Source organism: Kitasatospora sp. NPDC018058 (genome assembly GCF_044327205.1).
Taxonomy (GTDB): Bacteria; Actinomycetota; Actinomycetes; order Streptomycetales; family Streptomycetaceae; genus Kitasatospora.
In genome coordinates, this window is record NZ_JBIRFA010000017.1 from 110,257 (window position 1) to 167,041 (window position 56,785).

The following is a 56,785-nucleotide window of genomic DNA, read 5'->3' on the forward strand; positions in this document are numbered from 1 at the left end:
GGCGGAGCTCAGCGTCCGCCAGGCCATCACCCGGCCCCGCCCGCGATCGGTGATCTCGGTGTCGACGGAGAGCTCGGCGTCGCCGACCCGCACCCCGAGGTGCGCGAGGTTGCGGCCGTGCGGGTGGGCGCTGCGGACGCCGTCGACGAACTGCGGGTACTCGTGCACCCGGTGCAACTGCTCCCAGGCAACGAGGACGGGGGCGGCGATGTCGATCTGTTCCTCAAGCGTGCTCATGCGCCCTCCTCGCTGCGCTCGGTAGGCGCTTCGCGCAACGCGCGCCCTCGATGACTCGCTCGCTGCGCTCGCTCATTGCGGCGCCTCCTCGCGTCCCAGCCTGCTCTTCGGGGGAGGGGGAGGCAAAGGGGGAACCGGGTGGGGGACGCGGCGTCGGGGAGGGACGGCCGACGGAGGGAGGAGGCGGTGGCGCGAGGAGGGGAGGTCAAGGGGCCGGGGGGGTGCGTGGGGCGGGCGGGTCCTGAGGGGAGGACCGGTTGCGGGTGCCGGTCGGCGAGAGCGCGCGGGTGGGGCGGGGGTGCGGGAGACTGGGCGCATGCCGGAGCTGCCCGAGGTGGAGGCGTTGAGCGCCTTCCTGTCCGAGCGGCTGACCGGGCGGGTGATCGCCCGGGTGCAGCCGGTGGCGATCAGCGCGCTGAAGACGTACGACCCGCCGGTGACGGCGCTGGAGGGGCGGACGGTCGGGCCGGTGAAGCGGCGCGGGAAGTTCCTGGACATCGAGGCCGACGGGCTGCACCTGGTGGTCCACCTCGCCCGGGCCGGCTGGCTGCGCTGGAAGGACGGCCTGCCCGCCGAGCCGCCGCGGCCGAGCCCGAAGAACCCGCTGGCGCTGCGGCTGCGGCTGGAGGGTGAGGCCGGGGACGGCTTCGACCTGACCGAGGCGGGGACGAAGAAGGGGCTCGCGGTCTATGTGGTGAAGGATCCGGCCGAGGTGCCGGGCGTCGCCAGGCTGGGCCCGGACCCGTTGGACCCGGGCTTCACGCTCGACGACTTCGCGGCACTGATGCGGGGCGACCGGCGCCGGCTCAAGGGCGTGCTGCGGGACCAGAGCGTGCTGGCGGGTGTGGGCAACGCCTACTCGGACGAGGTGCTGCACGCGGCCCGGATGTCGCCGTACAAGCCGGCCGCCGGCCTGACCGAGGAGGAGACGGCGCGGCTGTACGAGGCGCTCGGCAGCACGCTGCGCGACGCGGTGGAGCGCTCGCACGGGCTGGCGGCGGGGGAGCTGAAGGCGGAGAAGAAGCTCGGGCTGCGGGTGCACGGCCGGACCGGCCGGCCCTGCCCGGTCTGCGGGGACACCGTGCGCGAGGTGTCCTTCGCGGACTCCTCGCTGCAGTACTGCCCGACCTGCCAGACCGGGGGCAAGCCGCTGGCGGACCGGCGGCTGTCGCGGTTGCTGAAGTGACCCCCGGGCGGGACGGTCCGTGGGGCCGCCCCGCCCGGGCGTGCTCAGCGCTTGACGGCGACGCCGCCCCAGTAGTACGCCGCCTTCGGGTCCGCCGGCGGCTCGCCGTCCGGGCGCCAGCCCAGGACCGGGGCGACGCCCGGCTCGACCAGCTCCCAGCCGTCGAAGAAGCGGAGCACGTCGTCGTAGCCGCGCGGCACCAGGGTCATCCCGCCGGCCCGGGCGGCCTCGGCGACCTTGCCGACCGCCTCCGGGTCGAAGTCCGGGGTGGGGGTGGTGAGGGCGATGCAGCTGCCGACGGGCAGGGCGTCGCGCAGCGCGGCGACGCGGCCCCACGGGTCGTCCTCGTCGGCGATCAGCATCAGTACGGCGATCATCAGCAGGCCGACCGGCTGGGTGAGGTCCAGGGTGGAGGTGAGCGCCGGGTGGGCGAACAGCTCCTCGGGCTTGCGCAGGTCGGCATGGATGTAGGTGGTGCGGCTGGCCGGGCTGGAGACCATCAGGGCGCGGGCGTGGGCGAGCACGATCGGGTCGTTGTCGACGTAGACCACCCGGGTGCCGGGGCTGACGGCCTCGGCGATCTCGTGGGTGTTCGGCGAGGTGGGGATGCCGGTGCCGAGGTCGAGGAACTGGCGGATGCCGTGCTCCCGGGCCAGGTAGCGGACGGCTCGGCCCTGGAAGGCGCGGTTGGCCTTGGCCATCTCCTTGACGCTCGGCACGGCCTCCTCGATGGCCTGCCCCATGGCGCGGTCCGGCGGGAAGTTGGTCTTGCCGCCCAGCCAGTAGTCGTAGACGCGCGCCGAGTGCGGGGTGGTGGTGTCGACGCCGAAACGTTCCCACTGGCTCAGCTCGGTGGGGTCCTCGTCCTGCGGGCCCTGCTGGGGGAAGTCCTGACTTGACGTCATGGCCACGTCCTCTGATGGCGGATCATCACACTGGGGAAGGCTCAGCGTAGCGGCCCTGACGGGAGGCCGGGCGTTCGGTCGGGCGTTCGGTCGGGGAGGAATCGGGGAAGCGCGGGGCGCGGGGGTGTGTGACGGGCCGCCCTTGGGCCGTCGGAGTGGTGATCGGGGCCGTCGGAGTTGAGCCCGGAGAGTGGCGGTGGCTCGCGGGGCAAGCATCCAGAATGTTGTCTGATCGTCAGATTAATGCTCCGATTTCGCCCCGGATCACTTCGCGCAGGTTGCTGCTGGTCGCCGCCGGGATGTCCCTGCTGGGCGCGGCCGCCGGCTGCGAGAGCCCCTGGAGCGACGGGGACGCCGCCTCGCCCTCGGTCGTGCCCTCACCGGCGCCGCCCTCCGGCTCCGCCCGTACTTTCGCCTCCTCGTCCGGCTCTTCGTCCGCCGAGGCGGACGACGAGCCCGTGCGCCGGGTGCTCACGGACGAGGAGAACAAACCGGTGTATGAGTTGGACGCGGGGCGGCGGGTGGTGGCGCTCACCATCGACGACGGCCCGGACCCCCGCTACACGCCGGCCGTGCTGGCGCTGCTGGAGCGGTACGGGATCCGGGCGACCTTCTTCCTGATCGGCGAGAACGTCGTCGAGCACGCGGCCCTGGTGCGGGAGATCGCCGACCGCGGCCACCACATCGGCAACCACACCTGGACCCATCCGGACCTGCGGCACATGACCGAGGTCGCGGTCCGGGACGAACTGGAGCGCACCTCCGACCTGCTGCAGCGGACCGCCGGTCGGCAGCCCACCTGGTTCCGCGCGCCGGGCGGGGACTGGTCGCCGGTGTCGCTCAAGGTGACCGCCGACCTCGGGATGCGGAACATGGCCTGGTCGGTGGACCCGCGGGACTGGGCCCGGCCGGGCACCTCGGCGATCACCGACCGGATCCTCAAGGACGTCCGGCCCGGGGCGATCGTGCTCAACCACGACGGCGGCGGGGACCGCTCGCAGACGGTGGCGGCGATGAAGGTGTATCTCCCGGTGCTGATCGACTCGGGGTACCTCTTCACGGCGCCGCCGAACTGACGTAGGAATCCGGGGTGTCGAGCGCCTGATACCGGCAGGCATTGGCGAGTGGTGCGGGTAGCGGCTTTGTCGCCTAAACCACTCGAAAGGGTGGATTGGGAGAACCGTTTCTGCGAATTTTGGGCCTCTAGGGTGATCTCGCACCAATTCCTCGGGTACCGCGCGTACCACCTGAAAGGCCCTCAGCCATGCGTCTCCGCAATGCCGCGCTCGCCGTCGCCAGTGCCGTCGCCCTCGTCCTCGCCGTTCCGATGTCCGCCAACGCCGCCACCGGTGACTTCCTCTACAAGGTCGGCCCGGTCCCGGGCGTTCCGGCCGGGATCGCCGACCCGGAGAGCGGCAAGTGCATCAACCTTCCGTTCACCACCGAGCGGGACCCGGGCTTCGCTCCGGAGAACTTCACCAACTCCACGGCGACGGTGTTCCTCGGCTTCGACTGCTCGGGTGACGTCTTCTACGTGATGAACCCCGGCAAGAGGCTCGGCGACCGACTGAAGCTGCGCTCCGTGGTCTTCTCCTGACCCTCGGACCCTTCTCCGACCCGGTCGCCCCCTTTCCCGACCCGGGCCGGCGGCGTGCGGGGCAGTTCGGCGACGGCCTGGAATCGTCGAGCTGCCCGCCCGGACGGCACGCGCGTAGCGTGACAGAGAGGGGGACGCCGTCCCGGCCGCGGAGGAGGAGCGATGTCCGTACCGGAACTGGATGTGGGGAAACAGGAGGACTTCGCCGGACGCGTGGCGGAAGTTCTGAACGACGCCTGCCTGGGACTCCTGACCAGCATCGGGCACCAGACCGGGCTCTTCGACGTGATGGCCGGGCTCGCGCCGTCGACCAGTGAGGAGATCGCCCGCGCCGCCGGGTTGAACGAGCGCTACGTGCGCGAGTGGCTGGGTGGCATGGTGGTCGCCGGGTTCGTCGAGTACGACCCGGGGCAGCGCGCCTACTCGCTGCCGCCCGAGCACGCGGCGTCACTGACCAGAGCGGCCGGCCCGGAGAACATGGCGGGCATGATGCCGTTCCTCGCGATGATGGGGGAGGTCGAGCAGGAGCTGCTCGGCCACTTCCGCACCGGCGGCGGAATGCCGTACTCGGCGTACCCGCGCTTCCAGCGGCTGCTGGCCGAGGAGACCGCCCAGGTGTACGACCAGGCGCTGGTGGACGCGATCGTGCCGCTCGCGCCCGGGCTGACCGAGCGGCTGCGGGCCGGGATCGACGCGCTGGACGTCGGCACCGGGCAGGGGCACGCCGTCACCGTGCTCGCCGAGGCCTTCCCCGAGAGCCGGTTCACCGGCATCGACATCTCCGCCGAAGGCGTCGACGCCGCCCGCGAATCGGCGGCCGGACTCGGCCTCCACAACGCCTGGTTCGAAGTCGCCGACTCCGCCGAGCTGACCGGCCGGTACGACCTGGTCACCGCCTTCGACGTGATCCACGACCTGGCCCGGCCGACCCGCACGCTGGCCGCGATCGCGGGCGCGCTGCGGCCCGACGGCGTCTTCCTGATGGGCGACATCGCCGCCAGCAGCAAGCTGGAGGAGAACATCGACCACCCGCTGGCGCCCGCGCTGTACACCTTCTCGACCTTCTACTGCATGCCGGTCTCGCTCGGCGAGGGCGGCGAGGGGCTCGGGACGGTCTGGGGCGAGCAGACGGCCCGGCGGATGCTGGCGGAGGCCGGGTTCCGGTCGGTGGACGTGAAGCGTGTCGAGAACGACGTGCTGAACCTGTACTACGTGGCGCGGCCGGACGGTGCGGCGGGCGGCTGAGTGGACCGTCCCGGTCCGGGTTGGGCCGGGTGCCGGGGTGGCCGGTGGCCGGGGTCGGGCCGGGTGCCGGGGTGGCCGCGGTCGGGCGGTCGGCGTAGCTTCGAACTGTCCGGCCCGGTCGCCGGCGCCTCGCCGTGCCCAGTGCGGCCCGTCGGAGCCCGTGGTCGGGCGCCGCAGCCTGGGCAGAGCGAAGGAGGGCCTGGGATGACCGGCAACGGCTACGCACACCCCGAGGCGCTGGTCCGCACCGAGTGGCTGGCCCACCACCTGGACGACGGGACGATCCGGGTCGTCGAGGTGGACGAGGACACCAACGCCTACGACCGGGACCACATCCCCGGCGCGGTCGGCTGGAACTGGACCACCGACCTGCACAGCCAGGTCGGCCGGGACTACGTCGACCGCGAGGGCGTCCAGCACCTGCTGCGGGCGGCCGGGGTGGAGGACGACACCACCGTGGTGCTGTACGGCGGCAACAACAACTGGTTCGCCGCGTACGCCTACTGGCTGCTGCGACTGCGCGGCTTCGGGCCGGTGCGGCTGCTGGACGGCGGGCGCAAGAAGTGGGAGCTGGAGGGGCGGGAGCTCACCCGGGAAGTGATGGACTACCAGCACACCGGCTACCGGCTGACCGGGCCGGAGCGGCCCGAGCTGCGGGCGCTGCGGGACGAGGTGCTGGCCAAGGCCGAGGTGTTCGCCAAGCCGGGTGCGGATTCGGTGCTGGTGGACGTCCGCTCCCCGGCGGAGTTCCGGGGTGAGCTGATCGCGCCGCCGCACCTGCCGCAGGAACAGGCCCAGGTGCCCGGGCACATCCCGGGGGCGGTGAACGTGCCCTGGTCGCAGGCGGCCAACGACGACGGGTCGTTCCGGTCGGCGGAGGAGCTGCGGGCGCTGTACGCGGGCAAGGGCGTGGAGGCGGAGCGCGAGGTGATCGCCTACTGCCGGATCGGCGAGCGGTCGGCGCACACCTGGTTCGCGCTCACCGAGCTGCTGGGGTACCCGCACGTGAAGAACTACGACGGCTCGTGGACGGAGTACGGCTCGCTGGTCCGGGCGCCGGTGGCGCTGGGGGCGTAGCACGCCGCCGTTCGGGTGGGGCGGCGCGTGGGGCGGTCTGCGGGGCGGCCGTGGGGCGTGAGTGAGGGGTGGGGCGTGTGGCGGTGCTGAGGCGTGTGGTGGTGCTGAGGCGTCGTCATTTCGGCGTGTTTCTTTTCATGAACATCTCACAATCGGGGAGTGGGCCGCGGTCCACCGGGACAAGGATCGATCAACCCATCGTTCCGGTGATCCTGGAGGACCACGTTGCGCAAGAGGCTGATCGTCTCCGCCGCCAGTGCCCTGAGCCTGTTCCTGGCCGTCCCCGCCTCGGCTGCCGACTTCCAACCCGGCGCGGCCGGGGTCGGCGACTCCTACTACCCGACCTACGGCAACGGCGGATACCGCGTCTCGCACTACGACATCCGCCTGAAATACCAGCCCGCCACCGACGAACTGGAGGGCACCACCACCATCCTCGCCACGGCGACCCAGGACCTGTCCCGGTTCAACCTCGACTTCGCGCTGAACGTCTCGGAGGTCCGGGTCAACGGGCGGCCCGCGACCTTCGCCACCAGCGGCGAGCAGGAACTGGAGATCACCCCGGCCCGGCCGCTGGCCAAGGGCAGCCAGGCCACCGTGGTGGTGCGCTACAAGGGCGTGCCGTCCACCGTGAAGAAGTACGGCTTCACCGCCTGGCTGCGCACGCCGGACGGCGCGGTGGCGGCGGGCGAGCCCGAGTCGGCCTGGTGGTGGTTCCCGAGCAACGACCACCCGAGCGACAAGGCCACCTTCGACGTCTCGGTGCAGGTGCCGGACGGCAACCAGGTGATCAGCAACGGCATCCTGACCGGCGCCACCTCGCAGGCCGGCTGGACCCGCTACAGCTGGCGGGAGAACAAGCCCCAGGCGACGTATCTGGCCACGCTCGCGGTCGGCAAGTTCGACATCAGCACGGACACCACGCCGAGCGGGCTGCCGGTCTACAACGCGTACAGCAAGGACCTCGGCGACAACGCGGACGCGGCCCGGGCCAGCGTCGAGCGCACCGGTGAGCTGGTGGACTGGCTGAGCGGAATCTTCGGCGACTACCCGTTCAGCTCGGTCGGCGGCTACGTCCCCAACGTCCCGACCGGCTTCGCCCTGGAGACCCAGACCCGGGTCTTCTACAGCCCCCGGCAGTTCGCCAAGGGCGCCAACACCTCGGTGGTCGTCCACGAGCTGGCCCACCAGTGGTACGGCGACAGCGTTTCGCTCTCCCGCTGGAGCGACATCTGGCTGAACGAGGGCTTCGCCCGGTACGCGCAGTTCCTCTGGTCCGAGCACGAGAACGAGGGCACCGCGCAGGAGCTGGCCGACTACGTCTACGCCTCGCACCCGGCCGGCGACGCGTTCTGGACCGTCAAGCCGGGCGACCCGGGCCCGGACAACCAGTTCGCCGGCGCCGTGTACGACCGGGGCGCGGTGGCCATCCAGGCGCTGCGCAACGCCGTCGGGGACGAGAAGTTCTTCCAGATCCTCAAGGGCTGGCCCACCGAGCGCCGCTACGGCAACGCGACCATCCCGGAGTTCCAGGCGTACGCGGAGAAGGTCTCCGGGCAGAAGCTCGGCGACCTCTTCAACACCTGGCTGTTCACCGCCGCCAAGCCGGCCGTCGGGCCGGTGCCGGCGGGCACCGCGGCCGCCGCTTCGCTGGCGCCGGGGGCGGACCGGGGTGACGGCCGGCTGCCGGTGGAGCCGAAGTCCTGGAAGAAGATCCAGGACAGCAACTCGCTGCACGACGCCGAGCACTGACGCAGCGCAGGCGCTCAGCAGCCCGGTGAACCGACGGGCAGGGCCCGGCCGCTCATGGACGTGGGCGGCCGGGCTGCGCCGGTGCGGGGCCGTCGGCCGCCAGCAGTTCGGTGAGGCGGCGGACGGCGAAGGGTATGAGGTCGCGGACCGGGATCAGTCGGCAGGGCGCGTTGCCGACCAGCACCTCGCGGATGCCGGCCCGCTCCTCGAACTCCCGCCCCACGACCGGGAAGTGGGTGTCGTTGTCGTTGCCCACATCGGGTGTCTCGATCCAGACCCGCTCGCCCTGGATCGCCATCGGGAAGCGGCGCAGCTTGAGCCGGCGGTTGGGGGCGAAGGTCTCGGCGTAGTGCAGGAAGGTGTTGCGGTTGTGCCCGACGCCGATCAGCAGCACGTACCCGCCGAGGTCGTGCAGGGCGCCGAAGGGCGACTCCCGGCCGATGGCGAAGCCGAGCGAGCGGCGGGCGGTGACCTCCCGGGCGTGGGCGCCGACGGCGGCGACCGAGGCCTGCGGGTGGGTGCTGCGGAGGCTCTCCGGCAGGGCGCGCAGCGCCTCGGCTATCGCGCCCATCCGGGACGGCAGCTCGGAGTGGAACAGCGGGACGGCGGCCCGGAGTTCGGCGACCTCGGCGGTGGGCAGGCCGGCGTGGTCCGGCGCCGGGTCGCAGACCGTGCCGGTGGTGAAGGCGGGCACCGCGACGGTGCCGCCCGGCCCGACCGCCTCGCGCAGGCTGGCCACCACGGCCTCCGCGCCGCCCTCGACCCGGCCGAGGCTGGAGAGCGAGGAGTGCACGATCATCGACATGCCCGCGCGGACGCCGACCCGACGCCAGCCGTCCACGAGGTCGGCGGTGGTGAGCGGGCTGGTGCCCGTGGTGGTCATGGTCCCCCCTGGTGACGGTGGTACTGGTGGTTCTGGTGTTGCCGATAGCGCGGTCGGAGCCGATCCGATCGTTCGGGGCCGACCATAGCGGGTGGCACTGACAATCGGTCCGCCCGCAGGGAGTCGGGGACGGGGGGAGGGGTGGCGTGGCCGTCGCGCCTCGGTCGGAAACGCGGGTTCCCTATGTCTCTCGACATGAAGTATCTTGATGTCGAGATTAGTGGTGATCGCAAGACGGGGGATCTGTCCATGCGGAGGAACGGACTGTTGGCACAGCTGCGGCGGCCACCGGGCGGGCGGGACGCGCGGATCATGCTGCTGGCCCAGGGTGTGGACCGGGCCGGGACCGGCGTGTGGGCGGCGGCCTCGGTGCTGTACTTCACCTACGTGTGCGGGATGGACGCCGGACGGCTCGGCCTGCTGCTCGGGGTGGGCGCGGCGGCCGGTATCGCCGGGTCGCCGCTGGCCGGGCGGGCGGCCGAGCGGCTGCCGGTACGCGGGCTGCTGATCGGATGCCACCTGCTGCGGCTGGGGACGATGGGCCTGCTGCTGCTGGTCGACCACTTCGCCGCGCTGCTGGTGGTCGTCGCCCTGACCTGCCTGGCCGAACGGGGCGCCAAGACGCTGGAGATGCTCTTCGCCACCCGGGTGGCCGGCGGGCGGCGCAGCACGTACCAGGCGCTGTTCCGCAGCGTGGCCAACGGCGGGTACGCGGTGGGCGCGGGCATCGCGGCGATCGGCCTGGCGGTGGGGAGCACGACCGCCTACCGCGCGCTGATCGTGGCCAACGCGCTCTCGTACGTCCTGGCCGCGGCGATGATCTGGCGCACCGAGGAGCCGGACGGTCGCGGGCTGGTGGCGGCAGCCGGTGGGTCGGCGAGTGGCGAGTCGGCGGCTGTCGGGTCGGCGGCCGGTGAACCGTCGGCCGCGCCGAGCCCCTGGCGCGACCGCGGCTACCTGCTGTTCGTCCTGCTCGACCTGCCGATGTGTCTGGACGACTCGATCCTCAACGTCGGCCTGCCGCTGTGGCTCATCCACCACACCGACGCGCCGAGCGCCGTCGTCCCGGTCTTCCTGATCCTCAACACCGTGCTCGTGGTGCTGCTGCAGCTGCGGGTCTCCGCCTGGGCCGAGCGCCCGCGCGGGGCGCCCACGGCGGTGGGGTGGTACGGGGTGATGATGCTCGCCACCTGCTTGCTGATCGCGCTCTCGACCGGCGGTGGGCCGTGGACCGCGTCGATCGCCCTGCTGGCCGCCGCGGCGCTGGTCACCCTGGCGGAACTGATGCGCTCGGTCAGCTCCTGGGAGCTGGCGGTCAGCCTGGCGCCGCCGCGCGCCCGGGCCTCCTACCTCGGGGTGGCGGGGATGTCCCAGTCGGTGCAGAAGTCGGTGGGCCCGATGCTGCTGACCGGTGCGGTGATGGTGGCCGGCCCGGTCGGCTGGCTGGTCCTCGGGGCCGCGTCGACCGGCCTCAGCGCCGTCCAGCGCCGGGCGAGCCTGCGACGGCTGGCGACGGTGGCGATGCCGGAGCGGGTCGCTGTGGGCGTCGGATGACTCACACGTGACGCGCGACGTTTGTCGCGCAGGTCGGCGCCCGCCTCGGCCGGCTCCTGCCGGACTGGTCCGCCGAGTACCGGCGGCGGTTCCAGCCGCGCCGGCTCTCCGTCGCGGCCCAGGCAGGGCAGCAGGCGAACATTGTCCAGGCGGCCGTGGAACTCGTCGCGCCGTCCGCCGGGTGACCGCAGCGTCCGCCTCCTCCTCGGGAGGGAGGCGGAGCCCCCCCCCGGGGCGGGATCCGCGCAGGTCGGAGCCCCGGTTGACTGGAGGTCAACGACGACCGGGGAGGACGACCCATGCTGCGCAGGCGACTCGGACGGCTGCTCGCCACGACGGCGACGGTGGTGATGCTGGCCGGAACGGCCGCTGTGCCCGCGGAGGCGACGGAGACCGGACCGGCCGACATCCGGGCGGCCATCGAGGCGGTGCCGGGCCTGCGGATCGTGGAGGAGGAACCGGCCGCGCCCGGGTTCCGCTTCTTCGTCCTGACGCTGCACCAGCCCGCCGACCACCGCCACCCCGAGCGGGGCGGCTTCGAGCAGCGGCTCACCCTCCTGCACCGCGGCGCTGACCGCCCGACCGTGCTGTACACCAGCGGCTACGCCCTCTCCACCGGCCAGTACCGCTCGGAGCCCGCCGAACTGCTCGACGGCAACCAGGTGAGCACCGAGCAGCGGTTCTTCGGTACCTCCCGGCCCGAGCCCGCCGACTGGAACGACCTCGACATCTGGCAGGCCGCCGCCGACCACCACCACGTGATCCAGGCCCTGCGCGGGGTCTACCGGGCGTCGTGGATCTCCACCGGTGGCAGCAAGGGCGGCATGACCACCGTCTACCACCGCCGGTTCTACCCGCAGGACGTGGCCGGCTCGGTCGCCTACTCGGCGCCGAACAACGTCGACGACCGCGACGACTCCGCCTACCTCGACTTCCTGCACACGGTGGGCACCCCCGAGTGCCGAGGCGCCCTGCAGGCCGCGCAGCGGGCCCTGCTGGAGCGCCGAACCGCCCTGGTCGCCCGGTACCAGGCGTGGGCCGACGCCAGGGGCGACGGCTTCCGGCTGGTCGGCAGCGCCGACAAGGCGTTCGAGATCGCGGTACTGCGCGCGCCGTTCATGTTCTGGCAGGGCCGCGGCCTGTCGGCGTGCCCGGCGGTGCCCGCGCCGGACGCCTCCGACGACGCCCTGTACGGCTGGCTCTCCGAGGTCGCCCAACTTCCGGTCTACGCCGACGCGGTGGCGAACCAGTTCGTCCCGTACTTCTACCAACTGGGCACCCAACTGGGCTACTTCCCGGTCGAGACGACCCGCCTGGCCGACCTGCTCCGCTACCCCGGCGCCACCGAACCGCGCACCTTCGTCCCGCGCGACGTACCGCTGCGGTACCAGCCGCAGGCGATGCGCGACGTGGACCGCTGGGTGCGCACCCGTGGCGAGCACCTGATGTTCGTCAACGGTGCCGCCGACCCCTCGGTCGCCGAGCCGTTCCGGCTGGGCCACGGTTCGCAGGACTCGTACCTGTTCCAGGTGCCGGGCGGGACGCACTCGGTGCGGATCGCCCGGCTGCCGGCCGCAGACGCGGAGGCGGCCGCCGCCACGCTGCGCCGCTGGGCCGGCATGTAGCGGGTAGCGGGGGAGGCCCGGGCCGGCGGCGTGGTCGGCGATGGTCGGTGGCCCGGTGGGTTCGACGCCCGACCGGGGAACCAGGAGGCCCGGGCCCTTCGTGCGGGGTCGGACGGTACCGGCGAGGCGCGGGTGCGAGTCAGCCGCGGTCGGCGGTGATGAGGTGGTAGTCGAGGAGGCCGTCGCGCCAGGCGGTCAGGAAGTGGCGGGTCCAGTGGGCGGGCGGGACGGTGTCGGCGAGGTAGCGGTCGAGGCCCGGCCAGACGTCCGGGCCGATGGACTCGGTGGTGACGGTGGTGAAGCCGGCCCCGGTGAGGTCGGTGGTGAAGTCGTCCAGGGGGTGGGCGACGTCCAGGCCGTCGGCGAAGCTGGCGAGCAGGATCTTGAGACGCTCGGCGATCTCGGCGCCGGGGGCGGTGAAGAAGGTGGTGACCACCAGGCGGCCGCCGGGGCGCAGGACGCGGGCGGCCTCGGCGGCGAAGCTCGTGAGTTCGCGGAAGTGCTGGGCGGCCTCGACGGAGTACAGACCGTCCAAGGAGTTGTCGGGGAAGGGGAGTTCGCCGGCCGAGCCCAGGGTGTAGGCGAGCCGGTCCGGATAGCTGGCCAGAGCTTTGGCGTTGACGGCCCGGGCGCGCTCGATCTGGTCCGGGTGGATGTCGACGGCGGTGACGGAGGCGAAGCGGAACTCCCGTAGTGCCAGGGCCGCGCCCAACCCGCGCCCGCAGCCGACCTCCGCCAGCCGCAGCTGCTCCCGCGGTTCGGGGAACGCCCGCAACACCCGCCGGTACAACTGCTCCTGGCTGCGCACGCGGTCCTCGGGGGTCGGGGAGGTCAAGTCAATGCCCTGCCAGTAACCGAAATTGATGAATCCGCCTGCGAAGCTGGCAGCCTTGGCCAGATCGTCGGTGCCGTACGTCCGGCGTACGGTCGGGGGGATGTGATTGTGGTCCATGGGCCGCTGGGTCTCCTGCTCGATGGGCGCCCGTCCGTCGGACGCGCCGAGGTACGTACCCAAACCGGTTGCGCTCCGAACACGTTACGTGACGGGCGGAGTCCGGCGGGACGGGGCGTCAGCCGATCGAGTCGCGGCCGCCGGGGGTGGGCGGGCCCAGGCGGGTGGGGCGGTGGCGCCCTCGGGGTCGGGCTCGCGCAGCAGGACCTTCCAGCCGTCGGCGACCGCAAGGCCGTCGAGGCGGATGCGGAGCTGCTTCATCTGGCCGGTGTCGTGGAAGTAGAGCACCACGCTCTGGCGGACCGAGCCCTCGTCGTAGAAGTCGGCGGTCACCGCCCCCTGGGCGCCCTCGCCGAAGGCCGTGACCCAGTTGGCCGCCGTGCTCCGGGCCTCGGCGGACGACCCGTCCGAGGTGGCGAGCCCGGCCAGGCCGTCGGCCGACCCCTCGGCGAGGCGCCAGACCACACGTGGGGTGATCGCCAGGCTGCCGGTGGACGGGTAGCCGACCACGTGCAGTGGCGGGTGGTCGGCGTAGTCGGTGGCGTAGTCGAGCCCGTCGTCGCCGGCGCCGAGCCGGTACCCGCCGGCGGCGGAGACGGCTGCGAGGGCGGTGGCGGCGGCCGCGACGGCGAGGAGGCGGGTACGCGGTTGCCGGGCAGGGGCGGAATCGGGCATGGACGGCCAGGTGGGGGTGAAGGGGCGGCGGATTCGGTCAAGTAATGATCAAGGATAGGCAAGGCATTGATCAAGAGGTTCGCGGGGGCCTGCCGGGAGCGGGAAACGCGGTGTCGGACCGGACGGTCGGTTCGCTACAGTCCGCCGGGATGACCAGGTGATCACCGACGAACAGGAGCGGAGCCAGATGAGAACCGACACCCGACCCGTACCGGCGCTGACCGGGGGCGAGCGCGAGATGCTGCGCGGCTTCCTGGACTTCCACCGGGCGACCCTCGCGATGAAGTGCGAGGGCCTCACCGACGAACAGCTGCGGCAGCAGTCCAGCCCGCCGTCCACGCTGAGCCTGCTCGGGCTGGTCCGCCACATGGCGGAGGTCGAGCGGACCTGGTTCCGCAAGGTGATCAACGGCGAGGACATCCCACTGGTCTGGTCCGAGGACGGCGACTACCAGGCGGCGTACGACGCCGCCGACGCCACCCGCGCCGAGGCCTTCGCCGCCTGGCAGGCCGAGGTCGAGCACTCCCGCCGCATCGAACTCGCCGCACCCTCCCTCGAGGTCACCGGCTACCAGCCCCGCTGGGAGGCCGAGGTCTCGCTGCGCCTGGTGATCCTGCACCTCATCCACGAGTACGCCCGGCACAACGGGCACGCCGACTTCCTGCGCGAGGCCATCGACGGCACCGTCGGGGCGTAGCCGCCGACCCGCGCCCTACCAGCCGAGGAGGTGGGTGCGGGTGGTGAGGGCGGTGAGGATGGATTTGGTGGTGGTTTCGGGGGTGAGGGCGGAGGTGTCGAGGGTGTGGGGGTCGGTGGGGGAGGACGGGTCGGACGTGAGGACGACGTAGTGGAGGGCGGCGCCGGTGGTGCGGCTCTCGCGGCGGAAGGTGGCCAGGGTCGGCGGGGTGGCCGGGCACTCGACGATGACCTGGTAGCCGCCGGTGGCGTAGGCGAAGGCGGCCTGGGCGGCGGCCGCGAAGGCCGTGGTGTTCTGGCGCCCGGCCTCCGGAAGGTGCGGCGGGAGCTGGCCGTTGCGGATGACCCGCAGGAAGTCGTCCGTCCGCAGGTGGACGCTCGGGTGCAGCTCCTGGGCGAGCAGGCCCGCGACCAGGCCGTTCCCGGCCCCGATCGGGTCGACGAGGACCAGGACTCCCCCGGCGCCCCGGCCGCCCCCGAGCTCCGGCCCACCTACGGTCGTACGGTTCACAGCTGCTGATCCCTTCGCGGGCCGGGGACGGACGGGTAGCCGGGGCGAGACGGTCGGAGTGCGAAGAAGCCGGTCGGCCGGGATGCGGACAACCGACCGCCTCGTCCCTACGACTGATGCGTTTCGGGGATCAACCTAGTCCAAACGGGTGCCCCGAGTCGTCCCCCCTCCCGGCCTGCGGGTGCTCGTACCGGGCCGTCAGCGCTCCTCGACGCGCAGCACGATCGGGTTGGTGAGCGCCGCCATCGGTCCCCAGGGCAGGTCCTCGCCCATCGAGTTGCCCCTGCCCGGGGTGCCGTCCGCCTTCGGGTGGCGCACCTCGGCCCGGACGTAGGCGGCGAGCGAGGCGGTGGTGCGCCAGAGCACCGCGCCGGAGCCGTCGGCGGGCAGCGACTCCTGGTGCATCTGCCCCTCGTCGGTGAGGAAGCGGACCGTACCGCCGGGCACCCCGGAGACGGTGAGCCGGACGTCCAGCGGGGCGTCGGCCGGGACGGTCAGCTCCTCGCCGATGCCGGCCCGGCGGCCGTTCCCGGTGACGGTGAACTCCAGCCGCACGGCGGCGGACTCGGCGAGCCAGCTGCGCCGGGAGCGAAGCCCGTCGAGGACCGCGTCCCGGGTGAGGTCCTCGGCGAGGACGACGTTGTGCGGGGAGCCGATCACCTGGGGGGCGCTGTGGGCGTCGCTGTCGCCCATGGCGGGCAGCCAGGAGCGGCCGCCGCGCAGGGCCACCGCGAGCGCGGGCCGAGGGCGACGTGCCAGGTGCCCGGGTTGATCGGGCCGGGGAGGTAGCCGGGGGTGGCGGTGTCGCGGGCGATCGCGAACTCGGTGCGGAAGCCGCCGGACCAGCCGCGGAAGCCGTCACCGCCGAGATCGGTGCCGCGCTCGTCGAAGATGCCGATGTCGCAGGAGTTTCCGGGGGTGCCGGCCGGGACCTGCGGCTTGTCGTAGCCGTAGGAGACGGCGATCTCACGGACGCCGTCGGGGACTTCGACCGGGAGGTAGACGAAGTCGGGGGCGCCGGTGGGGAGGTGGCCGGTGAGGGTGAGGGTCCGGTCGGCCTGCCCCGGGGCGGCGGCCGCCGTGCCGGTGGTGGCGGCGAGACCGAGGGCGGTGGCGGCGCCGGTGGCGAGGCCGGTGCGGAGCAGGTCGCGGCGGGCGGGGTGGGGCGGTTGTCCGGACTGCTTCGGCTGGGTCGGGTCGGTCGGCTGGATCGGGTCGGTCGGTTCGGCGGGCATCGGGGCCTCCGGGCTGGGGTGGGCGGATCCGCTGGCTCGCCTACCCCGGGTGGTGAACCCGGGGTGAGGCGGGGCCCACCGGGGTGGGGCGGGTCGGTGAAAGGGGCCGGGCCCCGGGCGGAGGCGGGGGCGAGTTGCGGGGGAGTGACGCTTGGTCGGTTCATACTCTGTGGCACGTGATGACGGGTCGGGAGGCTGGTGTGGCACTGGGGCGGCGGGCGCTGTTGGCGGCGGCGGTCGGTGGCGCGCTGGCGGGGTGCCGGACCAAGCGGGTCGCCGAGGAGGGCGGATCGGCCCCGCCGACAGTCTCCGCTGCGGCCTCGCCCCCCGCCACGCCGCCGGTCACGCCCCCCGCCACGCCGTCTGCCGGGCCGTCCGCGACCGTCTCCGCCGCGCCCGCCGCTCCTGCGGCGGCCCGGGAGCCGACCCGGGCCGAGGTGGTTCAGCGCTACGGCGGCACGGCCCCGAGCGACTGGGGCCTGGAGGTCGCCGGGGTGACGACCTCACCGCCCGAGGGTGAGGCGGCCATGGCGCTGACCTTCGACGCCTGCGGCGGCCCCGGCGGGAACGGCTACGACGCCGAGCTGATCGACTTCCTGCGCGGTCGCGGCGTCCCGGCCACGCTCTTCCTGAACGCCCGCTGGATCGACGCCAACCCGGACGTGTTCGAGCAGCTCGCCGCCGATCCACTGTTCGAGATCGGCAACCACGGCACCGCGCACCGCCCGCTCTCGGTCACCGGCCGGTCCGCCTACGGGATCGCCGGCACGGGCGACGTCGGCGAGGTGTACGACGAGGTCGTGGGAAACGCCCACAAGCTGGCCGGGCTGCTCGGGCACCCGCCCCGGTTCTTCCGCTCCGGCACCGCGCACTACGACGACGTCGCCACCCGGGTGGTCGCCGACCTGGGCGAACGCGTCGCGGGCTTCACCGTGAACGGGGACGGCGGAGCCACGCTCAGCGCCGCCGAGGTGCGGCGGGAGGTGGCGTCGGCCCCGCCCGGGGCGATCGTCATCGGCCACATGAACCGCCCGGGCGGCGGCACCGCCGCCGGGGTGGCGGCGGCGGTGCCGGGGCTGCTCGGGTCCGGGCGGCGGTTCGTCCGGCTGTCCGATGTGATGTGAGGCTGTCGGCTGTGCGGTGAGCCGGACTCGGTGCGAGCCCGGCGGGGTGTGCGGGCCCGGGGTTTACGCCAGGCGGAGGCCGTCCGGGTGCTCCTCCTCGATGATCCGCACCAGCCAGTCGAAGACCGTCGGCCCCTTGCCCTCCCGGGCGGCGGCGAGCTCGGCGCCGACGTGCTCGCGGTTGGCGGGGTGACAGCGGGTGAGCCGCAGCTCCAGCCGGCGGATCGTCTCCGGGTAGCCGAGGTTGTGGCGGGAGACCTCGTGGTCGCGCCACTCGATGACGTAGTCGCCGTCCTCGGGCGTGCCGTAGCCGCCGCGCAGGCAGTCGGCGAAGGCGTCGAGGTTGCGGCCGAAGTAGCCGTCCACGCCCATCTCCCGGCCGACCACGTCCCAGAAGTCGTCCAGGTTGCCGATCCTGCTGCCGTCGATCACATAAGTCACCGTCACGGGGTCGAGGATATGCCCGGAAGGCGAACGGACCGGCGCTGCGCGGACCGGCGACGCACGGTTACGGTTCGACGGCGATCGCGGTGGCGAGCAGCCCGTCGCGGACCGCCCAGCGGCCGTCGAAGCCCTCGATCCGGCGGCCGCCGACCGTCGGGCCGGGGACCAGCAGCCGGGCGGAGAAGGTGCCGTCGGGGGAGAGGTCGAGCTCGGCCTCGTGGAAGTCCAGCCACAGCTCGGTCAGCGGGAACCAGGCCTTGTAGACCGACTCCTTGGCGCTGAACAGGATCCGGTCCCACGGGGTGCCCGGGTGCTCGGCGGCGAGCTTCGCCAGCCGCTGCCGCTCGACCGGCAGGGTGACGACGTCGAGCACGCCCTCCGGGAGCGGCAGCGCGGGCTCGGCGTCGATGCCGACGGAGGCGAGGGCGCCGGCCCGGGCGACGGCGGCGGCGCGGAAGCCGTCGCAGTGGGTGAGGCTGCCGGTCACGCCGTCCGGCCAGCTCGGGGCGCCGCGCAGGCCCGGGACGAGTGGGCGGTACGGGACGCCGAGGCGGGCCAGGGCGGCCCGGGCGCAGTGGCGCACGGTGGTGAACTCGCGGCGGCGCTTGTCGACGGCGTTGGCGACGACCGCCTCCTCGGCCGGCTCAAGCCGGGCCTCCGGCGGGTCGTCGTAGGCCACCTCGGTCACCACGACGTCCGGCAGCAGGTCCCCGATCACGCGTTCCCCCCTCGGTCGGCCGCGCGGGCGGGCGCCGCGCGGGACGAGCGTAACCCGGGCGGACGGCCCTGGTCCGTGATCTTGGCGAACCGGGGCCGCCCGGCATCGGTGACGTGAGGCCGGGGCTGCCGGGCGAGCAGCTGGGCGAAGTTCGACCCGGGGCTGCCGGGCACGGGCAGTGCGCCGAGGTCGGTCATGCCGCCGACCGGGATGCGGTATCGGGTGACGCCCTGTCAACACCGCGCGTGGTGAGGCGGTCACGTATCTTCGCTCCTTCGATCGCATTGGTAAAGCTTCTTGCCTTGTGTTCATGACAACATCGAGGAGGTCTGGACCATTCCGAGGTGAAGCGCATACGTTCCCTTCACTCGGGTGGCCGCTGGGGCGGGCGGGTCGTCGAACTCCATGGCGGAACAGGCGACTTGTGATTGTCATGCCCATGGCTATCCAAGCACTCATCGAGCCGGAGGGAACGAACCATGCGCGCCATCGGCACGAACCTCAGGATCCTCGCGGGCGCCCCGCTCGCCGCCGCAGCTCTCATCGCCCTCACGGCCGGCTCCGCCAGCGCCGCGATACCGCTCAACAAGCCCATGACTGGCAAGGCCACCTACTACACCGACGCCGGCTACGGCGCCTGCGGCACCCAGATCAACGCGTCCACGCAGATGCTGGTCGCCGTCCCGCACACCTGGTGGACCTCCGCCAACCCCAACAACGACCCGCTCTGCAAGGGCATTTCGGTCAAGGTGACGTACCAGGGCAAGACCATCACCGTCCCGGTGAAGGACCAGTGTCCCTCCTGCGACTCCACCCACATCGACCTCAGCCAGCCCGCCTTCGCCAAGCTGGCCCCGCTCGACAAGGGCGTGATCAACGGCCTCACCTGGCAGTTCGTCAAGGCCGGTCTGAACGGCAAGACCGTCGAGCTGTCCGAGCCGATCACCGGCTCGACCATCGGCTGAGGCTGCTGAGGCTGCTGAGGCTGCTGGGGTCGCTGGGGTCGCTGGGGTCCACGGAGGAGTCTTGGCTTCGATCACCCTCGACGCGGAGCGTCGCGTCCGCGCCGACGCCGTACGCGTTCGGGTCGCGGCGATGGAGACGCTGCGCTCGCTCGGCTTCCAGGTCACCGCGGAGATGGCCACCGTGGTGGAGGCCCAGCGCGGATCGGCCGTCCGCTCCGCGCTGCTGCTGCCCGACCAGGTCCCGCTCACGGCGCGCCTGCGGTTCACGGCCGATCCCGACGGCCTCGCCGGGAGCACGGCGCTGTCGCTGCACCTGACGGACCGTGGTACCCCCGGCTCCCCAGCGCCCGGCCGTGGCGCCGCATCCGGTGCCACCCGCCCTGCCCGTGGTCCCGCCGGTGCCCGCCGCCGCACCCGGGTTCGGTCCGCCGCCCGAAGGCTTCACCGCGTCGCTGCCGACCTGCGGCATCTGCGGCGGAAGCTTTCCCGTCCTGTGGTCCGTACAGGTCCTCGACGGGCTCAACCCGCGGCCGATGACGGTCTGCGCGACGTCCTCGCGCTGTTCGCCGCCCTCGCTCGTCACCCCGGCGCGGATCCGGTTCTGACCTCGGCCGAGGGCCGCCGTCGCAGGGGCGGGGGCAGGGGGCCGGTCAGGGGTGGTGTTCGATGGCCTCGACGATGTCGGGCGGTGATCTGTCGGTGGTGAGAGGGGAGTTCGGAGAATGCCGGAGGCGAAGAGGCCGATGCTGTACGTCGTCGTGTGTGCGGCGGGAGTGGCTGACGGGGTGGGGGAGCTGATCTCCGCGGCGCAGGGGCGGGGGTGGGAGGTCGGCGTGGTGGCGACTCCGCTGGCCATGGGGTTCATCGACACCGCCGCGATCGAGGCGCAGACGGGGTATGTGATCCGCTCGGCCTGGCGGAAGCCGGGGGACGGCAGGCCGCTGCCGGACGCGGACGCGATCGTGGTCGCTCCGGCGACCTTCAACACGATCAACAAGTGGGCCGCCGGCATCGCTGACACACTCGCGCTCGGCATCCTCTGTGAGGCGTACGGGCGGGGCACTCCGACGGCTGTGCAGCCGCGCGTCAACGAGGCGCTGGCGAAGCATCCGGCGTACGGGGAGAGCCTGGTCCGGCTCCAGGGGATGGGGGTGCGTTTCGTGGACGACGCTCCCGAGGCGTACACCTGGACGCGGGTGCTCGACCTGCTGGAGAGCTGACAGGGTGCTCGGCCCGGTGCGGGGATCCTGCCACTCTGGAGGGTGGTCCCCGGTGATCCCCCGAGGGTAGCGTCCGGGCGGGTCGGCGAATCTGACGGGCCGTTCGGCGGACGCGTGCGGCTGGGCTGCCGTGCGGTCCGCCGTGAACCGCACACCGTTGAGGGCGTGCTGAGTCGAACCCTGCCCGCCCTGTGCCTCGCCCTGCTGCTCTGCGCGCCGGCAAGCCGCGCGTACGCCACCTCGTCCGGCGGGGAGGTGGTCGCCGTGGACCAGGCGTCCCGCCGCGTCCTCGTCCTGGAGACGGCCGAGGGGCTGATGGACTACCAGGGGCCGGACCGGGCGCCCGTCGTGTGGTCCTGGGGGGCCGACCGGGCGCCCGACCTCGGCGACCTCGACCCCGCGCACAGCTGGACCAACCCGGATGAGGCGAAGCGCCGGATCCTGGCGGACCACCGCTACCTGCTGACCACCGCCTCCGGCGGGCTCGCCGCGGTCGTCGACACCGCCACCGGCCGCAGCCGCTGGGCGGCGGACCTCGGCGAGGCCGTCAACCCGCACAGCATCGAGCTGCTCCCGGACGGCAACGTCGCCGTCGCCGCGAGCGGCGGCGACTGGGTGCGGCTGTACGCCGCCTCGCAGGGCCCCCGGGTGACCGCTCACGCGACCTTCCGCCTCCCCGGCGCGCACGGGGTGTACTGGGACGAGCGGACCGGCCTGCTCTGGGTGCTCGGCGACGACGAGCTGACCGGGCTGCGGGTCGGCGGCACCCCGGCCGAGCCCGCGCTGAGCGCCGTCCGGAGCGCCCCGCTGCCCGACCAGGGTGGGCATGACCTCGCGCCCGTGCTGGGCGCGCCAGGCCGGTTCTGGGTGAGCACGCTGAACGGTCTGTGGCAGTACGACCCGGCCGCCGACGGGTTCACCCCCGTCCATCTGACCGATCCCGCCGCCGAGCAGGACGTCAAGAGCATCGGCGACGACCCCGACACCGGGCGGCTGCTCACGGTGGCCCCTGATCACCGTGGCCCGTGCGACTGGTGCACCTCGGTGATCCGGCTGCACCGCCCGGAGGGGGCCTGGACGCTGCGTGGGACGCAGCTGTACAAGGCGCGCTGGTGGGCCACCTGATAGCAGATCTGTGACGGACAGTAGTCGATCTTGCTCGGCGGGTCGGCGATACCACCCGTTCTGCTTACCGCGTTCGGCTGATGGGGCATATTGTGTACCCCCGCAAACTACTCCGATAGAAGTCAGTTTCCCGTCACCGTCCTAAAACCATCTGCGGACCCGCGCCGACTGGGATAGCGTCGAAGGCGTCGGGGGGTCGACACCGAGCCGGTGTATTCGAACGCTAGTTACTGGGCCGTAATGGCCCGAATCGGTCCTGGAGAAAAGCATGCGGAACCTGCAGAATTCACTTCCGGAAAACCGGTCGGAGGTCATCGACGATCTGCAGCTCGCGGTGGATTCGCTGTCCGCCTTCCCGGCCCGGAACGCGGCCGGCGGGGCCGATGTCACCGAGCGGCTCGCGGCGGTCGCCGAACTCTGCCGCTCGGTCGACGCGGTGCTCGACAGCCTGGTCGTCCAGGCGGCCGCCGAGGCCGCCGAGGAAGGGTGGACCGCGGCCCGGATGGCGGCCGAACACTCCGGTTACTACGCCAGGTTGCGGCGCGCGCTGCTCCCCGCCGGGGTCTCGGCCGGGCTGACGCAGCAGTGAGCGCGGTGTACGCCCGCGCCCACGTGCTGTCCTGCCCCACCCGGTGGAGCGACGTCGACGAGAACGGGCACATCAACAACGCCCGGCTGGTCGGCTACATCCAGGAGGGGATTTACGACCTGTTCTGCCACCACGCGACCGCCGTCCGGGAATCGCTGTTCCCGTCCGGATTCATTATCGCGCGGCACGAGATCGATTACCTGGAACAGCTCCACCACGGGCCGGAGCCATTGGCGGTGCGACTGACGGTGGAACGGCTCGGCCGGAGTTCCGCGCAGGTCGAGGTGAATGTCTGCCGGGAGCCGCTCACCTTTATGCGGGCCCGGACCGTGGTGGTCGCGCGGGACCGGGAATCCGGTCGCTCGCGCAAACTCACCCCGAACGAACGCCGTTTTCTGTCGGCGTTTATGGCGGACACGGCGCGTGGCGACGCCCCGACCGTCGGCCTGCAGCCGACCGTGCCGGCCCAGCGGGTGGCGACCCGATCCGGCGGCGGGATGGTCCCGTCGCACAGCTCGCGCAGACGGTGTCGGGCCTCGGCGGGCTGACCGCCGCTTGATGCCTGTGAGTTCCCGTGCCGGTGACGGCGCGGGCCGGCGGCGTGATCGACAACGGCGTCGATCCGTCCGTCCGGCCCCGGCTCCCGGCCGGGGCGTTCGTGCCCGGAAGCCCCCGGCCCGACATCGGCGGGTATCGGCCCGGGCGGACCGCAGTACGCTGATCATCACGGGAGCCGGTACGTCCCCCGACGGTCACGGGCTGCGATGAGGCGTCGCACAGGCGGTAGGGGACCTCGGACCATCGGCCGCCGCCGGTCCGGCCGGATCCCGCCGACCGGAAGGAGGACGCGATGACCATCTCTTGGGAGGACTTCCTCGCCCGCGTCGTGGAGCGGGGCGAGTACCGGGGTGAGGCGGAGGCGGACCATGCCGCCCGGGTCGTGCTCGGCCTGCTCGGCGAGCATCTGGTGGGATCCGAACGGACCGAACTCGCCGACGCGCTGCCCACGACGTACGCCCCGCTGCTGCGCGACGCCCAGCCGGCCGCCGCGCCGCTGACCGCCGAGCGCTTCGTGGACGCCGTGGTCGGTTGGATCGACGGGGCGACGCCGGCCACCGCCCAGTGGGACATCGGGGCGGTGCTCAGCACCGTGGCCGACCTGGTTCCGGGGGAACGCATCGACCGGGTGATCGAACAACTCCCGGAAGGCTACGACCTGCTCTTCGGCCACCCGCTGCCGGCCTGAGCGCCCCTTCGCGTCGAGGATCCCTTCGCGTCGAGGATCCCTTCGCGCTGAGGACTCCTTCCCGTTGAGGATCCCTTCCCGGCCTGAGGCCTCCTTCCCCGGCCTGCGGGGTGCCGTCGGGCTCGGCGCCGGTGAGCGCCGGGACGGCGGTGGTGGAGCCCCGGGCGTAGCGGCGGACCGGGGTGTCGAGCAGGGCGTAGGGCGGCACGGCGCGGGTCTCCGACCGGGGTGGTGCCGGTGGGCGGCGGGCGGTCAGCGGCAGAGCGCCGCCGCGCCGATCAGCCCGGCGTCGGTGCCGAGTTCGGCGCGGCGCACGTCCAGGCTGCGGATGTACGACAGGGCGGCGTAGCGGTCCAGGTGCCGGGCGAGCGGGGTGAACAGCACCGCCCCGGCGGTGGCGACGCCGCCCCCGACCACCACCCGGTCGAGGTCGACCAGGGCGGCGGTGGCGGCGATCCCGGCGGCCAGTGCCTGGGCGGCCCGGTCGAAGGAGGCCAGCGCGATCGGGTCGCCCGCCCCGGCGGCGGCGGCGACCGCCCGGGCGGTGCGGTCCTCGCCGTCCGGGCGCCAGCCCTCGGCGAGGGCCCGGCGGGCGATCGCGGTGCCGCTGGCGAGGCCCTCCAGGCAGCCGCGCGAGCCGCACGGGCAGAGCTCGCCGTCCAGGTCGACGCTGATGTGGCCGAGGTGCCCGGCGTTGCCGCTGGGGCCCGGCCGGACGGCGCCGTCCAGCACCAGCCCGGCGCCGACGCCGGTCGACACCACCAGGCAGAGCGCGTTGGCGGCGCCCCGGGCCGCGCCCTGCCAGTGCTCGGCGGCGGCCATCGCGACGCCGTCCCCGGCGAGCCGGACGGGCAGTGCACGGACGGCCACCGCGGGGTGCGCGGCGACCTCGGCGACCAGCGGGAAGCCGCGCCAGCCGGGGATGTTGACCGGGCTGACGGTGCCGCCCGCGAGGTCGACCGGGCCCGCGCTGCCGATCCCGACGGCCGTCACGGCGGCCCACTCGGCCGTACCGGCGAGCTGGTCCAGCACCTTGCGCACGACGGCGAGCACCGCCGGGCCCGGCTCCCGGGCCGGGGTGGGCAGCTGGAGTCGGTGCCGCAGCCGTCCGTCGCCGTCGACCAGCGCGCCGGCGATCTTGGTGCCGCCGATGTCGACGGCGGCGAACAGGGGAGTGAGCGGCACGGTGGGCTCCAGGAGGTGGGAGTCGGCGGCGCCCCGGCCGCGCGGGGCCGGGGCGCTCTTACGGTACGTCGGTCAGCCGGCCGCGCTGAGCCGCAGGGTGACCAGTTCGAACGGCCGCAGCGCCAGCCGCACCGCACCGTCCTCCACCGCGACCTCGCCGCGGGTGCCGTCCCAGGGCCGCTCCAGCAGGTCGCAGGGGGCGGCGCCGGCCAGCGGGAAGGAGGTGGTGAGCCGGCCCCGGGCGCGGCCGCCGCCCGCCTCGTAGACCCGGACGATCAGGTCGCCGCTGCGGTCGTCGGCGAGCTTGACCGCGCTGACCACGAGCGCGTCGTTGTCCAGCTCGACCAGCGGCGCGATCTGCTCGGCGCTGCCGGTGACCCGCCGCTCGGGCAGGCCGATCCGGTAGCCCTCGCGGACGGCGTCGGCGATCGCCGCGCCCGGGACCAGGGCGTGCCGGAAGCGGTGCAGGCCCTGGTCGGTCCTCGGGTCGGGGAAGCGCGGGGCGCGCAGCAGCGAGAAGCGGACCGTGGTGGTGGTGCCGCCGTCGCCGTCGCGCACGGTGCGGGTGACGTCGTGGCCGTAGGTCGAGGCGGTCACCAGGGCGACGCCCCAGCCGGGCTCGTCCAGGTGGACGAAGCGGTGGTTGCAGGCCTCGAACTTGGCGGCGTCCCAGCTGGTGTTGGTGTGGGTGGGCCGGTAGAGGTGGCCGAACTGGGTCTCGGCGGCGTAGCGCTCGGTGTGGATGTCCAGCGGGAACGCGGCCTTGAGGAACTTCTCGGTCTCGTGCCAGTCCACCTCGGTGTCGATGTCGAGGCGCTGCTCGCCGGCCCGCAGGGTGAGCGTCTGGACGACGGTGGAGGAGTCGAAGGAGCGGGCGATCCGGACCGAGGCCTGATCGGCGGTGGCCGCGGCGGTGAGCGAGTCCACGCCGGTCAGGTCGGTGACGGTGTTGCGGTAGAACCGGTCGACGTCCCAGGCGTCCCACATGTTGGGGAAGTCGGGGTGCAGCTGGAGCAGATTGGCCCGGCTGCCGGGGGCGACGGTCTCCCGGCCGCTCGCCGTCTCGACCACCGAGCCGATCAGGCCGTCGGCGTCGACCACCACCTCCAGCAGGCCGTTGCGCAGGGTGAAGCCGCCCCCGTCCAGCGGGGCCACCGAGCAGGCCGTACCGCCCGGGACGGCGACCGCCGCCCCGCCCGCCGGAACGGCCGAGCGCGCGTGCGGCGCCGCGTTGAACACCAGCTCGCGCCCGCCCGAGGCCGCCCCGGCCAGCGCCTGCTGGGCCGCTCCGATCAGCCCCTCCAGCTCCCGCGCCAGCGCCGCGTAGGTGGCCTCGGCCTCCCGGTGCACCCAGGCGATCGAGGAGCCGGGCAGGATGTCGTGGAACTGGTGCAGCAGGACGGTCTTCCAGATCCGGTCCAGCTGCTCGTACGGGTACTCGGCGCCGGTGCGCAACGCGGCGGTGGCACACCAGAGTTCGGCCTCGCGTAGCAGGTTCTCGCTGCGCCGGTTGCCCCGCTTGGTCCTCGCCTGGCTGGTCAGGGTGGCCCGGTGCAGCTCCAGGTAGAGTTCGCCGACCCAGACCGGCGGGTTCGGGTACTCGGCCTCGGCCTTGGCGAAGAACTCGGCGGGCTTCTCCCAGCGGACGGTGGCGGAGCCCTCCAAGTCCCTCATCCGGGCGGCCTTGGCGACCATCTCGCGGGTCGTCCCGCCGCCGCCGTCGCCCCAGCCGGTCGGGGCGAGCGAGTGCCGGGCCACTCCCTTGTCCTTGAAGTTCCGCGCGGCGTGGGCGATTTCGCTGCCCTTCATGGAGCAGTTGTAGGTGTCCACGGGCGGGAAGTGGGTGAAGATCCGCGTTCCGTCGATGCCCTCCCAGAGGAAGGTGTTGTGCGGGAACGTGTTGACCTGGCTCCACGAGATCTTCTGGGTCAGCAGCCACTTGGAGCCCGCGTTGCGGATGATCTGCGGCAGACCGCCGGTGAAGCCGAAGGTGTCCGGCAGCCAGGCCTCGTGGTTCTCGACCCCGAACTCCTCCAGGAAGAAACGCTTGCCGTGCACGAACTGCCGGGCCATCGCCTCGGAGCTCGGCATGTTGGTGTCGGACTCCACCCACATGCCGCCGGCCGGGACGAACCGCCCCTCGGCCACCGCCTTGCGCACCCGCGCGTACACCTCGGGGCGGTGCTCCTTGATCCAGGCGTACTGCTGCGCCTGGGACATGGTGTAGAGGAAGTCCGGTTCGTCCTCCAGCAGGGCGGTCATGTTGGCGGTGGTGCGGGCCACCTTGCGGACGGTCTCGCGCAGCGGCCAGAGCCAGGCCGAGTCGATGTGGGCGTGGCCGATCGCGCTGATCCGGTGGGCGGACGGCGCGGCGGGCGCGGCCAGGACCGCCGTCAGCTCCGAACGGGCGTGCGCGGCAGTAGCGTTGACGTCCTGCAGGTCGACCGCGTCGAGGCAGCGTTCGACCGCGCGCAGGATCTCCCAGCGGCGGGCGCTCTCCACCGGCAGCTCGGCCATCAGCTCGCCGAGCACCTCCAGGTCCAGCGACAGCTGCCAGACGGTGTCGTCGAAGACCGCCAGGTCCATCCGGGCCAGCCGGTACTGCGGCCGGTCGCCCGCCGTCTCCTTGTCGCCCAACTCGGTGGGCAGGAAGGGGTGGTAGTCCAGGATCACGGGGTTGGCGGCGGCCTCGACGTGCAGCAGCACCTGCTCGCCGCCGGCCGCCGGGGCGGCGATCCGCACCCACTGGTTGCGCGGGTTGAGGCCCTTCACCGGACTGCCGTCCGGGCGGTAGACCAGGCCCTCGCACTGGAAGCCGGGCATGTTGGCGTCGAAGCCGAGGTCGATCAGCGCCTCGACCGTCCGCCCGGCCCAGGCCTCGGGCACGGTGCCGGCCACGGTCAGCCAACTGGTGCCCCAGGGCGCGCCCCAGGCGTCGCCGACCGCGATCGGGGTGCGCGGCGCGGCCAGGCCCTCGGCGACCGGGACGGGCTCGCCGGGGGCGGTCCAGATGCCGACCTCCAACGGGACGGACTCGGGGTAGACCGCCGGGAGGATGCGCTCCTCCAGGACGCGCTTGAGGCGGGACTCGACCAGGGTGCGGTCATCGTGCATGTCGGCAGGCTCCGTTGCGTGGCGAGGGTCAGCGGTGTCTAGGAGAAGCAGCGGTGTCTCGGGGGCCAGCGGTGTTCAGGGAGAACGTACGTCGGAGGGGTGGACCACCTCGGTGATGCCGCGCGCGGCCAGGTGCGCCCGGTCTCCGGCGTGCTCGGCGAGTACGGCGGTCGGGCGGGCGCCCGCCTCGACGAGGCGCATGAAGGCCTCGTAGACCGGGCCGCCGGGGCCGCAGACCGAGCGGCGGGGGGAGGTCACCTCGTCGCCGGTGGCCACCACCACGGCGGTGCTGCGCGGCGCGGGCGGCCGCCAGGAGCGGCGGGCCTCGGCGGCGGCCTCGGCGAGCCGGGCGCCGGCCGGCTTGACCTGTCGGTCGGCGGTCAACAGGCCGAGGCTGTACTCCAGTTCGGGGAAGTCGGCGAGCGAGCGGTCCACGTCGTGCGAGCACCACCAGGTGACGCCCCACAGGTCCGGGCAGTCCAGCACGGCGGCCACGGTGGCGCCGGTGAACCGGGCCGCGTCCTCGGCGGTGATGTGCGGGGCGGGCGCGCCGACCTCCTGCAGCCAGACCGGGCGGCCCGGGTCGTCGGCCCAGGCCTTGGACAGCTCCACCAGGTACGCGGCGTGCTGGGCGGTGGCGGTGGAGTGGGCGCCGTAGCGCTGGGCGGTGCCGTTGAACACCCAGGAGTGCACGGCGGTGGCGGCGCCCAGCCGGGCCGAGTGCCAGGGCGTGAACGGGTGCCCGTCCAGGTACCAGGCGGCGTCGTAGGAGGCGTGCAGGTGCAGCCGTCCGGGCGCGCCCTGCTCGCAGGCGGCGAGCATCCGGCGCAGCCACGCCTCCGCCTCGGCGGGGGTGACCCGGTCCGGGTCGGGGTGCGGGGCACCGGAGAACTGGTTGATCTCGTTGCCGAGCGTCATCCCGAGGAAGTTGGGCCGCTCGTGCAGCGCCCCGGCCAGTGTGCGCAGATAGGCCGCCTGGCCGTCGAGCACCTCGGGGTCGGTGAAGATGTTCCGCCGGTGCCAGGTCTGGGTCCAGGACGGCAGGAAGTCGAAGCTGGACAGGTGCCCCTGCAGGCCGTCCACCGCGACGTCCAGACCGCGCTGACCGGCCGCGTCCACCAGAGCGGTGAGCTGCTCGACGGCGCGCGGGCGGATCAGGGTGCGGTTGGGCTGGAACAGCGGCCAGAGCGGGAAGACCCGGACGTGGTCCAGGCCGAGCGCGGCGATGGAGTCGAAGTCGGCGCGCACGGCGTCGAGCTCGAAGTCGAGCCAGTGGTGGAACCAGCCGGCGCTGGGGGTGTAGTTGACGCCGAAGCGCGGAGTGGTGGTCACGGAGGTCTTCCTCAACTTGGTTGGGGCATACGGACGGTGTCCTCGTCCTGGGGGTTCACCCCTTGACGGCTCCCTCCTCGACGCCCTTGAAGAAGAAGCGCTGGCAGACGGCGAACACCACGACGACCGGCAGGAAGGCGATCATGGTGCCGGCCGCGATCAGCCGGGGGTTGGCGGAGAAGGTGCCGTTCAGGTACTGGAGCCCGACGGTGAGGGTGTACTTCTGCGGGTCGTTGAGCACGATCAGCGGCCAGAGGAAGTCGTCCCAGGCACCGATGAAGGTGAAGATGACGATCACGCTGAGCATGCCGCGCACATTGGGCAGGCCGACGTGCCACAGCCGCTGCCAGACGTTGGCGCCGTCGACCAGCGCGGCCTGGTCGAGCTCGGCCGGTACGGCGGCGAAGGCGGTGCGCATCAGCAGCACGTTGAGCATCGCGATCGCGCCGGGCAGGGCGACGCCGGCCAGGCTGTCGGCCAGGCCGAGGCTGCGCACCAGCACGTACTGGGAGACGATGGTGACCTCGCCGGGCAGGACCAGGGTGGCCAGGAACAGGCCGAGCACCAGCTTGGCGCCGCGGAAGCGCAGCCGGGCGAGCGCGTAGCCGGCGAGGGTGCAGCCGACTACGTTGCCGATGATGCAGACGGCCGCGACGATCACCGAGTTGAGGGCGTACGTCCACACCGGGATGGCGTCGGCGACCTTGCCGTAGTTGCCGAGGGTCGGCTGGTCGGGCAGGAAGCTCGGGGTGCGGGTGTAGACGTCCTCGGCGGGGCCCTTGAGGGAGGTGGACAGCTGCCACAGGAAGGGGCCGATGACCAGCAGCAGGACGAGGGTCAGGAGCAGGTAGCGGGCGACGGTCCGGGCGGGGGAGGGGGTGTTGAAGCCGCTGGAGCCCTGGGCGGCCCTGGTGCGGAGGGTGGTCATGGGGTCAGGCCGCCTTCCGGTTCAGCCGCATCAGGAACAGCATCGGGCCGAGGGTGATGACGAACAGCAGCAGGCTGAGCGCGGAGGCGTAGCCCAGGTGGCCGTTGAAGCCACGGCTGTACATCTGGATCAGCATCACCACCGACATGTCCCGGCCGCCGGGCCCGCCCAGGCCGTTGGAGAGCACGTACAGCTCCGAGAAGACGCGCAGCGAACTGACCGAGATCAGGGCCGAGATCAGCACCATGGTCGGCCGCACCCCCGGCAGCGTGACGTGCCAGAACCGGCGCACCGGGCTCGCGCCGTCCACGGCCGCCGCCTCGTGCAGCTCGCGCGGGACGCCGGCGAGGGCGGACAGGTAGATGACCATGTAGTAGCCGAGGCCCTTCCAGACGGTCAGGGCGATCGCGCTGAACAGCAGCAGCCAGCGGTCGGTGAGGAAGGAGACCGGGGAGTCGGCCAGTCCACTCTGCTGGAGCAGGCCGTTGACCAGGCCCCGGTCGTCCAGCACCCAGCCCCAGATCAGCGCCACCACCACGGCGGAGGCGATCACCGGGGTGTAGAACGCGGTGCGGAAGAAGGTGATGCCGGGGATGCGCCGCTGGACCAGCAGGGCGAGCAGCAGCGGTAGGACGGTGAGCAGGGGGAGGCAGACCAGCATGAACACGATGCTGTTGAGCAGGGCGTCGGCGAGCTGGTCGTCGTCGAACAGGCGGCCGTAGTTCTCCAGGCCGGTGAACTGCCCGCCGCCCAGGGGCTTGGCGTTGGTGAAGGACAGGATCACCGTGTTGACGGCCGGCCAGAGGTTGAAGACGGCCAGCCAGAGTATCGCGGGCCCGGCGAGCAGCCAGGGAGTGAACCAGCGCCGGTGGGTCATGCCGTTGCCTTTCGGGGCCTCGGCCCTGCTGGGGCCCGGGGTGGTGCGGGCCTGGGGCCTGGGTACGGGTCATTCCCGGGGCGGCGGGTGCGGGGGGAGACCCGCCGCTTCGCCGGTACGGTCCGCGGAGCGGGTGGTCAGCCCTTGAGCAGCTTGTCGCACTGCTCGACGGCGGTGTCCAGCGCCTGCTTGGAGCTGGTGTCGCCGCTGATGGCCAGCGCGAACTGCTGCTTGATGATCGTGCCCATGGCGTCGTCCACCTCGACCGGCTGGATCAGCTTGGCCTTGGCGAGCGAGGTGAAGGCGATCACCTTGGCGTCGGCCGCGTTGGTGCCGTCGCTCTTGCTGAAGAACGGGTCGTTCGCGGAGGCCTTGGTGGACGGGAAGACGCTGGTCAGGTGGGCGAAGGCGGCCTGGTTCTCGGGGCTGGTGACCCAGCGGGCCAGGGCGACCGCGGCGGCCGGGTTCTTGGTGTTCTTGGGGATGGACAGGCCCTGGACGTACAGCGGCGGGGTGGCCATCGCGGGGGAGGGGAGGACCTTCGGCGCGAGGGTCGGGTTGTCGGTGGCGAGGCTGGTGATGAAGTTGCCGCCGCCGGTGGTCCAGGCCGCGGTGCCGGAGCTGAAGAGCTTGGAGTTGCCGGCGTAGGTGTCGGTGAGCACGCCGTTCGGCATCAGTCCTTCCTTGAAGGCGTCGCGGTACTTGTCGAGCAGCGCGGCGGCTTCGGGGGTGTTGAAGGTGAAGGACTTGCCGTCGTCGGCCATGATCTTCACGCCGATGTTGTAGAGGTCGCCGAGGCCCGGCTTACGGCTCATCAGATAGGTCTGGCCGCCGGACTTCTCCTTCATCACCCGGGCCTGGGCGATCAGTTCGTCCAGCGTGGTCGGGGGCTTCTTCGGGTCCAGGCCGTACTTCGTGAGGAGTTCCGAACTCCAGTAGTTCACATCGGTGTTGAGATACCAGGGGTAGCCGAAGGTGCCCTGGTAGCCGTTGTAGCGGTAGGCCTCGACGCCGCCGGCGACGTACTCGTCGGCGAGCTTGGGGTCGGCCTTGGCGACGTCGAGCAGGACGTCCTTCTTCGCCAGCGGGAAGGCGAAGTCCGGCGGGAGGTTGACCACGTCGGGCAGGGTGCCGGAGGCGGCCTGGCTGAGCACCTTGTCGGAGTAGCCCTCGCCGGGCTGGTCCAGCCAGTCGACCTCGACGCCCGGGTACTTCTTCTTGAAGCCGTCGATCACGCCCTGCATGTAGTCGGTGAACTTGGGCTTGAGCGCCCAGGTCTGGAGCGAGACCTTGCCCTTGACCTCACCGGTGGCGGCCGCACTCGCCACGCTGTCGCCGTTCTTGCCGTCTCCGGAGCCGAGCCCGCAGCCGGTGAGGGCCGCTGCGGTGAAGGCCGTCGTCGTCAGTGCCGCCCAGATTCTTCGCATGAGGGTCTCCCGGTCCTGGGGGTGGGTGGGGGATGGTGCGGAATATCGGAATCGGCATAACTAAACCGGTCTAGCTATGGCAGGGACTATGCTCCCGCCTAAACTTGGCTGTCAAGAGAGGAGTCGGGTTCTGTGGGCAGACCGACGATCGCCGACATCGCCCGCCGGGCCGGTGTTTCCAAGGGCGCGGTGTCCTTCGCGCTCAACGGCCGCCCGGGGGTCAGCGAGGCCACCAGGGCGCGGATCCTGCGGGTCGCCGAGGAGATGAACTGGCGCCCGCACAGTGCCGCGCGCGCCCTCGGCGGGGCCAAGGCGGACGCCGTCGGCCTGGTGATCGCCCGTCCGGCCCGCACCATCGGCGTCGAGCCGTTCTTCAGCCAACTGCTCTCCGGCCTGCAGGCCGTGCTCTCGGCCAGCTCGGTCGCGCTGCACCTGATGGTGGTCGAGGACACCGTCGCCGAGATCGAGGTCTACCGGCGCTGGGCCTCCGAGCACCGGGTGGACGGCTTCATCGTGGTGGACCTGCAGGTCAGGGACCCGCGACTGCCGGTGCTGGACGAACTCGGGCTGCCCGCCGTCGTCCTCGGCGGGCCCGGCAAGGGCGGCAACCAGCTGCGGATCTGGGCCGACGACCGGGAGGCGATGCTCTCCATCGTCGACTACCTGGCCGCCATCGGGCACCGCCGGATCGCCCACCTGGCCGGGCTGCCGCACTTCCAGCACACCCAGCGGCGGATCCGCGCGCTGCGTGACGCCTCGCGCCGGCTCGGGCTGGAGGAAGCGGTGTCGGTGCCGACCGACTTCAGCGACGCCGAGGGCGCGGCGGCCACCCGCACTCTGCTCTCCCGGCCCAAGCGGCCCACCGCGATCGTCTACGACAGCGACGTGATGGCCGTCGCCGGGCTCGGCGTGGCGGGGGAGATGGGCGTCGCGGTGCCCGGCGAGCTGTCCATCGTCTCCTTCGACGACTCGGTGCTCGCCCGGATCGTCCACCCGCCGCTGACCGCGCTCAGCCGGGACACCTTCGCGCTCGGCGAGCAGGTCGCGCGCAGTCTGCTGGAGGCGGTGGACGAGACCGGGCCCGGGCGGGACCTGCGGATGCCCACGCCCCGGCTGACCGTACGGGAGTCCACCTCGCCGCCCTCACCGGTCGGAGTGGTTGCTGTGCGAGTCGTTGACATGGGTTCTGAACCGGTTTAGCCTCGCTGCGCCGAGGGGGACCGGTCCTGCGCACTGTCCGCTGTCATGTTCACTGAATTCCCCCCTCGTGTTGAGCACCGCCACGCCCGCATGCACCCGGGCCTGCCGCTGCCGGTGGGCCCGGCCCCACCCACTCCGCTCGATCGGAGCCACCGCATGTCAAGACGTCTCCCCCTGCTGCTCGGCGTCGCGCTCGTGACGGCCGCGCTGGGCGTCGTACCCGCCGCCCAGGCCGCTCCTGTGCCGGCCTCGCCGGTCGTCGCCGCCCCCGGGGGCCAGCCCTACGCCTCCTACTGGTACCCGAGCACCATCCTGAGCTGGGACCCGTCCACCGACCCGGACGCCCGGTTCAACCGCTCCCGCGTCCCGCTGCAGCCGCGCACCAGCGACCCGGCCCTCGCCGCGAACCCCAACGCCCATGCGGGCGAAGGGAAGATCGCCTCGCTGGTCTCCTTCGCCCCCACCTCCAACAACCCCTCCCAGGGCTCCGCCGACCCCAACTACTACGCCTTCGGCTACTGGCAGTACGTCGACAAGCTGGTGTTCTGGGGCGGCTCGGCCGGCGAGGGCCTGATCCTCGCCCCCAATCCGACCGTCATCGACGCCGCCCACCGCAACGGCGTCAAGGTCTACGGCACCGTCTTCTTCCCGCCCGCCGCGTACGGCGGCCAGCTCCAGTGGGTGCGCGACTTCGTCCAGAAGTCCGGCAACCGCTACCCCGTCGCCGACAAGCTGGCCCAGGCCGCCCAGTACTACGGCTTCGACGGCTGGTTCATCAACCAGGAGACCGGCGGCGGCGATTCCGGCCTCGCGACCGAGCTGCAGAACCTGATGCAGTACACCAAGGCGCAGAGCGGCACCGACTTCATGTGGTACGACGCGATGACCACCTCCGGCGCCGTCGACTGGCAGAACGCCCTCACCTCGGCCAACTCGCCTTTCCTCCAGGACGGTTCGAAGCACACCTCGGACGCGATCTTCCTCAACTTCGGCTGGACGGCGGACGGCCTGGACTCCTCCCGGACCCTGGCCCGGCAACTCGGCCGCAGCGAGTACGAGCTGTACTCCGGCATCGACACCGAGGCCAACGGCTACAATACCTCCGTCGACTGGAACACCCTGTGCCCGGCCGGGCAGCCGCACACCACCTCGCTCGGCCTCTACCGGCCCGAGTGGACCTGGAAGTCCGCCACCGACCGCGCCGACTTCTACGCCAAGGACGCCCGTTACTGGGTCGGCGCCGACAGCGACCCCTCGAACACCGACCTCTCCAGCAGCTGGCCCGGCCTGGCCGGCTACGTCGCCGAGTCCTCGCCGATCACCGCCAAGCCCTTCGTCACCAACTTCAACACCGGCCAGGGCGACTTCTACAACGCGGGCGGCACCCGGGTCGCCACCGGCGGGTGGAACAACCTCTCGCTCCAGGACGTCCCGCCGACCTACCGCTGGGTGGTCAACTCCAGTGGCGGCAAGCTCAGCCCGTCCGTCGACTTCACCGACGCCTACCAGGGCGGCTCCTCGCTGCGGCTGACCGGCACCCTGGACGCCACCAACACCGTGCGGCTGTACGAGACCAGCCTGCCGGTCGCGGCCGACACCAAGTTGGATCTGGTGGTGAAGACCCCGGCCGCCGGCCCGACCAAGCTCAAGGCCGCCGTCTCCTTCACCGACTCCCCGGGCAGTTTCACCACCGTGGACGTCGGCGGCAACTCCGGTACCGGCTGGGAACGTCACACCCTCGACCTCTCCCCGTACGCGGGCCGCACGATCTCCCAGCTCGCCCTGCAGGTGGACGGCTCCGACCCCGCGTACGACCTCCGGGTCGGCCAGGTCGCCCTCTACGACGGGGCGACGCAGACCCCGGCCGCGCCGAGGGGGCTGACCGTGCTCGGCGCGAGCGATGTCACCCCGGGCGCCAGCCAGTCGTTGCGGCTCTCCTGGACGGCCGCGCCCGGCGGCAACGTCCACCACTACGAGGTGTACCGGCGCAATGCGGACGGCAGCCGGACCTTCCTGGGCGCCACACCCAACGACGCCTACTTCGTCGGGCGGCTCGACCGGGCCGGGAGCGAGTCCACCACCACGCTGGACGTGGAGGCGGTGTCCACCACCTACCGGCGCTCCACCGTCACGTCCACCAAGGTGAGTTGGACGGGCGCACCGTCGACCTCGACCAACCTGGCGCTGAACCGGCCGGCCACCGCCTCCGGCCAGTGCAACGCCGACGAGGGGCCGGCCAAGGCCGTCAACGGCAGCGTCAGCGGCGGGACCAGCGACAAATGGTGCACGCTCACCTCGTCCAAGTGGCTTGAGGTGGACCTCGGTTCGGCGAAGAAGCTGAACAAGTTCGTGGTCAAGCACGCCCAGGCGGGTGGAGAGAGCGCCTCGTACAACACCCGGGACTTCTCCCTCCAGGTCCGCTCCAGCACCACCGGCCCCTGGACGACCGTCGCCACCGTGACCGGCAACACGGCCGGCACCACCACGCACCCGGTGACCACCACGGCCCGCTACGTCCGGCTGGTCGTCACCAAGCCGACTCAGACCAGCGATCCGGCCGCCCGTGTCTACGAGTTCGAGGCCTGGGGAGTCTAGGCCCGGGGAGTCTAGTCCCGTCTGCTCCTTCGGATCTCCGGAAAGGAACCACCCCGTGCCGGTCACCACCATCACCGCCGTCGAGAGCACCGACCTGTTCGTCGGCCCCGAGGACGCTCCGCGCCAGATCCTGCGGGTGACGATCGAGGGCCCGGCCGCCCGGATCGCCGTCCACGGCCCGGGCGTCCACGGCGAGGCGACCGGCACGGGACTGGTCGACGTCCCGCTGGAGATCATCGGCGCGGCCGTCGGCTCCCGACTGCCGGTCACCGTAACGGCGTCCGCGAGTGAGGCGGCGGGTGTCGTGGAGGTCGCCGAGCCCGGCTGGACGATGTACCTGGTCTCGCACTTCCACTACGACCCGGTCTGGTGGAACACCCAGGCCGCCTACACCTCCCCCTGGGATCTGCTCTCCGCCGACGCCACCACCCGGCCGCTGTGGGAGCGCAACGGCTTCGCGCTGGTGGATGCGCATCTGGACCTCGCCCTGCGGGACCCGGTGTACAAGTTCGTACTCGCCGAAGTCGACTACCTGAAGCCGTACTTCGACCAGCACCCGGAGCGCCGCGAGACGCTGCGGTTGCTGCTGGAGCGCGGCCAGGTCGAGCTCGTCGGCGGGACGTACAACGAGCCGAACACCAACCTCACCGGCGCCGAGACGACCATCCGCAACATCGTCTACGGCATCGGCTACCAGCGCGACATCCTCGACGGTGATCCCCAAACCGCCTGGCAGCTCGACGTGTTCGGGCACGACCCGCAGTTCCCCGGCCACCTCGCCGCGGCCGGCCTGACCGGCAGCGCCTGGGCGCGCGGGCCGTTCCACCAGTGGGGCCCGATCCAGAAGAACTTCCGCGAGGCCAAGGACGACGCCCGGGTGATGCAGTTCCCGAGCGAGTTCGAATGGATCGCGCCCGGCGGGGAGGGCGTGCTCACCCACTACATGCCCCACCACTACTCGGCCGGCTGGTGGATGGACTCCTCCCCGGACCTCGCGACCGCCGAGCAGGCCGTGTACGAGCTGTACCGCAAGCTCAAGCCGGTCGGCGCCACGAAGAACCTGCTGCTGCCGGTCGGGACGGACTACACCCCGCCGAACAAGTGGGTCACCGAGATCCACCGCTCCTGGGCCGCCAAGTACCTGTGGCCGCGCTTCGTCTGCGCCACCCCGCGCGACTTCCTGGACGCCGTCCGGGCCGAACTGTCTGTTGGCGGCCGTCGACTCAGCCCGCAGACCCGCGATATGAATCCCGTGTACACCGGCAAGGACGTCTCGTACATCGACACCAAGCAGGCCCAACGGGCGGGCGAGGTCGCGGCGGTGGACGCGGAGAAGCTCGCCACGCTGGCCGCCGTCCACGGGCTCGGGTGCTACCCGGCCGCAGCTCTCGACAAGGTGTGGCGCCAACTCGCCTACGGCGCCCACCATGACGCGATCACCGGCTCGGAGTCGGACCAGGTGTACCTGGACCTGCTGGGCGGCTGGCGGGAGGCGTACGACCTGGCGTCCGCCGTCCGGGACGCGGCGCTGGACGCGCTGACGGCCCGGATCTCGACGGCGGGCGAGGGCTCGGCCGTCGTGGTGACCAACACGCTGTCCTTCGACCGCAGCGACCTGGTAGCGGTCGAACTCCCCGACGCTGTGAGGTCGGTGCGGGTACTGGACGAGGCGGGTTCGCCGGTGCCGAGCGTCGTCGACCGGGGGACGCTGCGCTTCCTGGCCGAGGACGTTCCCGCGCTCGGCTGGCGGACCTGGCGGCTCGTGGAGGGCGCCGCCGTTTCGGCCTGGACGGCCGCCGAGGGCGCGGCGATCGCCAACGGGCGGTACCGGGTGGCGGCCGACCCGGCACGCGGTGGCGGGCTCACCTCGGTCTACGACCTGCTGCACGAGCGGGAGTTGATCCAGGGCGGCCGGATCGGCAACGAGCTGCGGGTGTACGAGGAGTACCCGCAGCACCCCGACTTGGGCGAGGGCCCGTGGCACCTGGTGCCGAGCGGCCCGGTGGTCGGCTCCGGGGCCGTTACTGCTGCGGTCCGGCGTGAGACCGGCCCGCTCGGCGAGCGGCTGGTGATCGGCGGGACGGTCGACGGGGTCCGGTACGAGCAGACCGTGACGCTGTGGCGCGGGCTCGACCGCGTGGACTGCCGGACCCGGGTCGTGGACTACTCCGGCGCCGACCGGCTGCTGCGGCTGCGCTTCCCGGTGGACGTGCCCGGAGGCCTGCCGGTCAGCGAGGTCGCGGGAGCGGTCATCGGACGCGGCTTCGCGATGCCGGATGTCGATTCGGCGGAGGCGCCGTGGACCCTGGACAATCCGGCCAACACCTGGTTCGGGCTGGGCGCCACGGCGCGGGCGGAGCTCACCGACCCGGCGGGCGCGGTGGTCGGCTCGCGGGCCCTCGGCGTGGCGGAGGTCGTCGTGCCGACGCTGGACGATGCCGCCGACGTCCGGCCGCTGGTGGTCGCGCTCGCCCGGGTCGGGGTCACCGCCACCACCTCGGGGGCGGACTGGGCTCGGTACGGGTGGCTGGACGTGGACTCCAACCTGCCGGACTTCCGGATCGTCGTCGGCGGGCCGGAAGTCAACGAGGCGGCCAGGGAGTTGATCGAGCGGGCGGGGGAGGAGTACGCGGCGGTACTGAAGGTGTACGGCGCGGTGTGGGTACCGGCGCTGACGCCGCTCACCGAGGTGTGGCGGCCGGACGCCGACCTGCGGGACCTTCGCTCCCTGCCCGCGCTGGTGGTGTCCGATGCGGCGGCGCTGGTGGACGACCTTGCCGACGCCCGGATCACCGTCATCTGCCCGGTGGCGGTGTCGGACCAACTCGCCGACCACACCGCTGCGTTGCTCAGCTTCGGCCTCCCCGGCTTCGCGGTGGACACCACCGGCGCGCTGCACCTGTCGCTGATGCGCTCCTGCACCGGCTGGCCGTCCGGGGTGTGGATCGACCCACCGCAGCGCACCCTGCCGGACGGCGCATCCTTCCAACTGCAGCACTGGACCCATGAGTTCAGCTACGCGATGGTGGGCGGGGACGGCGACTGGCGGGACCAGACACTGCCCGCGCGAGGGCAGGAGTTCAATCACCCGCTGTACGCCCGGGTCGCGCCCGCCCAGGAGGGACCGCTGCCCGCCACGCTGTCCTGGCTGCGGGTCGAGCCGCAGCGCGAGGTGCTGCTCGGCGCGCTCAAGCCCGCCGGGAACCCGATCGCGCACGGCTCGACGGCTCCGATGGGGCGTGACCTCACCGTCCGGCTGGTCGAGTCGACCGGCCTCGGTCGGACGGCGCGGTTCGGCGGCGCCCTCGGGCTGGCGGAGGTACGGCCCGCCGACCTTCTGGAACGCCCGCTCGGGGAGTCGGCCGACGTCCTGGACCTCGCCGGCTCGCAGATCGCCACCCTGCTCGCGGTTCCTGCCGTGACCGCCCCGGCCGACGGCGCCGTGCTCGGCCCGGTCGCCGAACCCGCCCAGCCCGTCCACGCCCGCTACTGGTTGCACAACCGGGGCCCGGCACCGCTCGGCTACCTGCCGGTGTCGGTCGGCGCCTCGCCCGGACTGCTGCGGACGACGGGGGAGGTGTTGACGCTCTCGGTCGTCCTCTCCTCGCAGCTGCGGGATGCCGCCGTCGAGGGCACGGCCGTCGTGCTGCCGCCGGAGGGCTGGGCGACCAGCCTCGGCAGCCGCCCGTACCGGCTGGAGCCCGGCGGTCACCTGCGCTTCCCGGTCACCCTCACCCCTCCGGCGGACGTCGAACCCGGGCTGCACTTCGCAGCCGTCCGGATCGAGCACGACGGCCAGCAGATCGAGGACGTGGTGACCATCGCGGTCGGTGAACTCCCCGAGTTGCTGCCCGTCCCCGGCGACACCCCCGAGGACTGGACGGCGGCCCAGGGCACCAAGGCCACCACCGGCCGCGACACCGGCCTGTCTGTGGACGTCTCGCACGAGACCCTGCGCGTCACCCCTGGCGGCCGCACCACCTTCGGTCTCACCCTCACCAACCGATCCCGTGGCGAGATCCGAGGCGAACTGCAACTGGTCTCCCCGTGGGGTACCTGGGAAGCGGTCGCCGACCCCGTCCGGGGCTTCACCGTCCCGGCCGGCTCCGCCATGACCGTCGATTTCGCCATCACCGCCCCCGAATCCACCGACCCGGGTTCCTACTGGGCCCTCGCCAAGGTCATGTGGTTCGGCCGCTGCCAGTACGCCCCGACCGTCGCCTTGGTGGTGGAGGTATGACCGCCGCCGTCCTCGGCCTGCTCGACGGCCGCCCCCTCCCGCGAACTCCCCTCGACCGCCGCCTCGCCGCCCTCCGGAACGGGCCACGCTCCACCGCGCTCCCCCGGCCGGGCAGCCCGGAAGACCGCCAGCTCACCCGGTGGGTCGCCCAGGTGCTCCTCACCGAAGCCCTCTGCGAGGCCGTCGCCGCCGAACGCAACCTGCCCGTCGACGCTTCCGACCCCGCCCGCCTCGACCAGCAGGCCGCCGTCGAGCTCGGCTCCATCACCGCCGCCGCCTACGAGGGCAGCGCAGCGGTGCGTACCGTGTATGTGGCGGTCACCGCCGGCATCGAGCCCTCATCCGCCGAGATCGCCCACTACCGCACCCTGACCGCCCGCCGACCGGCCACCCGCTGGCACCTCGCTCTCTCCGACGGCAGCGTCGAAGCGGACCCCGACACCCTCCCTGTGGCCCTCGTCGAGGCCCTCCGCACAGCCCCGCCCGGGGAATGGGTCACCGTGGGCCCCTGGAAGGCGATGCTCCTCGCCACCCTCACCATCCCGCAGAACCCCGACCCCACCCCCGCCCTACGCGAGGCCGCCCGCCGCGCCGCCTTCGTCCGCTGGCTCGACCGCGAGCGAGCCCAACGCCTCACCCTGGTCGAGGGATTGGAACACCCCGGGGACGCCGGCCAACCCGACAACCACCACCGCCACTGAGAAGAGGCCCTTTCTGGGCGCCCCTTCGCTCCACGGAGCGAGGGGGCGCCCAGTCAGTGGAGCTGCAGCGGGAACGGCGGGGGTGTTTCGCCGGTCGGGTTGAAGGTGCGCGGGCAGGACACGGCCGAGACCGATCGAAGCTGTTGGCCAGGGGCCCAGTATGTCCGCGTCACGTCGTGCCGGAACGTGTCGAGGAGGGGCCGGGTGACGGTGAAACGGGGCTGTTCGGCCACTCCGGTCTCACGCCCGTTCTGCACCGCTGACTGTGGGGCGGCCTACCCGCCCCCTTGTGGCTACCTGATGCGCCGGTGACACCCCGGAAGGCGATGGGACGTCAGCTTCATGATGCCGCGAGTTAGGCCTCGTTAATTGTGGGGATAGGACAACCTCTTGCTATCGAATCGGTTGGCTCACGCCCTGCCTTTCCTTCAAGGTACTGGCATGATCCCCATGAGGGCCAGTCGGGCGCTATGTAGCATCTACACAATTCAAGGAGGCTCGTATGACCCCTAACGATCGTGTGCTGGTGACGGGCGTCGGCGCGATGACGCCACTGGGAGCCGATGCGCCATCGTCGTGGTCGGGGCTGTTGGCCGGTAAGTCGGGGGTGCGGTTCCTGGAGGAGGAGTGGGCCGCGGACCTGCCCGTGCACGTTGCGGCCGGGCTCACGGTGGACCCTGCCTCCCTGCTGCCGAGGGCCGAGGCGAGGAAACTGGACCGCGGTGAGCAGGTCGCCATCCTCAGCGCGCGCGAAGCTTGGCAGGACGCCGGTGCTCCCCAGGTCGAGCCGGAGCGATTCGCCGTCGTCATCGGCACCGGGACCGGTGGTGTCCTCACCACGCTGGGGCAGGACGACGTCTTCGAACGCGCCGGGATTCGCCGGCTGTCGCCGTTCACCGTCCCCATGCTGATGCCCAACGGGCCGGCTGCCTGGGTGAGCATGGACCTGGGCGCGAAGGGGGGCGCCAGAACTCCGGTGAGTGCCTGTGCGTCCGGGGCCGAGGCCCTCGCCCTTGGGCAGGACCTGATCCGCAGCGGGCGGGCGGACGTGGTCGTCGCAGGCGGGGTGGAGGCATGCCTGCACCCCTTCACCATCGCGGCATTCGCCCAGATGAAGGCTTTGTCGACGCAGTCCGTGGACCCGGAGGCCGTGTCGCGCCCGTTCGACGTCAAGCGGTCCGGGTTTGTCATGGGCGAGGGCGCGGGGATGATGGTGCTCGAACGCGCCGAGTTCGCCCGGGCCCGTGGAGCGCGTTCCTACGGCACGCTGGCCGGCAGCGCCGTGAGTTCGAGTGCCAACCACATCACGGCCTCCGACGCGGAAGGCCAGGCCTTCGCCATGGAACTGGCGCTGCGCGACGCCGGCCTGGCCCCGGCGGACATCGGGGTCGTGCACGCCCACGCCACCTCGACGGAATCCGGTGACCTGGCGGAGGCCGAGGCGATCGGCCGAGTGATCGGCAGCCACACTGCGGTGACGGCGACGAAGTCGATGACAGGGCACATGATGGGCGCGGCCGGAACGATCGGTGCGATGGCCGCCCTGCTCGCGCTCAAGCACGGCACGTTGCCGGCCACCCGCAACCTCGACGAACTCGACGCGCGCGTGGAACTGGACGTGGTGCGGGGCGAGCCGCGTACCGGTCAGTGGGCCGCCGCGCTGGCCAACTCGTTCGGGTTCGGCGGACACAACGTCAGCCTGGTCTTCACCAAGTGACGGGACCTCAGCCGCCGCGACGTGCGGGCAGGGGCCCCTCGGGCCCGGTTGCCGCCCACTCGTGATGTCGTGGCGGACCTGATCAACTCTCGTGACCTTTCTTCGAGGGATTGGCACCCCCGCCGAGCCCGACAACCATCACCGCCACTGAGAAGCCCGCCAGTTCGCCTGCCGCGCCCCGTGTACCGGGCGCGGCAGGTCACGGGTGGACGGCGGCTCGTGGACTGGCTGGAGGAGACCAGCGAGCAGTTGACGGCCCTGCCGACCGAGCAGCGGCAACACACCGTCCGATTGATGGATGCTCGGCTCTGGCTTCGCCACCGTCCGACTCCGCACGAAAGTCACCAAGGGCGCCGGCTCCCGCGCCGCCGGCCTGGCGATGGTGTTCAAGCTCGTCGAGTCGGCCCAGGTTCGTTGGCGTGCCGTCAACGATGCCCACCTCGTCCCGCTGGTCCGCGCTGGAGCCCGCTTCGAGTACGGAGCCCTGACGGAGCCTGACCGAGCGGCGGCAGCATCGCCACGATGTGCGGAAATCGATGGTCTTTCCGATACCGGCCAGGCGATACTGGCCCGCCATGACGAGCGATGAATACTCGGCCGGTCCGGCGTTGCGCCGAGTTCTGGCTAAGGCGGGCGGACCGGAACTGCTGGACCTGCTGGCCAAGGGGCTGACCGGGACGGATCTGACCACGCTGCTCCTGGAAGTCTTCCGACGCCGCGCCGATCGGCTCACCCCGGCCGAGGTGATGCGGCGCTATCGCACCGACCGGTTCGTGACCCCGGCCCCGACAGGGTTCGCGCAATTGCGACGAGCCGAAGACTTCCTACTCTCGGCGCTGCCGGATGACTTCCAGATGCTCACCTTGGCTCCGCTCGTCCCCCTGGCAGCGCATACGGCGGTCGCGACCGTCGACCCGCGCAAGGTCGTCGCCACCATTCGTGGCAGCGAGGTCGCAGCCGACCCGACCAATGCCCTGGCCCTGGAGGCAGCCCAGCGGAGATCCCAGGCCCTGGCCGCCGATCCCCGCTCGGCCGTCCCGGTCCGGATAGCCGCCAGCCAACGAGTCGTACGTGCCCAGCACTTCGACGCGCCCGGCATGCTCGCCCACTTCCAACTATTCGCCCTGGTGACCGCCGGCCGGGACACCGGCAGCCGGACCTTCGAGCAACAGCACCTGGTCGAGCACCTACATTTCGCCGTCCGGGCGATGGCACGTGCTGGAGTGCGCCAGACCGAGATCCGCATCACCTGCCTCGACGAGCGCGCCGCTCCGATCCTGGCCCACACCCGTACAGAGCTGGCCGGAACACCGGGCATCGACATCATCGACGATCCCAACCGGGAGACCGGACGCGGTTACTACACCGACCTGTGCTACAAGATCTACGCAACCATCCAGGGTCAGCAACTGGAGATCGCGGACGGCGGGTTTGTCGACTGGACCCAGCGCCTCACCGGAAGCCGTAAAGAACGCCTCCTGATCAGCGGATTCGGCGTCGACCGACTCGCCACAACGCTGACGCCACCCACCGACACCGAACCATCACCTCCGCGCCGGACCAGCTAGCAGATCCACAGGTATTGACGATCGCTCGCACGCGGACCTCCTGGAACGCAGCCGTTGGAACGGCTGCGGTGAGTCGATCAACCTGGGATACGCGCGCCTTGCATCGGCCCTTCGCTCCGTGGAGCGAAGGGCGGACGGGTCAGTTGGCGTGGCCCTGGCTCACTGCAGAAATCGGTCAGTTCATGTACGGTCTGGCCGACTGTCCCGGTCATGCGTACTCTGTGCGGCATACACATACTCGACGATTCCACCGTGTCGCCCCGACTCCGCAGCTTCCTCGGGTCACGTGCGCGGCGATGTGCACCCATGTCCTCCGATCGGATCAGGCAGTACGCGACAGCTGTCGACGACGCCGGGTTCGAGCATCCCGCGGAGGCCCCGGTCGTCGACGCGATGATCCGGTTCGAGGAGCGATACGGCGGTCTGTTCTACTCGCCGCGAGGCGGCAACAGACGACTCGAACCGGGGCATACCCGCCTGACCGTGCCGCCGCGCGGCCGAGCCGGGTCCCCCGACTCGGCTCGGCGGCAGGGAATCCCCGCCGGTCTTGCCGTACGAGCAGCGGCATCGATCCTGCTGATGCGCGGTGAAGCAGACCGCATTGGACGCGATCGCGGCCACGACTTCAGGATGGTCGCATGACCGTTTCCTCTGCCATCGCCTCCTTTGCCGTCGTGGCGGGCATGCTGACCATCATGCCGGGACTGGACACCGCTCTGGTGCTGCGCTCCGCCATCACCCTGGGTAGGCGCCGGGCCTTCGCGACGGCGCTGGGGATCCTCTGCGGCGTGCTCGTGTGGGGTGTGGCCGCCGCGGTCGGTGCCTCGGCGGTGCTCACGGCATCCCATCTGCTGTACGACGCGCTGCGCGTGGCCGGTGCCGGGTACCTGGCGTGGCTGGGGACCGGCATGATCCGCCGGACGCTCACGGAGCGCGGCCGGGCCGTGTCGGGGGATGCGGCGGGCGGAGCGGGAGCCGCGACCGCGGAGGCGACGTGGGTACGGTCCTGGGCGCGCGGGCTGGGCACCAGCCTGCTGAACCCGAAGAACGGTGTCTTCTACATGGCGATGCTGCCCCAGTTCATCCCCAGCGGCGCCCCGCACCTGCTGATGGGGGTCGTCCTGGCGACCGTGCATGATCTGGAGGGGCTGGCCTGGTTCAGCGCGCTGATATTCGGCACCCAGCTCGTCCGCCGGTGGCTGAACCGCGGCTCGGTGCAGCGGGTCATCGACGCGATCACCGGCACGGTACTCGTCGGCTTCGGCATCAAGCTGGCGCTCGGGGACAACTGACCACGGGGACCGACCGGCGCCCGGACACCCGGGCGCGGCGGAAGGGATGCCTGGCCGTCAATTCGCCTCCGGTCCGAACCGGTGCCGGTACGTCGACGGCGTGATGCCCGTCTCGCGGCGCATCAGCGCGCGCAGATTGGCGGCGGTGCCGAGCCCGCTGCGCCGCGCGACCATCTCCATGCGGGACTCACCCCGCTCGATCAACCGGCATGCCAGGATGAGTCGTTCCCCGGTGAGCCACGCCAAGGGCGTCGTTCCCAGCTGCGCCCGGAAGCGGCGGTGCAGCGTCGCCTGACTGACGGCCGCGCGCGCCGCGAGGTCGGCGACCGTGAGCGGTGAGTCCAACCGTTCCTGAGCCCAGGCCAGGACCGGTGTCAGCGACTCGTCCGGCAGGTCGGGTACGGGGCGCTCCACGAACTGCCGCTGGCCGCCGTCCCGGTGGGCCGCGAAGACCAGTCGCCGGCTCACCGCGTTGGCGACTTCCGCGCCGTAGTCGCGGCGGACCACGTGCAGCCCGAGATCGAGCGCGGCCGCGCTCCCCGCAGCGGTGAGGATGTCACCGTCGTCCACGAACAGCACGTCTGATTCGAGGTGGACGGAAGGGAAGCGGGCCCGGAAGTCATCCGCCCACTGCCAGTGCGCGGTGGCCCGGCGCCCGTCGAGGACTCCGGCCTCGGCGAGCGTGAAGGCGCCGCTGCAGAAGCCGACCAGGCGCGCGCCGCGCGCGTGCGCCCGTCGGACGGCATCGAGCACGGCTGGGCGGCGGGGCACCTCGACGTCAGGGCGGTTGGGGACGATCAAGGTGTCCGCCGTGTCGGCCGCTTCCAGATCGGCGACTCCGGTGAGTGTGAAGAATCCGTCCCGCATCAAGGTTCTGGGTTCGGGGGAGCAGAGCTGGAAGTCGTAGAGGTCGCGGCCGATCTCCGGTCTTCGCAGACCGAAGACCTCGGTCGCGCAGCCGAGCTCGAAGGGGTTGGAGTTCTCGTCGACGATCACGACGACCCGGTGTACGCCCGCCGGGCGCGGCGTGTGCGAGGATCCTTTCGCCATGTGCCATTTCTAGCACTCACATCGACCGTGTGAGGCGGTTCAGGATGGGCTCATGAGCAACGAACCCATCCCCCTGAGCAAGGCTCTGGCCTCCTTCGACGCCCTGTGGAGCCCCCGCATCGTCACGCGCGTCAACGACTATGACGTCCGCATCGCCAAGGTCCAGGGCGAGCACCTCTGGCACGTCCACGACGACACCGACGAGTTCTTCCTGGTACTCGACGGCGAGCTGCGCATCTCCTTGCGTGAGCCCGACGGGGAGCGCACGGTCCTGCTCCCCCAGGGGGCGGTCTTCACCGTTCCACGGGGCACGGAGCACAAGCCGTACGCTCCGTCCGGCGCCGCGATCCTCATGTTCGAACCCACCGGGATGCTGTCGGTGGGCGATCGCCACGATGAGGTCCCGGACCATGTGGACGCGACGACCGGGCACGCGCTCGACACCTGAGCCCCTCCAGGCGCTCCAGGCCCTCCTGGTCGTACTGGTTGGAGCCTCCCCGCGCGGCCGCGCGATCGATGACGCGCGCGGCTTCGCCAACCTGCTGCATTTCCTCACCCGGAGCGCCGGGACACCCGTGATCACGTTCGACGCTCAGGGCCTGTCCGACGGACCACGTCGGACATGACGACAGCGGTGGTCGCGCAACGCAACCCCCGCCTGTTCGTGCACTGGAGATGGACCACCCACGCCTTCACGGGCTGACGATCAGGACGACAAGAGCCGTATGACGGGAGACTGTCACGTACGGATCTGTGGGAGCCGGAGGGTGAGACCCCCTCCGGCTACCCGACCCGGACGGGCTGCCGCTGAATTTCGCGGGTCGGGGCACCGGCCTTCGCTGCAAGCCGTATCCGCCGCATTCGGTCGAGCCGACGCCGCCGCTCCGGTGGCCGCAGCAGGCCGTACGAGGGTGTCGAACCCGCCGTGATCGAACCGGCCCGCCGAGCGAGGGGCTCGGCGGGCCGGGCGGGCTGCGAGGGGGTGAGGGGTGAGGGCGGCCCTCAGGGCGTGCCGGTCGGCCGGTCCGCCCGGGTGAGGGCCTGCTGCCGCAGGCTGCGGAGCTGGTCGAGCAGCGGCTGGTCGCCGCCGAGGACGGTCTTCTCGACGTCGCCCTGCACCTGTGAGACGGCGGTCGCGATCCCGGCCTGGTCCTGGCACCGGGCCGAGGTCTTGGCCAACGACAGTTCGCCGCCGATGAGTTCGTGGGTCTTCGCCGGGTCGGTGCCGTCCTGCTTCACCCGCTGGTCGATCACGGTCACCGGGTCGGCCAGGTGGGTGGCGCTCTGGTGGGCGGCGGACATGCAGTCGCGCCAGCGGCCCTCGGCGGCGGTGAACCGGCCGTCGGCCTGGACGCCACTGACGACCTGGCCGCTGAGCACCTGGAAGGTGTTGAACAGCCGGAAGTAGTCGGGGCCGTAGAGGGTGTCGCGGGCCTGGGTGAGGCAGGAGTCGCTGTTGTAGTAGAACTGCTGGTGGTCGGGCAGGTCGACGGTGACCCGGTGTGCGTCCGTCCCCAGCAGGGCGGACTTCCAGGCCTGGTCGGCGGCGTGGTCCTGGTTGGGGTCGGCGGCCTGCTTCAGGTTCAGCGCCGTGCTGATCACACCGAAGCCGTCGTTGGCGGCCTGGTCGCCGCTGAGCAGCCCGTACGGGTTGGCATCGACGCGGTGGTCACCGGTGGCGAGGCCCTGGGAGCGGTAGTCGAAGCCGCGCTCGCGCATGCAGGCGGTGACGAGGACCTCCTCGGCGTCGTGCAGGGCGACGCGCTGCTGCTCGTCGTAGTGGGTGACGCCGCCGAAGGGGCGCGGCTGGGCCCCGGGCGGGGTGGTGCCGCCGGACGAGGAGCATCCGGCGGCACCGAGGCCCAGGAGGACCGCCGCGAGGGCGAGGGTGATCCTGGTCTTCATCGCTGGATCAGACCGTGCACCAGCGGTTGGAGAGGATCGAGGGCAGGTTGTCCCCGATCAGGGTCCAGCCCTGGCCGCGGTAGAGGATCCAGCCCTGGCCCTGGGCGTTCGTCTGGGCGTAGACGACGACGTTGCAGCTGTTGCCGTTGTTGAACGCCGAGCCGCCCTGGCTGCTCTTGAAGTTGGCGTACATGCTCAGGTCGTTGTTGTCCTGGTAGACGGTCTGAACGTTGCCGCTGTAGTTCGAACCCCAGTACACACAGAGGCCGCCCGCGTTGCAGCCGGCCGGTGCGGCCTCGGCGGCGGGGGCGACGACACCGGCGCCGACGACGACGCCCGCGGCGACGGCGAGCGCGGCAATGGTCTTCTTGAACATTTCTGGCTCCTCGAATCGAGTGAAGGTGCCGTGCACCGACCGGAGTTGATGTTCCGCCGGCGATCACCAGCCTGCGACACGACCGGGGGCGAATGCCATCACCACAGACCGCCTGGGGACGGTGGGACGCCGTCCCGCGCCCCGACCTGCGCCGTCGCCCGGCGTCCCGGACGACCTGTGGGACGGCGCTGAGCTGTTGGGACGCGCGACGAAGCGCGGCGACGCGCGACGGCGCGGGACGGCGCGCAACGCGGGCCGGCCCGCCAAGGGCCGATCTCGGGGACCGCCGCCGTGGTGGCCAGCGAGCAGGCGGCCGAACGTACGGCCCTGCTGCGCGCGTGCCCGCCGCCTGGAACGCGCCGCGGCCGTTCTCGCTCACATGCTCAGCTGCACCCGCGACCGCCCGCTCGACTGCCCCATCACCCGCGCCCACATCCGGGCCCGCGTCGACGCCGCGCTCAGCGGCGAGGAACTCGCGGACGGCTTCCCGCCTCCGCCGCCCGACGGCTCCCCGGAAGCCCGCTCAGCGTGGAAGTGTTCAGCGTGGAAGTGTTCAGCGCAGCACCGCCGGTGTCGGGCCGTTCGGGCGCACCGTGATGCTGTAGGCGGCCCCGGTCGGCCGGGAGCGGAACTCCAACCGCCCCAGCGGCAACAGCAGTTCCAGCAGTGTCGTGGTCTCCCGCAGGGCGAACTGGGTGCCCAGGCAGGCGCGGGCGCCCAGGCCGAAGGGCAGGTAGGCGCCGAGCTGGCCGGGGCGGTCCGCGTCGGGGGCGAACCGGGCGGGGGCGAAGCGCTCCGGGTCGGGCCACAGCGCCGGGTCGCGGTGGGTGAGGTACGGGCAGACCAGGACGTCCGTGCCGGCGGCGATCCGGTGCCCGGCGATCACGTCGTCCTCGACGGCGTGCCGGGGGAGCAGCCAGGCGGAGGGGTAGAGCCGGAGGGTCTCGCTCACCAGCGCCTGCGGGTCGGCGCCGCGCGCCTCCGGGTTGTCGTCGAGCAGCAGGAACAGCCAGGTGAGCGTGGTGGCGGTGGTCTCGTGGCCGGCCACCAGCAGGGTGACCAGCTCGTCGCGGATCAACCGGTCGGTGTACTCGGGGTGGTGGTCGGCCGCGTCGAGCAGGACGCGGAGCACGCCGGGTTCCTCGACATCCCGGACCGACCGCGCCGCGTCGATCGCCGCCTGGGCGACGGCGTCGATCCGGGCGAGGTCCTCGGCGACCGCGTCCCGGGCGTCGGCCGCATTGGTCGGCAGGGTCGGCATCGCGGCCACCACACTTTCCACGGAGCGCAGTTCGCCGTCCGTCCGGTCGTCCAGCGGCAGCCCGGTGAGCGCCCGCCAGACGGTGTCCAGGGCGAAGCCGCGCATCTCCTCGCCCACGTCGAAGGTCTCCCCGCTGCGCCGGTATCCCTCCCAGCGCTCCGCCGTCCGGCGCGCCGCGGCGGCGATCCGTTGCTCGTAGCGGCGAATCCCGGTGCCGGTGAACTGCGACTGCAGCAGCCGCCGTTGGCGTTTCCAGGCGTCGCCGGTGGCGGAGAGCACGCCGTCGCCGACCAGCATCCGGGCCCGGTGTGAGCGCTTGACGTACCGGTCGGGGTGGCGGCCGAGCACGTGCTGGACGGCGGCCGGGTCGGTGACCAGGACGGTCGGCGTCGGGCCGAGCCGGAAGGCGGCGATGCCGCCGATGCCGCGCTGGGCGCAGGCCAACAGGTCGACCAGCTGGGCCTCCTCGGCCCGCCACTGTTCGACGACGTCCGCCGCCAGCTCGGGGACGGGGTGCGCTTCCGTGGTCACGGGGTCTCCCTAAGGTGTTGGGCGGCCCGGGAGGGGCTGGGAACATCCGGGCTGACTGTACGCCAGACGGGTGGGGTCGAGTGGCGGCGTGATGACTTCCGGTGAACGCCGGCCGGCCAGGCCACCCGGGCGGAGGACAGCCTCGGCGTGCACGAACGGGTACGGTTCGGCGGGGCCGGTCCGGCCCCCTTGTCGTCCCGCCCTGACACGGGAGGCCGTATGCCCAGGACCACTCGCGATGCCTTCCGCCCGGCCCTCGCCGGGAGTACCCGCCGCCTCGCCGCCGCCGCTCTGCTGGGAGCGGCGCTGACGGCCTGCGGCGGCGGTGGCGGCGCTCCCGCCGGCTCCGTCGCCCCGGCGGGGGGAGGCGGCGGACAGGGTTCCCAGCCCTCGGAGGGGCAGTCCGAGGAGGACAGGACCCGCGCAGGGGGGAGCTCGGGGTCGTTCGCGAGCGCGGGCCAGCCGAAGGCGCAGTCCGAGGTGACGGGCAGGCAGGTGAGGATGACACTGAAACCCACGACCGCGCCCAAGGCCGCACCCATGGCCGAGCCCATGGCCGAATCCACGACCTCGGCCGCGACCGAACCCTCGTCGTCCGAAGTCCCGGCCGAGATCAGCAGGGTCCACGACTGCATGAACAGTACGGGCTTCGCCACCCCGACCAGCCGGGAGGTCACGCTCGTCAACGGCGTGAGCCAGCCCGTGCAGTTCACCCTCCCGGAGACGCCGTCCGGGGGCGACAGCGCCAGGATCTGTTACACGCTGACCATCGGCGGCACCAGCAAGACCGACGAAGCCGCACCGGCGTCCGGGGCCTCGCCGACGAGCGGGCCGTCCGGCCTGAGCAGCAGCCCGACCGTGAGCCCGACCATGGTCCCGACCGGGAGCCCGAGCGTCGCGAGCCCCACCAGCGAGAGCCCGAGCGGCGGAACCAGTTGAGCCCGGCGACGGAGGACCCGGCCGCCGGCGCGACGACCGCCTGGATCACCCGGATCGCCACCTGGATCGCCCCGACGACACTGATCACCGCGCTGCTGTTCTTCTTCGGCTACGTCTACACCAGCGCCTACTACGACTACTTCGGCGTCGACAGTTCGACGCTCGGCTTCGACACCCGGCAAGTGCTGGTGGAGGGCGAAAGCCCGCTCTTCCTGCCAGCCGGAGTGGTCGCCTTCGTGGCCCTGGTGCTCGCGCTGCTCTTCCACGTCGCGAGCAGGTTCGTCCGGCGGGGGCGGGACGGAGCCCGGGTGGTCCGCCGGACCTGCTGGGCCGTCACCGTGCCAGCCCTCGTGCTCCTGGTGTCCGGCTTTCTCGCGGGCTTCGAGGTGATCCGACCCGGCGACCTGGGCACCCCGCTGATGATCGGTGGCGCGCTGCTGCTGATCGTGCTGGCGCGGATCCTGATCAGACGCAGCAACGGCGTCGGTCATGCGTTGTCCGGGGAGCGGGCCGCGATGGGCATCGCCGTGGCGATCGTCGCGCTCTGCGCGTTCTGGGCGGCCACGACCTACGCCTCCGACCGGGGGAGTGCTCACGCGGAGTGGGCCGGGAGGAACCTCTACAGGCGCCCCGCGGTCATCCTCGACACCGTCGAACGCCTCCACCTGGACCTCTCCGCGTGCGCCGACCCGAACAGCACCGCGTGCCTCACATCGGAATGGGACGGTCTGACGGAGACGACGCTCCTGGACGCGGGGCCCCAGGACCGGTTCCGGTACCGCTACCGCGGACTGCGTCTGCTCGCCCAGTCCGGCGACCGGATGTTCCTCCTCCCGAACTACTGGACCTGGGACCACGGCGACCTGCTGGTCCTGCCGATGGACGCCGACGTCCGGGTGGCCCTCCACCCCGGCTGACCGTGGAAGCGCCCACACGGCTGCGCCGCGGTCCGTCCCCTCGACGGACCGCGGCGCAGCGGCTCGGACGGGGTCGGCTACCGGTGGTGGATCACACCGGCTCCCACAGCGCGGGGACGATCGGCGGCTCCCAGCCGACCTGGGCGGTGTGCCGCTGGACGCAGCGGTAGGTGATGCCGTTGTAGGTCACCAGGTCGCCCGCCCGGTAGGTGGTGCCGGGCGTCCAGGTGCCGCCGGGGTCGGGGTTCCCGTTGCCCACGACCAGGGAGAAGCCGATGGTGTGGGTGGCCGAGCCCGTGACGGTGACGGTGACGGTGATGGTGTAGGTGCAGGTCTGCTCGCTGACGGTGTAGCCGGCCGCCTGCAGCTTGGCCTTGATGTACGCCACCGACTGGCTGTGCCCGGCGCCGCCCCGCCCTCGGCCTGCTCGGGCCCACCCTGGAGTCCGCACCGGCCGCCGTCCTGCCCGCGCTGGTCGGGCACGAGCTGCGCGGCCTGCGTGACCGCCTCGCGGCGTACGCTCCCCAAGCCGCCCGCCGACTGGCGGAGCTGGCGGGGTCGTGAAGCCGGCGGGGTCGTGAAGCCGGCGGAATCCTGCTGAGGAATGAGCCGCCTTCGCGCCGACCTGCCGTCAACTTCGTGCGCTAATTTTCCATCGATCGGGTCATTTATGGCGTTAACACGTCGAATGACTGCCCCGGCCTGTGGCTCCCGCTAGAGTCTCTGACGTTTGCAGTCGTTAGTCCGCGAAGAACGAGGGGGAGCGTGCTGTCCGCCATCGCACGCCGGCTCGCTGATCCGCTTCCGCGCTTAGAGGTGCTGTGCACGGTCGCCGCCGCGTGGCACTTCCGCTTCGGGCGGGTCGGCTCGGCCCGCCCGGCGCTTCCGGCCGGGCTGGGGAGCCCGCTCGCCCTGCCGATCGGCTCGCCTTTCCAATGCCTCCGGAATGTCGCTGACATTGGTGTGAATCATTTTCCGAGTGCCTTCGTCGCGCGGTTCCAGGAGTATCAGGCCCCGGGCTCGGATCCGCTTCTCGGCGTATGCGGTATTCGTGGCCGGAATGCTCATATCGGCGCAGGGGTATTCCGCCCACGCCGACATCGACGTCCACCTCGGTCGGCTCGGCCGCGGCTCGGTCGCGTTCCCGACCGCCGTGTGAGCTCACCGCCACCCCGCCGCGCCCCTGACGCCGAATGAAGGCCTGCGAGCAGTCCGCCTGACCTCCCCCGCGAAGCCTCCCCTCCCGTGCCCGCGCCGTCCCGCCACCGACCCCGGATTGGATTATGACCACATCGCCCTTCGCCGTGCCCTGCGACCGGATCGCGATCACCGGGATCGGCTGCCGCCTGCCGGGACACGCCAACGACCACCGGACCTACTGGCGCAACCTGATCGAGGGTCGGGACTGTCTCACCGACACCCCCGTCGACCGGTACGACACCGGCACCCTCGGCAGCCGCGACCGGGCCAAGCCGGGGCGGCTGATCGGCGGCCGGGGCGGCTACATCGACGGCTTCGACACCTTCGACCCGGACTTCTTCGGCATCAGCCCGCGCGAGGCCGAGCACATGGACCCGCAGCAGCGCAAGCTCCTGGAGGTCAGCTGGGAGGCGCTGGAGGACGGCGGGCTGCGCCCCGGCGAGCTGGCCGGGCGGGACGTCGGCGTCTACATGGGCGCCTTCACCCTGGACTGGAAGATCCTGCAGTTCGCCGACCTCGACTTCGCCACCATCGCCGCGCACACCGCCACCGGCACCATGATGACGATGGTGTCGAACCGGATCTCGCACTGCTTCGACTTCCGCGGCCCCAGCGTCTCGATCGACACCGCCTGCAGCTCCTCGCTGGTCGCGGTCCACCTCGCCTGTCAGAGCCTGCTCCGCGGCGAGACGGAACTCGCCCTGGCCGGTGGCGCGTTGCTGCACATGGCGCCGCAGTACACGATCGCCGAGACCAAGGGCGGCTTCCTCTCCGCGGACGGCCGCTCGCGCGCCTTCGACGCCTCCGCCGACGGCTACGTCCGGGCCGAGGGCGTCGGCGTGGTGGTGCTCAAGCGGCTCTCCGACGCGCTGCGCGACGGGGACCCGGTGCACGCCGTCATCCTCGGCAGCGGCGTCAACCAGGACGGCCGTACCAACGGCATCACCGTCCCCAGCGCGGACGCCCAGGCCACTCTGATCGAGCGGGTCTGCGCCGCGGCCGGGGTGCTGCCCGGCAGCCTGCAGTACGTCGAGGCGCACGGCACCTCCACCCCGGTCGGCGACCCGATCGAGGCGGCCGCGCTCGGCCGGGTGCTGGGCATCGGCCGGCGCTCCGGGGAGCGCTGCTACGTCGGTTCGGTCAAGACCAACATCGGGCACACCGAGGCCGCCGCCGGCGTCGCCGGGCTGATCAAGACCGTGCTGGCCCTCAAGCACCGCCGCATCCCGCCGCACCTCAACCTGGAGCGGCCCAACCCCGCCATCGACCTGGCCGTGCTGCCCTTCGAGATCCCGACCGCCCCCGTCGACTGGCCCGAGCACCAGGGCCCGGCCCGCGCCGGCGTCAACTCCTTCGGCTTCGGCGGCACCAACGCCCACGTCCTGCTGGAGGAGCCGCCGCTTCCCGCGACCGCCCCGGCCCCGGTCGTCGCCGCGGCGTCGCAGCCGACCCGTACGGTGCTGCCGCTGAGCACCCGGGACGCGGCCGGACTGCCCGAGCTGGCCGGCTCCGTCCGCGCGGAACTCGCCGCCGGGACGGTGCTCACCGACCTCGGCCACACCCTGGCCCACCGCCGTCAGCACCTGCCCGAACGGCTCGCCGTGGTCTACTCCGGGCAACAGGACCTGGACGAGGCGCTGGCCGCGGCCGAGCGCGGCGAGGCGCACCCGCTGGTGGTCCAGGGGTGCGCCCGGGAGCGCGGACAGCGGCGGCTGGCCTGGGTGTTCACCGGTATGGGCCCGCAGTGGTGGGGGATGGGCCGGGGCCTGTACGCGAGCGAGCCGGTCTACCGGGAGACGGTGCGGGCCGTCGACCGGGAGATCCGCGAGCAGGCCGGCTGGTCGCTGCTGGAGGAACTGGGGCGCGAGGAGGCGGACTCCCGGATGGCCGAGACCTGGCTCGCCCAACCCGCCAACTTCGCCGTCCAGGTGGGGCTTTCGGCGCTCTGGCGGAGCCACGGCCTGGTGCCCGACGCGGTGGTCGGACACAGCACCGGCGAAGTCGCCGCCTTCCACGAGGCCGAGGTGTACGACCTGGCCGACGCCGTCCGGGTGGTGCTCGCCCGCAGCGGGCTGCAGCAGCGCCTGGCCGGGACGGGCTCGATGCTCGCGGTCGGCCTGCCGGAGGCCGAGGCGGAGCGGCGGATCCGCCCGCACCGAACCCGGGTCTCGCTCGCCGCCGTCAACAGTCCCTCCGCCGTGACCCTCGCCGGCGACACCGAGGCGCTGCGCGAACTGGCCGAGGAGCTCGGGCGGCAGGGCGTGTTCGCCCGCTTCCTGGACGTCGAAGTCCCCTACCACAGCGTACGGATGGACCCGATCCGGGACGAGCTGATCGCCGCGCTGGACGGGATCAAGCCGCGCGAGGCGCAGCTGCCGCTCTACCTGACCGCCCGTGAGGGGCTCGCTCAAGGCCCGGAGCTGGACGGCGCGTACTGGTGGCACAACGTCCGCAATCCGGTGCGCTTCCGGGCCGCCGTCGAGCGGATGGCCGAGGACGGGCACCGGCTGTTCCTGGAACTCGGCCCGCACCCGGTGCTCGGGCACGCGATCCGCGAGTGCGCCGGGCAGGCGCACACCCTGCCGTCGATCCGCCGCCAGCAGGACGAGCCCGAGCGCTTCGCCCGGACCCTGGCCGAACTGCACACCCTGGGCGTCGAGTTGAGCTGGGACGCGCTGCACCCGGCCGGACGACCGGTACCGCTGCCGACCTACCCGTGGCGGCGCGACCGGTACTGGGTCGAGCCGAAGCCGGTCGAGCAGGTCCGGCTCGGTCGGGTCGACCACCCGCTGCTGGGCCGCCGCACCGCCGCGGCCCAGCCCACCTGGACCACCGCGCTGGATCCGGAGCGACTGCCCTACCTGGACGA

The 56,785-nt window shown here is 72.2% G+C and carries 48 protein-coding genes and 2 pseudogenes (2 of these 50 running past the window's edge); 30 read left to right on the forward strand and 20 right to left on the reverse strand.

Features of this window, described 5'->3' with window-relative positions; genetic code table 11:
• Positions 1-237: the 5' portion of an SRPBCC family protein gene (locus ACH4E7_RS24485; protein ID WP_396251161.1), read on the reverse strand. Its footprint begins 237 nt before the window's first position; only the first 237 of its 474 coding nucleotides appear in the window; it begins with the start codon at positions 235-237; its stop codon lies off the left edge, out of view.
• Between the two features lie 316 nt (positions 238-553).
• Here ACH4E7_RS24485 and ACH4E7_RS24490 point away from each other — a divergent pair, with 316 nt between their 5' ends.
• Positions 554-1,423: an Fpg/Nei family DNA glycosylase gene (locus ACH4E7_RS24490; protein WP_396251162.1), complete on the forward strand. Its 870-nt coding sequence runs from the start codon at positions 554-556 to the stop codon at positions 1,421-1,423.
• Positions 1,424-1,467: 44 nt separating this feature from the next.
• Here the strand turns inward: ACH4E7_RS24490 and ACH4E7_RS24495 are convergent, their stop codons facing one another.
• The gene (locus ACH4E7_RS24495) at positions 1,468-2,328 is read right to left on the reverse strand and encodes an SAM-dependent methyltransferase (RefSeq protein WP_396251163.1); all 861 of its coding nucleotides are present in this window, start codon (positions 2,326-2,328) and stop codon (positions 1,468-1,470) included.
• 278 nt (positions 2,329-2,606) lie between these two features.
• Between ACH4E7_RS24495 and ACH4E7_RS24500 the strand changes: the two genes are divergently transcribed.
• The 5 genes from ACH4E7_RS24500 to ACH4E7_RS24520 all read left to right on the forward strand — a co-directional run bounded on the left by ACH4E7_RS24500 (position 2,607) and on the right by ACH4E7_RS24520 (position 7,999).
• On the forward strand, positions 2,607-3,404 hold the full coding sequence (locus ACH4E7_RS24500) for a polysaccharide deacetylase family protein (protein WP_396251164.1): 798 nt from the start codon (positions 2,607-2,609) through the stop codon (positions 3,402-3,404).
• A 188-nt stretch (positions 3,405-3,592) separates the two neighbouring features.
• The gene (locus ACH4E7_RS24505) at positions 3,593-3,925 is read left to right on the forward strand and encodes a hypothetical protein (protein ID WP_396251165.1); all 333 of its coding nucleotides are present in this window, start codon (positions 3,593-3,595) and stop codon (positions 3,923-3,925) included.
• Between the two features lie 162 nt (positions 3,926-4,087).
• Positions 4,088-5,170 carry a class I SAM-dependent methyltransferase gene (locus tag ACH4E7_RS24510; protein WP_396251166.1) on the forward strand — a complete coding sequence of 361 codons (1,083 nt, stop codon included), beginning with the start codon at positions 4,088-4,090 and terminating at the stop codon, positions 5,168-5,170.
• A 204-nt stretch (positions 5,171-5,374) separates the two neighbouring features.
• Complete coding sequence (locus ACH4E7_RS24515) at positions 5,375-6,247, forward strand: sulfurtransferase (protein WP_396251167.1); 873 nt, start codon at positions 5,375-5,377, stop codon at positions 6,245-6,247.
• 225 nt (positions 6,248-6,472) lie between these two features.
• Positions 6,473-7,999, forward strand: coding sequence for a M1 family metallopeptidase (locus ACH4E7_RS24520; RefSeq protein ID WP_396251168.1), 1,527 nt, complete (start codon positions 6,473-6,475; stop codon positions 7,997-7,999).
• A 52-nt stretch (positions 8,000-8,051) separates the two neighbouring features.
• Here ACH4E7_RS24520 and ACH4E7_RS24525 read toward each other — a convergent pair whose 3' ends face one another.
• On the reverse strand, positions 8,052-8,882 hold the full coding sequence (locus ACH4E7_RS24525) for an aminoglycoside N(3)-acetyltransferase (RefSeq protein WP_396251169.1): 831 nt from the start codon (positions 8,880-8,882) through the stop codon (positions 8,052-8,054).
• Positions 8,883-9,149: 267 nt separating this feature from the next.
• Here ACH4E7_RS24525 and ACH4E7_RS24530 point away from each other — a divergent pair, with 267 nt between their 5' ends.
• Positions 9,150-10,436 carry an MFS transporter gene (locus tag ACH4E7_RS24530; protein ID WP_396251170.1) on the forward strand — a complete coding sequence of 429 codons (1,287 nt, stop codon included), beginning with the start codon at positions 9,150-9,152 and terminating at the stop codon, positions 10,434-10,436.
• A 299-nt stretch (positions 10,437-10,735) separates the two neighbouring features.
• Entirely contained in the window at positions 10,736-12,061 is a 1,326-nt protein-coding gene (locus tag ACH4E7_RS24535; RefSeq protein ID WP_396251171.1) for a S28 family serine protease, read from the forward strand.
• Positions 12,062-12,200: 139 nt separating this feature from the next.
• Here the strand turns inward: ACH4E7_RS24535 and ACH4E7_RS24540 are convergent, their stop codons facing one another.
• Complete coding sequence (locus tag ACH4E7_RS24540) at positions 12,201-13,013, reverse strand: class I SAM-dependent methyltransferase (RefSeq protein ID WP_396251172.1); 813 nt, start codon at positions 13,011-13,013, stop codon at positions 12,201-12,203.
• An 84-nt stretch (positions 13,014-13,097) separates the two neighbouring features.
• Positions 13,098-13,688 (reverse strand): hypothetical protein, encoded by a 591-nt coding sequence (locus ACH4E7_RS24545; RefSeq protein WP_396251173.1) that lies wholly within the window; start codon positions 13,686-13,688, stop codon positions 13,098-13,100.
• A gap of 187 nt (positions 13,689-13,875) precedes the next feature.
• On the opposite strand from ACH4E7_RS24545, the gene ACH4E7_RS24550 reads away from it, so the two are divergent.
• Positions 13,876-14,385, forward strand: coding sequence for a DinB family protein (locus ACH4E7_RS24550; protein WP_396251174.1), 510 nt, complete (start codon positions 13,876-13,878; stop codon positions 14,383-14,385).
• Positions 14,386-14,400: 15 nt separating this feature from the next.
• Here the strand turns inward: ACH4E7_RS24550 and ACH4E7_RS24555 are convergent, their stop codons facing one another.
• Together ACH4E7_RS24555 and ACH4E7_RS24560 are read right to left on the reverse strand one after the other, a co-directional pair.
• Positions 14,401-14,895: an ATP-binding protein gene (locus tag ACH4E7_RS24555; protein WP_396251175.1), complete on the reverse strand. Its 495-nt coding sequence runs from the start codon at positions 14,893-14,895 to the stop codon at positions 14,401-14,403.
• Positions 14,896-15,093: 198 nt separating this feature from the next.
• Positions 15,094-16,040 (reverse strand): annotated as a pseudogene (locus ACH4E7_RS24560) (hypothetical protein).
• Between the two features lie 290 nt (positions 16,041-16,330).
• On the opposite strand from ACH4E7_RS24560, the gene ACH4E7_RS24565 reads away from it, so the two are divergent.
• The gene (locus ACH4E7_RS24565; protein WP_396251176.1) at positions 16,331-17,254 is read left to right on the forward strand and encodes a polysaccharide deacetylase family protein; all 924 of its coding nucleotides are present in this window, start codon (positions 16,331-16,333) and stop codon (positions 17,252-17,254) included.
• Positions 17,255-17,317: 63 nt separating this feature from the next.
• Here ACH4E7_RS24565 and ACH4E7_RS24570 read toward each other — a convergent pair whose 3' ends face one another.
• Both ACH4E7_RS24570 and ACH4E7_RS24575 read right to left on the reverse strand, forming a co-directional pair.
• On the reverse strand, positions 17,318-17,701 hold the full coding sequence (locus ACH4E7_RS24570) for a barstar family protein (protein WP_396251177.1): 384 nt from the start codon (positions 17,699-17,701) through the stop codon (positions 17,318-17,320).
• Between the two features lie 61 nt (positions 17,702-17,762).
• A complete protein-coding gene (locus tag ACH4E7_RS24575; RefSeq protein WP_396251178.1) occupies positions 17,763-18,416 on the reverse strand; it encodes a 4'-phosphopantetheinyl transferase in 654 nt (217 codons plus the stop codon).
• Between the two features lie 479 nt (positions 18,417-18,895).
• Here ACH4E7_RS24575 and ACH4E7_RS24580 point away from each other — a divergent pair, with 479 nt between their 5' ends.
• The 7 genes from ACH4E7_RS24580 (at position 18,896) to ACH4E7_RS24610 (ending at position 23,561) form a co-directional block, all read left to right on the forward strand.
• Positions 18,896-19,381, forward strand: coding sequence for a cysteine/serine endopeptidase inhibitor (locus ACH4E7_RS24580; protein WP_396251179.1), 486 nt, complete (start codon positions 18,896-18,898; stop codon positions 19,379-19,381).
• 398 nt (positions 19,382-19,779) lie between these two features.
• Positions 19,780-19,986 (forward strand): hypothetical protein, encoded by a 207-nt coding sequence (locus ACH4E7_RS24585; protein ID WP_396251180.1) that lies wholly within the window; start codon positions 19,780-19,782, stop codon positions 19,984-19,986.
• A 117-nt stretch (positions 19,987-20,103) separates the two neighbouring features.
• Complete coding sequence (locus ACH4E7_RS24590; protein WP_396251181.1) at positions 20,104-20,601, forward strand: flavoprotein; 498 nt, start codon at positions 20,104-20,106, stop codon at positions 20,599-20,601.
• 165 nt (positions 20,602-20,766) lie between these two features.
• Entirely contained in the window at positions 20,767-21,726 is a 960-nt protein-coding gene (locus ACH4E7_RS24595; protein ID WP_396251182.1) for a DUF6528 family protein, read from the forward strand.
• 268 nt (positions 21,727-21,994) lie between these two features.
• Positions 21,995-22,315 carry a hypothetical protein gene (locus tag ACH4E7_RS24600; RefSeq protein WP_396251183.1) on the forward strand — a complete coding sequence of 107 codons (321 nt, stop codon included), beginning with the start codon at positions 21,995-21,997 and terminating at the stop codon, positions 22,313-22,315.
• Positions 22,312-22,863, forward strand: a complete 552-nt coding sequence (locus tag ACH4E7_RS24605; RefSeq protein ID WP_396251184.1) for an acyl-CoA thioesterase — start codon at positions 22,312-22,314, stop codon at positions 22,861-22,863. The genes ACH4E7_RS24600 and ACH4E7_RS24605 overlap by 4 nt, the downstream gene beginning before the upstream one ends.
• Positions 22,864-23,165: 302 nt before the next feature.
• Positions 23,166-23,561, forward strand: coding sequence for a DUF2267 domain-containing protein (locus ACH4E7_RS24610; RefSeq protein ID WP_396251185.1), 396 nt, complete (start codon positions 23,166-23,168; stop codon positions 23,559-23,561).
• A gap of 252 nt (positions 23,562-23,813) precedes the next feature.
• On the opposite strand, the gene ACH4E7_RS24615 is transcribed toward ACH4E7_RS24610, so the two are convergent.
• The 6 genes from ACH4E7_RS24615 to ACH4E7_RS24640 all read right to left on the reverse strand — a co-directional run bounded on the left by ACH4E7_RS24615 (position 23,814) and on the right by ACH4E7_RS24640 (position 32,424).
• The gene (locus ACH4E7_RS24615; RefSeq protein ID WP_396251186.1) at positions 23,814-24,746 is read right to left on the reverse strand and encodes an ROK family protein; all 933 of its coding nucleotides are present in this window, start codon (positions 24,744-24,746) and stop codon (positions 23,814-23,816) included.
• 72 nt (positions 24,747-24,818) lie between these two features.
• Positions 24,819-27,860, reverse strand: coding sequence for an alpha-mannosidase (locus ACH4E7_RS24620; protein ID WP_396251187.1), 3,042 nt, complete (start codon positions 27,858-27,860; stop codon positions 24,819-24,821).
• Positions 27,861-27,935: 75 nt separating this feature from the next.
• Positions 27,936-29,192, reverse strand: coding sequence for a glycosyl hydrolase (locus ACH4E7_RS24625; RefSeq protein WP_396251188.1), 1,257 nt, complete (start codon positions 29,190-29,192; stop codon positions 27,936-27,938).
• A 55-nt stretch (positions 29,193-29,247) separates the two neighbouring features.
• Positions 29,248-30,120 carry a carbohydrate ABC transporter permease gene (locus tag ACH4E7_RS24630; protein ID WP_396251189.1) on the reverse strand — a complete coding sequence of 291 codons (873 nt, stop codon included), beginning with the start codon at positions 30,118-30,120 and terminating at the stop codon, positions 29,248-29,250.
• A 4-nt stretch (positions 30,121-30,124) separates the two neighbouring features.
• Positions 30,125-30,997, reverse strand: coding sequence for a carbohydrate ABC transporter permease (locus ACH4E7_RS24635; protein ID WP_396251190.1), 873 nt, complete (start codon positions 30,995-30,997; stop codon positions 30,125-30,127).
• A 137-nt stretch (positions 30,998-31,134) separates the two neighbouring features.
• Positions 31,135-32,424, reverse strand: coding sequence for an ABC transporter substrate-binding protein (locus ACH4E7_RS24640; protein WP_396251191.1), 1,290 nt, complete (start codon positions 32,422-32,424; stop codon positions 31,135-31,137).
• A 132-nt stretch (positions 32,425-32,556) separates the two neighbouring features.
• On the opposite strand from ACH4E7_RS24640, the gene ACH4E7_RS24645 reads away from it, so the two are divergent.
• The 9 genes and pseudogenes from ACH4E7_RS24645 (at position 32,557) to ACH4E7_RS24685 (ending at position 45,737) form a co-directional block, all read left to right on the forward strand.
• Positions 32,557-33,624 carry a LacI family DNA-binding transcriptional regulator gene (locus tag ACH4E7_RS24645; protein ID WP_396251192.1) on the forward strand — a complete coding sequence of 356 codons (1,068 nt, stop codon included), beginning with the start codon at positions 32,557-32,559 and terminating at the stop codon, positions 33,622-33,624.
• A 156-nt stretch (positions 33,625-33,780) separates the two neighbouring features.
• The gene (locus ACH4E7_RS24650; RefSeq protein WP_396251193.1) at positions 33,781-36,219 is read left to right on the forward strand and encodes a discoidin domain-containing protein; all 2,439 of its coding nucleotides are present in this window, start codon (positions 33,781-33,783) and stop codon (positions 36,217-36,219) included.
• Between the two features lie 55 nt (positions 36,220-36,274).
• Positions 36,275-40,459 (forward strand): NEW3 domain-containing protein, encoded by a 4,185-nt coding sequence (locus tag ACH4E7_RS24655; protein ID WP_396251194.1) that lies wholly within the window; start codon positions 36,275-36,277, stop codon positions 40,457-40,459.
• Entirely contained in the window at positions 40,456-41,160 is a 705-nt protein-coding gene (locus ACH4E7_RS24660; protein ID WP_396251195.1) for a hypothetical protein, read from the forward strand. The genes ACH4E7_RS24655 and ACH4E7_RS24660 overlap by 4 nt, the downstream gene beginning before the upstream one ends.
• A 502-nt stretch (positions 41,161-41,662) precedes the next feature.
• Positions 41,663-42,877: a beta-ketoacyl-[acyl-carrier-protein] synthase family protein gene (locus ACH4E7_RS24665; protein WP_396251196.1), complete on the forward strand. Its 1,215-nt coding sequence runs from the start codon at positions 41,663-41,665 to the stop codon at positions 42,875-42,877.
• 307 nt (positions 42,878-43,184) lie between these two features.
• Positions 43,185-43,466 (forward strand): annotated as a pseudogene (locus ACH4E7_RS24670) (IS256 family transposase); the annotation flags it as partial.
• Positions 43,402-44,445: a hypothetical protein gene (locus ACH4E7_RS24675; protein ID WP_396251197.1), complete on the forward strand. Its 1,044-nt coding sequence runs from the start codon at positions 43,402-43,404 to the stop codon at positions 44,443-44,445. The pseudogene ACH4E7_RS24670 and the gene ACH4E7_RS24675, both read left to right, overlap by 65 nt.
• Positions 44,446-44,751: 306 nt before the next feature.
• A complete protein-coding gene (locus ACH4E7_RS24680; protein ID WP_396251198.1) occupies positions 44,752-45,087 on the forward strand; it encodes a hypothetical protein in 336 nt (111 codons plus the stop codon).
• Positions 45,084-45,737 (forward strand): LysE family translocator, encoded by a 654-nt coding sequence (locus ACH4E7_RS24685; protein ID WP_396251199.1) that lies wholly within the window; start codon positions 45,084-45,086, stop codon positions 45,735-45,737. Before ACH4E7_RS24680 ends, ACH4E7_RS24685 begins: the two co-directional genes overlap by 4 nt.
• A 57-nt stretch (positions 45,738-45,794) precedes the next feature.
• Here ACH4E7_RS24685 and ACH4E7_RS24690 read toward each other — a convergent pair whose 3' ends face one another.
• The gene (locus ACH4E7_RS24690) at positions 45,795-46,787 is read right to left on the reverse strand and encodes a GlxA family transcriptional regulator (RefSeq protein WP_396251200.1); all 993 of its coding nucleotides are present in this window, start codon (positions 46,785-46,787) and stop codon (positions 45,795-45,797) included.
• 52 nt (positions 46,788-46,839) lie between these two features.
• Between ACH4E7_RS24690 and ACH4E7_RS24695 the strand changes: the two genes are divergently transcribed.
• Positions 46,840-47,235 (forward strand): cupin domain-containing protein, encoded by a 396-nt coding sequence (locus tag ACH4E7_RS24695; protein WP_396251201.1) that lies wholly within the window; start codon positions 46,840-46,842, stop codon positions 47,233-47,235.
• Between the two features lie 554 nt (positions 47,236-47,789).
• On the opposite strand, the gene ACH4E7_RS24700 is transcribed toward ACH4E7_RS24695, so the two are convergent.
• The 3 genes from ACH4E7_RS24700 to ACH4E7_RS24710 form a co-directional block, all read right to left on the reverse strand.
• Positions 47,790-48,692: a hypothetical protein gene (locus ACH4E7_RS24700; RefSeq protein WP_396251202.1), complete on the reverse strand. Its 903-nt coding sequence runs from the start codon at positions 48,690-48,692 to the stop codon at positions 47,790-47,792.
• Positions 48,693-48,699: 7 nt separating this feature from the next.
• Positions 48,700-49,068, reverse strand: a complete 369-nt coding sequence (locus tag ACH4E7_RS24705) for a peptidase inhibitor family I36 protein (protein ID WP_396251203.1) — start codon at positions 49,066-49,068, stop codon at positions 48,700-48,702.
• 553 nt (positions 49,069-49,621) lie between these two features.
• Positions 49,622-50,860, reverse strand: coding sequence for a cytochrome P450 (locus ACH4E7_RS24710; protein WP_396251204.1), 1,239 nt, complete (start codon positions 50,858-50,860; stop codon positions 49,622-49,624).
• Between the two features lie 501 nt (positions 50,861-51,361).
• Between ACH4E7_RS24710 and ACH4E7_RS24715 the strand changes: the two genes are divergently transcribed.
• Positions 51,362-51,799 (forward strand): hypothetical protein, encoded by a 438-nt coding sequence (locus ACH4E7_RS24715; protein ID WP_396251205.1) that lies wholly within the window; start codon positions 51,362-51,364, stop codon positions 51,797-51,799.
• Entirely contained in the window at positions 51,796-52,716 is a 921-nt protein-coding gene (locus tag ACH4E7_RS24720) for a hypothetical protein (RefSeq protein ID WP_396251206.1), read from the forward strand. Before ACH4E7_RS24715 ends, ACH4E7_RS24720 begins: the two co-directional genes overlap by 4 nt.
• Positions 52,717-52,807: 91 nt before the next feature.
• Here the strand turns inward: ACH4E7_RS24720 and ACH4E7_RS24725 are convergent, their stop codons facing one another.
• Entirely contained in the window at positions 52,808-53,104 is a 297-nt protein-coding gene (locus ACH4E7_RS24725; RefSeq protein ID WP_396251208.1) for a carbohydrate-binding protein, read from the reverse strand.
• 895 nt (positions 53,105-53,999) lie between these two features.
• Between ACH4E7_RS24725 and ACH4E7_RS24730 the strand changes: the two genes are divergently transcribed.
• Positions 54,000-56,785, forward strand: partial view of an amino acid adenylation domain-containing protein gene (locus ACH4E7_RS24730; protein ID WP_396251209.1) — the 5' portion only. 6,472 nt of this gene lie beyond the right edge of the window; the window shows 2,786 of its 9,258 coding nt (coding positions 1-2,786); its start codon is at positions 54,000-54,002; its stop codon lies beyond the right edge, outside the window.

Excerpts from the sequence above, each read along its gene's own strand:
- ACH4E7_RS24490 (WP_396251162.1), top strand. The coding sequence starts at position 554 with ATGCCGGAGCTGCCCGAGGTGGAGGCGTTGAGCGCCTTCCTGTCCGAG.
- ACH4E7_RS24495 (WP_396251163.1), bottom strand. The coding sequence starts at position 2,328 with ATGACGTCAAGTCAGGACTTCCCCCAGCAGGGCCCGCAGGACGAGGAC.
- ACH4E7_RS24505 (WP_396251165.1), top strand. The coding sequence starts at position 3,593 with ATGCGTCTCCGCAATGCCGCGCTCGCCGTCGCCAGTGCCGTCGCCCTC.
- ACH4E7_RS24510 (WP_396251166.1), top strand. The coding sequence starts at position 4,088 with ATGTCCGTACCGGAACTGGATGTGGGGAAACAGGAGGACTTCGCCGGA.
- ACH4E7_RS24515 (WP_396251167.1), top strand. The coding sequence starts at position 5,375 with ATGACCGGCAACGGCTACGCACACCCCGAGGCGCTGGTCCGCACCGAG.
- ACH4E7_RS24525 (WP_396251169.1), bottom strand. The coding sequence starts at position 8,882 with ATGACCACCACGGGCACCAGCCCGCTCACCACCGCCGACCTCGTGGAC.
- ACH4E7_RS24535 (WP_396251171.1), top strand. The coding sequence starts at position 10,736 with ATGCTGCGCAGGCGACTCGGACGGCTGCTCGCCACGACGGCGACGGTG.
- ACH4E7_RS24540 (WP_396251172.1), bottom strand. The coding sequence starts at position 13,013 with ATGGACCACAATCACATCCCCCCGACCGTACGCCGGACGTACGGCACC.
- ACH4E7_RS24545 (WP_396251173.1), bottom strand. The coding sequence starts at position 13,688 with ATGCCCGATTCCGCCCCTGCCCGGCAACCGCGTACCCGCCTCCTCGCC.
- ACH4E7_RS24550 (WP_396251174.1), top strand. The coding sequence starts at position 13,876 with ATGAGAACCGACACCCGACCCGTACCGGCGCTGACCGGGGGCGAGCGC.
- ACH4E7_RS24580 (WP_396251179.1), top strand. The coding sequence starts at position 18,896 with ATGCGCGCCATCGGCACGAACCTCAGGATCCTCGCGGGCGCCCCGCTC.
- ACH4E7_RS24590 (WP_396251181.1), top strand. The coding sequence starts at position 20,104 with ATGCCGGAGGCGAAGAGGCCGATGCTGTACGTCGTCGTGTGTGCGGCG.
- ACH4E7_RS24600 (WP_396251183.1), top strand. The coding sequence starts at position 21,995 with ATGCGGAACCTGCAGAATTCACTTCCGGAAAACCGGTCGGAGGTCATC.
- ACH4E7_RS24610 (WP_396251185.1), top strand. The coding sequence starts at position 23,166 with ATGACCATCTCTTGGGAGGACTTCCTCGCCCGCGTCGTGGAGCGGGGC.
- ACH4E7_RS24620 (WP_396251187.1), bottom strand. The coding sequence starts at position 27,860 with ATGCACGATGACCGCACCCTGGTCGAGTCCCGCCTCAAGCGCGTCCTG.
- ACH4E7_RS24630 (WP_396251189.1), bottom strand. The coding sequence starts at position 30,120 with ATGACCACCCTCCGCACCAGGGCCGCCCAGGGCTCCAGCGGCTTCAAC.
- ACH4E7_RS24635 (WP_396251190.1), bottom strand. The coding sequence starts at position 30,997 with ATGACCCACCGGCGCTGGTTCACTCCCTGGCTGCTCGCCGGGCCCGCG.
- ACH4E7_RS24640 (WP_396251191.1), bottom strand. The coding sequence starts at position 32,424 with ATGCGAAGAATCTGGGCGGCACTGACGACGACGGCCTTCACCGCAGCG.
- ACH4E7_RS24650 (WP_396251193.1), top strand. The coding sequence starts at position 33,781 with ATGTCAAGACGTCTCCCCCTGCTGCTCGGCGTCGCGCTCGTGACGGCC.
- ACH4E7_RS24660 (WP_396251195.1), top strand. The coding sequence starts at position 40,456 with ATGACCGCCGCCGTCCTCGGCCTGCTCGACGGCCGCCCCCTCCCGCGA.
- ACH4E7_RS24665 (WP_396251196.1), top strand. The coding sequence starts at position 41,663 with ATGACCCCTAACGATCGTGTGCTGGTGACGGGCGTCGGCGCGATGACG.
- ACH4E7_RS24680 (WP_396251198.1), top strand. The coding sequence starts at position 44,752 with ATGTCCTCCGATCGGATCAGGCAGTACGCGACAGCTGTCGACGACGCC.
- ACH4E7_RS24685 (WP_396251199.1), top strand. The coding sequence starts at position 45,084 with ATGACCGTTTCCTCTGCCATCGCCTCCTTTGCCGTCGTGGCGGGCATG.
- ACH4E7_RS24690 (WP_396251200.1), bottom strand. The coding sequence starts at position 46,787 with ATGGCGAAAGGATCCTCGCACACGCCGCGCCCGGCGGGCGTACACCGG.
- ACH4E7_RS24695 (WP_396251201.1), top strand. The coding sequence starts at position 46,840 with ATGAGCAACGAACCCATCCCCCTGAGCAAGGCTCTGGCCTCCTTCGAC.
- ACH4E7_RS24700 (WP_396251202.1), bottom strand. The coding sequence starts at position 48,692 with ATGAAGACCAGGATCACCCTCGCCCTCGCGGCGGTCCTCCTGGGCCTC.
- ACH4E7_RS24705 (WP_396251203.1), bottom strand. The coding sequence starts at position 49,068 with ATGTTCAAGAAGACCATTGCCGCGCTCGCCGTCGCCGCGGGCGTCGTC.
- ACH4E7_RS24715 (WP_396251205.1), top strand. The coding sequence starts at position 51,362 with ATGACACTGAAACCCACGACCGCGCCCAAGGCCGCACCCATGGCCGAG.